At 59.2% G+C, this 57,671-nt stretch carries 37 protein-coding genes (1 of these 37 running past the window's edge); 9 read left to right on the top strand and 28 right to left on the bottom strand.

Annotated elements, in window-relative coordinates; translation table 11 throughout:
• The 4 genes in view from cyoB to PMI09_RS14070 are tightly spaced (at most 46 nt apart) and all read left to right on the top strand, a layout consistent with a single transcriptional unit that may run on beyond the window.
• Nucleotides 1–576: the 3' end of a cytochrome o ubiquinol oxidase subunit I gene (cyoB, locus tag PMI09_RS14085; RefSeq protein WP_007794927.1), read on the top strand. It extends 1,428 nt beyond the left edge of the window; the window shows 576 of its 2,004 coding nt (coding positions 1,429–2,004); its start codon lies beyond the left edge, outside the window; its stop codon occupies nucleotides 574–576.
• 4 nt (nucleotides 577–580) lie between these two features.
• Entirely contained in the window at nucleotides 581–1,201 is a 621-nt protein-coding gene (cyoC, locus tag PMI09_RS14080; protein WP_007794924.1) for a cytochrome o ubiquinol oxidase subunit III, read from the top strand.
• Nucleotides 1,198–1,599 carry a cytochrome o ubiquinol oxidase subunit IV gene (cyoD, locus tag PMI09_RS14075; protein ID WP_007794921.1) on the top strand — a complete coding sequence of 134 codons (402 nt, stop codon included), beginning with the start codon at nucleotides 1,198–1,200 and terminating at the stop codon, nucleotides 1,597–1,599. Before cyoC ends, cyoD begins: the two co-directional genes overlap by 4 nt.
• A 46-nt stretch (nucleotides 1,600–1,645) precedes the next feature.
• Complete coding sequence (locus PMI09_RS14070; RefSeq protein WP_007794918.1) at nucleotides 1,646–2,422, top strand: SURF1 family protein; 777 nt, start codon at nucleotides 1,646–1,648, stop codon at nucleotides 2,420–2,422.
• Here PMI09_RS14070 and PMI09_RS14065 read toward each other — a convergent pair.
• The gene (locus tag PMI09_RS14065; protein ID WP_007794915.1) at nucleotides 2,398–3,804 is read right to left on the bottom strand and encodes an FAD/NAD(P)-binding protein; all 1,407 of its coding nucleotides are present in this window, start codon (nucleotides 3,802–3,804) and stop codon (nucleotides 2,398–2,400) included. The two genes, PMI09_RS14070 and PMI09_RS14065, sit on opposite strands and share 25 nt — an antisense overlap.
• A 450-nt stretch (nucleotides 3,805–4,254) precedes the next feature.
• Here PMI09_RS14065 and PMI09_RS14060 point away from each other — a divergent pair, with 450 nt between their 5' ends.
• The 3 genes from PMI09_RS14060 to PMI09_RS14050 are packed head-to-tail and all read left to right on the top strand — an operon-like array spanning nucleotide 4,255 to nucleotide 9,053.
• Nucleotides 4,255–6,075, top strand: coding sequence for an ABC transporter ATP-binding protein (locus PMI09_RS14060; RefSeq protein ID WP_037083163.1), 1,821 nt, complete (start codon nucleotides 4,255–4,257; stop codon nucleotides 6,073–6,075).
• Complete coding sequence (locus PMI09_RS14055) at nucleotides 6,076–7,974, top strand: ABC transporter ATP-binding protein (protein WP_007794908.1); 1,899 nt, start codon at nucleotides 6,076–6,078, stop codon at nucleotides 7,972–7,974.
• Nucleotides 7,975–8,021: 47 nt separating this feature from the next.
• Nucleotides 8,022–9,053: an aldo/keto reductase gene (locus PMI09_RS14050; protein WP_007794905.1), complete on the top strand. Its 1,032-nt coding sequence runs from the start codon at nucleotides 8,022–8,024 to the stop codon at nucleotides 9,051–9,053.
• A 41-nt stretch (nucleotides 9,054–9,094) separates the two neighbouring features.
• Here the strand turns inward: PMI09_RS14050 and PMI09_RS14045 are convergent, their stop codons facing one another.
• The 13 genes from PMI09_RS14045 to PMI09_RS13985 all read right to left on the bottom strand — a co-directional run bounded on the left by PMI09_RS14045 (nucleotide 9,095) and on the right by PMI09_RS13985 (nucleotide 22,564).
• Nucleotides 9,095–10,165, bottom strand: coding sequence for an ABC transporter ATP-binding protein (locus PMI09_RS14045; protein ID WP_007794902.1), 1,071 nt, complete (start codon nucleotides 10,163–10,165; stop codon nucleotides 9,095–9,097).
• The gene (locus PMI09_RS14040) at nucleotides 10,162–10,989 is read right to left on the bottom strand and encodes a carbohydrate ABC transporter permease (protein ID WP_007794898.1); all 828 of its coding nucleotides are present in this window, start codon (nucleotides 10,987–10,989) and stop codon (nucleotides 10,162–10,164) included. The genes PMI09_RS14045 and PMI09_RS14040 overlap by 4 nt, the downstream gene beginning before the upstream one ends.
• Nucleotides 10,986–11,888 (bottom strand): carbohydrate ABC transporter permease, encoded by a 903-nt coding sequence (locus PMI09_RS14035; RefSeq protein ID WP_007794893.1) that lies wholly within the window; start codon nucleotides 11,886–11,888, stop codon nucleotides 10,986–10,988. Before PMI09_RS14035 ends, PMI09_RS14040 begins: the two co-directional genes overlap by 4 nt.
• Nucleotides 11,889–11,998: 110 nt before the next feature.
• Entirely contained in the window at nucleotides 11,999–13,231 is a 1,233-nt protein-coding gene (locus PMI09_RS14030; RefSeq protein WP_007794889.1) for an ABC transporter substrate-binding protein, read from the bottom strand.
• Between the two features lie 65 nt (nucleotides 13,232–13,296).
• The gene (locus tag PMI09_RS14025) at nucleotides 13,297–14,199 is read right to left on the bottom strand and encodes a sugar phosphate isomerase/epimerase family protein (RefSeq protein ID WP_007794886.1); all 903 of its coding nucleotides are present in this window, start codon (nucleotides 14,197–14,199) and stop codon (nucleotides 13,297–13,299) included.
• An 11-nt stretch (nucleotides 14,200–14,210) separates the two neighbouring features.
• Nucleotides 14,211–15,290 carry a Gfo/Idh/MocA family oxidoreductase gene (locus PMI09_RS14020; RefSeq protein ID WP_081499075.1) on the bottom strand — a complete coding sequence of 360 codons (1,080 nt, stop codon included), beginning with the start codon at nucleotides 15,288–15,290 and terminating at the stop codon, nucleotides 14,211–14,213.
• Nucleotides 15,291–15,537: 247 nt separating this feature from the next.
• The gene (locus PMI09_RS14015) at nucleotides 15,538–16,575 is read right to left on the bottom strand and encodes a LacI family DNA-binding transcriptional regulator (RefSeq protein ID WP_037083096.1); all 1,038 of its coding nucleotides are present in this window, start codon (nucleotides 16,573–16,575) and stop codon (nucleotides 15,538–15,540) included.
• A gap of 180 nt (nucleotides 16,576–16,755) precedes the next feature.
• Nucleotides 16,756–17,316: a dTDP-4-dehydrorhamnose 3,5-epimerase gene (gene rfbC, locus PMI09_RS14010; RefSeq protein ID WP_007794876.1), complete on the bottom strand. Its 561-nt coding sequence runs from the start codon at nucleotides 17,314–17,316 to the stop codon at nucleotides 16,756–16,758.
• Complete coding sequence (rfbA, locus tag PMI09_RS14005; RefSeq protein ID WP_007794873.1) at nucleotides 17,313–18,197, bottom strand: glucose-1-phosphate thymidylyltransferase RfbA; 885 nt, start codon at nucleotides 18,195–18,197, stop codon at nucleotides 17,313–17,315. The genes rfbC and rfbA overlap by 4 nt, the downstream gene beginning before the upstream one ends.
• Complete coding sequence (gene rfbD, locus PMI09_RS14000; protein ID WP_007794871.1) at nucleotides 18,194–19,090, bottom strand: dTDP-4-dehydrorhamnose reductase; 897 nt, start codon at nucleotides 19,088–19,090, stop codon at nucleotides 18,194–18,196. Before rfbD ends, rfbA begins: the two co-directional genes overlap by 4 nt.
• A complete protein-coding gene (rfbB, locus tag PMI09_RS13995) occupies nucleotides 19,087–20,136 on the bottom strand; it encodes a dTDP-glucose 4,6-dehydratase (protein ID WP_007794869.1) in 1,050 nt (349 codons plus the stop codon). Before rfbB ends, rfbD begins: the two co-directional genes overlap by 4 nt.
• A 45-nt stretch (nucleotides 20,137–20,181) precedes the next feature.
• Complete coding sequence (locus tag PMI09_RS13990; RefSeq protein ID WP_007794867.1) at nucleotides 20,182–21,621, bottom strand: exopolysaccharide biosynthesis polyprenyl glycosylphosphotransferase; 1,440 nt, start codon at nucleotides 21,619–21,621, stop codon at nucleotides 20,182–20,184.
• Between the two features lie 571 nt (nucleotides 21,622–22,192).
• The gene (locus tag PMI09_RS13985; protein WP_007794863.1) at nucleotides 22,193–22,564 is read right to left on the bottom strand and encodes a hypothetical protein; all 372 of its coding nucleotides are present in this window, start codon (nucleotides 22,562–22,564) and stop codon (nucleotides 22,193–22,195) included.
• 466 nt (nucleotides 22,565–23,030) lie between these two features.
• Between PMI09_RS13985 and PMI09_RS13980 the strand changes: the two genes are divergently transcribed.
• On the top strand, nucleotides 23,031–23,843 hold the full coding sequence (locus PMI09_RS13980) for a hypothetical protein (protein WP_244423766.1): 813 nt from the start codon (nucleotides 23,031–23,033) through the stop codon (nucleotides 23,841–23,843).
• Between the two features lie 32 nt (nucleotides 23,844–23,875).
• On the opposite strand, the gene PMI09_RS13975 is transcribed toward PMI09_RS13980, so the two are convergent.
• The 14 genes from PMI09_RS13975 to PMI09_RS13905 all read right to left on the bottom strand — a co-directional run bounded on the left by PMI09_RS13975 (nucleotide 23,876) and on the right by PMI09_RS13905 (nucleotide 48,048).
• Complete coding sequence (locus PMI09_RS13975) at nucleotides 23,876–25,168, bottom strand: tetratricopeptide repeat protein (RefSeq protein ID WP_007794859.1); 1,293 nt, start codon at nucleotides 25,166–25,168, stop codon at nucleotides 23,876–23,878.
• A 24-nt stretch (nucleotides 25,169–25,192) separates the two neighbouring features.
• On the bottom strand, nucleotides 25,193–28,066 hold the full coding sequence (locus PMI09_RS13970; protein ID WP_007794857.1) for a tetratricopeptide repeat protein: 2,874 nt from the start codon (nucleotides 28,064–28,066) through the stop codon (nucleotides 25,193–25,195).
• A 268-nt stretch (nucleotides 28,067–28,334) separates the two neighbouring features.
• Nucleotides 28,335–31,283: a tetratricopeptide repeat protein gene (locus PMI09_RS13960; protein ID WP_007794852.1), complete on the bottom strand. Its 2,949-nt coding sequence runs from the start codon at nucleotides 31,281–31,283 to the stop codon at nucleotides 28,335–28,337.
• Nucleotides 31,280–32,446 carry an alginate lyase family protein gene (locus PMI09_RS13955; protein ID WP_007794849.1) on the bottom strand — a complete coding sequence of 389 codons (1,167 nt, stop codon included), beginning with the start codon at nucleotides 32,444–32,446 and terminating at the stop codon, nucleotides 31,280–31,282. The genes PMI09_RS13960 and PMI09_RS13955 overlap by 4 nt, the downstream gene beginning before the upstream one ends.
• Nucleotides 32,443–36,186: a NosD domain-containing protein gene (locus PMI09_RS13950; protein ID WP_007794847.1), complete on the bottom strand. Its 3,744-nt coding sequence runs from the start codon at nucleotides 36,184–36,186 to the stop codon at nucleotides 32,443–32,445. Before PMI09_RS13950 ends, PMI09_RS13955 begins: the two co-directional genes overlap by 4 nt.
• A gap of 23 nt (nucleotides 36,187–36,209) precedes the next feature.
• Complete coding sequence (locus PMI09_RS13945; RefSeq protein WP_007794845.1) at nucleotides 36,210–37,340, bottom strand: PilZ domain-containing protein; 1,131 nt, start codon at nucleotides 37,338–37,340, stop codon at nucleotides 36,210–36,212.
• Between the two features lie 10 nt (nucleotides 37,341–37,350).
• Nucleotides 37,351–38,997: a glycosyltransferase gene (locus PMI09_RS13940; protein ID WP_244423765.1), complete on the bottom strand. Its 1,647-nt coding sequence runs from the start codon at nucleotides 38,995–38,997 to the stop codon at nucleotides 37,351–37,353.
• Nucleotides 38,998–39,120: 123 nt separating this feature from the next.
• Nucleotides 39,121–40,512, bottom strand: coding sequence for a nucleotide sugar dehydrogenase (locus PMI09_RS13935; protein WP_007794840.1), 1,392 nt, complete (start codon nucleotides 40,510–40,512; stop codon nucleotides 39,121–39,123).
• A 529-nt stretch (nucleotides 40,513–41,041) separates the two neighbouring features.
• Nucleotides 41,042–41,863, bottom strand: a complete 822-nt coding sequence (locus PMI09_RS13930) for a carbohydrate ABC transporter permease (protein ID WP_007794837.1) — start codon at nucleotides 41,861–41,863, stop codon at nucleotides 41,042–41,044.
• 2 nt (nucleotides 41,864–41,865) lie between these two features.
• Nucleotides 41,866–42,732 (bottom strand): carbohydrate ABC transporter permease, encoded by an 867-nt coding sequence (locus tag PMI09_RS13925; RefSeq protein ID WP_007794833.1) that lies wholly within the window; start codon nucleotides 42,730–42,732, stop codon nucleotides 41,866–41,868.
• Nucleotides 42,733–42,783: 51 nt separating this feature from the next.
• Complete coding sequence (locus tag PMI09_RS13920; RefSeq protein ID WP_007794829.1) at nucleotides 42,784–44,115, bottom strand: extracellular solute-binding protein; 1,332 nt, start codon at nucleotides 44,113–44,115, stop codon at nucleotides 42,784–42,786.
• Between the two features lie 45 nt (nucleotides 44,116–44,160).
• Entirely contained in the window at nucleotides 44,161–45,699 is a 1,539-nt protein-coding gene (locus PMI09_RS13915; protein ID WP_052026542.1) for a putative N-acetylmannosamine-6-phosphate 2-epimerase, read from the bottom strand.
• Between the two features lie 46 nt (nucleotides 45,700–45,745).
• On the bottom strand, nucleotides 45,746–46,495 hold the full coding sequence (locus PMI09_RS13910; RefSeq protein ID WP_007794822.1) for a GntR family transcriptional regulator: 750 nt from the start codon (nucleotides 46,493–46,495) through the stop codon (nucleotides 45,746–45,748).
• Nucleotides 46,496–46,638: 143 nt separating this feature from the next.
• Entirely contained in the window at nucleotides 46,639–48,048 is a 1,410-nt protein-coding gene (locus PMI09_RS13905) for a sensor histidine kinase (protein ID WP_037083090.1), read from the bottom strand.
• Nucleotides 48,049–48,439: 391 nt separating this feature from the next.
• Here PMI09_RS13905 and PMI09_RS13900 point away from each other — a divergent pair.
• Nucleotides 48,440–57,671, top strand: a 9,232-nt coding sequence (locus PMI09_RS13900) for a peroxidase family protein (RefSeq protein WP_007794816.1), incomplete at its 3' end; no start/stop codon positions are given.

The following is a 57,671-nucleotide window of genomic DNA, read 5'->3' as shown; positions in this document are numbered from 1 at the left end:
GCCTTCATGCCGCTCTACGTGCTCGGCCTTATGGGCGTGACGCGTCGTGTGTCGCAGTTCGAGGATCCGTCCTTGCAGATCTGGTTCATCATCGCCGCCTTTGGCGCCGTCCTGATCGCGATCGGCATCGCCTCCTTCATCATCCAACTCGTCGTCAGCTTCTTCAAGCGCGAGGAGTTGCGAGATACGACGGGCGATCCCTGGGATGGTCGCACGCTGGAATGGTCAACTTCCTCGCCGCCGCCGGACTACAACTTCGCCTTCACGCCTGTCGTCCACGACCATGATTCCTGGTACGACATGAAGGGGCGCGGCTATGCCCGCCCGCTGGAAGGCTTCAAGCCGATCCACATGCCGAAGAATACCGGAACGGGTGTCATCCTTGGCGCACTCAGCATCGGGCTGGCTTTCGGTCTCATCTGGTACATGTGGTGGCTCGCCATCCTGTCGTTCGCAGCCATGCTTGCGGTCGCGATCGGCCATACCTTCAACTACAAGCGCGACTTCTACATTCCCGCCGAGGAAGTCACGGAAACGGAAGGCAAGCGCACGGCACTGCTTGCCGAGCAGGTGTAAGACCATGAGCGATACTGTGATCGACAAGGCCAATAAGCCTGAATTCTACCTGACCGAGGAGCACCATCCCGAAGGCAGCACGATGCTGGGCTTCTGGCTCTATCTGATGAGCGACTGCCTCATCTTCGCGGTGCTGTTTGCCACCTACGCCGTTCTCGGCCGCAATTATGCGGCCGGACCGTCACCGGCCGATCTCTTTGATCTGCCGCTGGTGGCGATCAACACGTCGATGCTGCTTTTGTCCTCCATCACCTATGGCTTCGCGATGCTGCAGATGGAGCGGAAGGAAAAGAGCGCCACGCTCTTCTGGCTCGCCATTACCGGCCTCTTCGGTCTCACCTTTCTTGGGATTGAACTCTATGAGTTCGCGCACCTGATCCACGAGGGCGCGGGTCCAACCCGCAGTGCCTTCCTGTCCGGCTTCTTCACGTTGGTCGGCACGCACGGTCTGCACGTCACCTTCGGCATCGTTTGGCTCGTGACGCTGATGGTGCAGGTATCGCTGCGCGGTCTGATCCCGGAAAACCGTCGCCGCCTGATGTGCCTGTCGATGTTCTGGCACTTCCTCGACGTCGTGTGGATCGGCGTCTTCTCCTTCGTCTATCTTATGGGAGTTCTCGGATGACCTCCAACGCACCCGCAACCGAAGACGCGCACGAAGCCCATCATGGCCACAGCCATGGGCACGAGGCGGCCCACGGCACATTCAAGAGCTATATGATCGGTTTCGTGCTGTCGGTCATTCTGACGGCGATCCCGTTCTGGCTGGTCATGGCCGGCGTATTCGAAAACCCGGCCGTCACTGCTGCCTGGGTCATGGGACTCGCCGCTGTGCAGATCGTCGTTCATATGATCTTCTTCCTTCATATGAATCCGCGCTCGGAAGGTGGCTGGACGATGATGGCGTTGATCTTCACGCTGTTGCTCGTAGCCATCGCGCTCGCCGGTTCCCTCTGGGTCATGCATCATCTGAACACAAACATGATGCCGATGAGCCCGGAAATGATGAAGAACATGCCCTGAGGGCAAAGAGCGGGCGGCGGTCACGTCGCCCGCAAAGGTTTTGGCCATGGCCGACATTCACTCCGAAAAAGCGCAAAGACAACATACCGCCGCTGGGCTCACGATATTCTGCGGTCTCATGGTGTTGCTGATTGCCGCCCTGGTATCGCTCGGTATCTGGCAGGTCGAACGGCTTTCCTGGAAAGAGGATCTGATCGCCCGCGTTGATCAGCGCGTCCATGCAGAGCCGGTTCCAGCGCCTGCACGCGCGCAGTGGGGCGAGGTCAGTCGCGCCAATGACGAATATCGTCATGTGACGGCCGAAGGTATCCTGCAAAACGACAAGGAAACGCTGATCTACGCGTCGACGGCGCTCGGACCAGGCTATTGGGTAATCACCCCGCTCAATCTCTCAAACGGGACCTCTATCCTGATCAACCGCGGCTTCGTACCGACGGACAAGCGCGATGCTGCGACACGCGGCGACGGGCAGGTCCCGTCGGTAAAGATCACCGGACTGCTGAGGATTACGGAGCCGAAAGGCACTCTGATCAAATCCAACGATCCGGCCAATGATCGCTGGTATTCGCGCGATGTGGCAGCGATCGCCGATCGCCGCAATGTCGCAGATGTCGCCCCCTATTTCATCGATGCTGATGCGACGCCCAATCCAGGCGGCCTGCCGGTTGGCGGGCTGACGCAGATCGCCTTCCCCAACAACCATTTGGTTTACGCGATTACCTGGTTGGCGTTGGCGATCATGGCTTCGGGGCTACTTGCCTTCGTTGTCCGCAGCGAATTGCGCGCCCGCCGAGCTGATCAGACAGCCTTGCTCCGGGGATAGAAGCGTAACGCAACACGCTCTCCCACAGCGTATGCCTGGCTGACGATCTCCGGAACGAGATCGATGTCGGGTAGGCTGCCGAGGCCGAGCGGGCCGACGGCAAACAGTCCCTCAACCACCGATCCATCGTCGAGGCAAGGCTGGCCGCGCTGATCGACGGCCAGGCCGAGCGACAATTCGTCTGGCAGGGCCAAGCCCTCTCTTATCAGGCTTGCAAGCAGCGGCGAGGTCAATTGTGGCGCCTGGCAGCGGCAGTCCAGGATACGCTCGGCATGAATGATCTCATCTGACTGCGAGCTGGCCGGCCGGAAGAACAGGCCGCTCAAACCCTGCCGTCCCACGACGCCGCGGCGAAGAACCGTATTGCCACCGGCAAGCTCGCTCTGAAGACGCGCGTAGATGGCCTCGGGTAGTCGGTTGCGATGGCTGTCGTAGATGGCGCGAAGGTGACGGTTGAACTGACGCTTTTGGTGGGCCGGCAGCGCGCGCCAGAGCGAGCGGGCATGCTTGCGCAACCCGTTCATGACGGATTGCCAGCTTCGGCCTTCTTCTTCGGCCTCGCGGCAGGCGCCGCGGATGAAACGCAGGATATCCGGGAGGTTGGACGGTAGAGCGTCCGCAGGAAAAACCGGATCGGCAGAGTTGGGAGTATGGCTCTGGGGTAGGAAACCGTGCCGGGAGAGGATAGTAATCTGCCCTGCATAGCCGGCATCGCGCAATTGCAAGAGCTGATCGACGACCCGGATGCCGCTGCCGAGCAGGACCGTATGCGGTCGCGCGATCAGGCGCTGGGCTCTGACTGGCGAAGGCTCCTGTTCCGGTTCTTCGATCTCCGGCAAGCCGTAGCCGGTGGCGAGGATGACCGTATCGAATAGCGGATTGGCGGGATTGGCGCTTTCGAGCAGGAAGCGGTTGCCGTGGCTCCTGCGGATCGCCACAACCGGTTCGTGGCAGACCTGAACGGTGATGTCCCTGCGGGCGGACAAGGCTTCGGAGAAGCGTTGATAGACGTAGTCACTGAATATCTCTTTTGGCACGAAGATCTGGCGGAACCCCGGGATAGCCGCGGGCACGGCGGCACGGAATTCCGCGTTGCTACAGAGCCAGTCGTTGAAATCGTCGGAATCGCCAGTGGAAACCGATAGATCCCGCACACGCGTATTCAGGATCGTCGAAGCTCGTGCCGAGGAAAGCGCTTGTCCGCCGCTGACCGACGAATTGGGGTCGAAGAGCTGCAGATGAAAAGGCATGCGCACTGTCTTCATCAGGGCGACCGCCATCATCATTCCGGAAAAGCCGCGGCCGACAATGGCAAAACGCGGCATGGCGGAGATCTGTGCCGCCGCTGCTGACTTCGAGGAAAAAAGCCCTTGAACCGTCATCTCAACTCCCCTGCGACTTCGCGCATCGTGTCTCGATTGGTTTCAACGCGGGAAAAATCGCTCGCGCGTTGAGCTGGTTCACGCAGTTTTGAACCGCCTATTAGTCTATCAAACTGGTCGTGTATGAAAGCTCCAAAAGACGATTTAGGCAAGTCTTTTGTTCCAAGCCCCACAGTCCTCTAGCGATAACGAACGGAAATTGTTTGGATATTTCGAGCCAAATATCGCCGTATCGGTGCCGTTTCTTCGTCTTTTCCAGGCTCACGATAAAATAACCAATTGGTGAATTCTTGACTTGAAGGGCCGAAAGGAATCGGCAAAAGTAAGGGCGCTAATCAATCCCTTCATGGATTCGGCGTCTTTCCGGACCAGCGTCCGACCACACCTCTGTTTGGAACATTACCCGTGAGCAGCGATGCTTTAACACGCGCGACGAAGCCCTCGGCTTCGATGGCGAAGGCGATTGCGGCAGGCTGGGGCAAAGGCCTCTTTACGCTGGTCCGCATCACCGTCATGGCATTTCGCCATCCCTGGCAATCCGGTTTCGCCATTGGCGCAACCCTTGTGGCCTCTACCTTTCAGCTGATGATCCCCCGTCTGCTCGGCCAGGCTGTCGACCACACGCAGATCGCGATGGAAGGCGGTCAGGCAGGGCAACTTGCACAGGATGCGCTGCTGACGACCGCGCTGATGCTGCTCGGCGCCAGCGTCCTGCGTGGCATCTTTACGATGATCCAGAACTATTACAGCGAAAGCGTCGGCCACCATATCGGCTACGAGCTACGCCTTGCCTGCTACGAGAAAATCCAGCGCCTATCCTTCAGTTTTCATGACGGCGTCCACTCGGGCGATCTGATTACCGTCGGTCTGCTCGACCTCGAAGGTGTCCGCATGTATTTCTCGACGGCGCTGGTGCGCATGGTGCTGTTGACAATGCTGATTGGCATCGGCGCCTATATGCTGCTTTCCACAGACGTCGTTCTCGGTTTGCTTGCCTTAAGCTTCGTGCCATTCGTTGGCTGGCGTTCTTCGGTCACGCAGTTGCGATTGCGCGCGACCTGGCTCGACCTGCAGGAGCGGTTGTCCGTGCTGACGCGCATCATGGAAGAAAATCTCGGAGGCATCCGCGTGGTACGGGCCTTCGCCGCGCAGGCGCACGAGATGATGAAGTTCGAGAAGGCCTCGAAGAACGCGTTGACGCTTGCCCACCAGCGCGTCGGAATCCGCGTGGTCAATACCAGCGCCATGACCTTCTCCTTCTTTGCAGCCATGGGTCTCGTGCTCTGGGTTGGCGGCGGCAAGGTCATGTCCGGCGAGATCACGGTCGGCACGCTCGCGTCGTTCCTGACCTTCATGACGATCCTGCAGATGCCGGTCCGCCAGCTTGGCCTCATGGTCAACGCCTTCGCGCGCGCATCGACTTGTGGCACGAGGCTTTTCAATTTGCTCGACCTCGAAATTGCAGTGCGCGATGCGCCTGACGCCAAGGATCTGGTGCTTACCGATGGGACGCTTCGCTTCGAGAATGTAAGCTTCGCCTATCCGAGCTTGCCGATGCACGAGGTGCTGGGCAATGTCTCCTTCGAAGCAAAACGCGGCGAGACGATCGGCATTGTCGGGCCGCCGGGCAGCGGCAAGTCGACTCTTGCTCATCTGATCCCGCGGTTTTACGACGTCACGAAGGGCAAGATCACCATTGACGGGCAGGATATCCGCAAGGCGACGCTGCAGTCGCTTCGTCGCGCGGTCGCGGTTGTCCAGCAGGATTCCTTCCTGTTCACGACCTCGATCGAAAACAACATCGCCTACGGCGATCCTTGGGCAAAGGAAGGCCGCATCGAGCGCGCAAGCGAAAGCGCACAATTGCACAACTACGTGCTTGGCCTGCCGACCGGCTACGGCACGGTGGTTGGCGAACGCGGCGTATCGTTGTCGGGAGGGCAGCGCCAGCGTTTGTCGATCGCCCGCGCGCTGATGCTGAAACCCGCCGTCATGATCTTTGATGATTCAACGGCGGCGATCGATGCGGCAACCGAACAGCGCATCCGCTCTGCGATGCGCAAATATGCGGCCGATCGCCTGACGATTATTGTCGCTCATCGCTTGAGCTCGCTGATGCATGCCGACCAGATCCTGTTCGTCGAGAATGGAGAAATCGTCGAGCGCGGCACACACGAGGAGTTGCTGGCCGCGGGCGGGCGCTACAAGGCGCTCTACGATCTACAGGTGCGGCCGGGCGACGACGCCGTCGGCGCCTGGGGAGGAGTATAGATGGCCGAGGAACTGGAAACCGAACGCTCCGACGTTCGCGAGGATGGACGCCGGCCGCCACGCGCAGTTGTCGGCTCCCATCGCGTCGAGGAGGAGATGTTCGGCAAGACCTTCGACGGCAACATCGTCAAGCGAATCTGGGCCTTCGTGCATCCCTACCGCCGGCAAGTCTGGCTTTCGGTGGCCGCCGTGCTGACTTTTACGGCGATGCAGTTGTTGATCCCGCTGATCATCCGCTACGCGATCGATCACGGCATGCAGCCGCAAGGAGGCCATTCGGCGCTGACATGGGCGATGGTCACCTTTCTTGTGGCGATCCTGATCAACTACGGCGCCAGCTATGCGCAGGAGACGCTGGTTGGCAATGTCGCCGAAGAGGTGCTCTTCGACATCCGCAAGGCGATGTTTTCGCACCTGCAGCGGGTTTCTCTCTCCTTTATGGACAAGACCGAGGTCGGCCGCCTGATGTCGCGCCTGCAGGGTGACGTCAATTCGATGCAGGAGTTCCTGGAAACCTCCGTCCTGTCGGTCGGCGATATCGCGCTGCTGTTCGGCATTGTCTTCGTGATGCTCTATCTCGACTTCAAGCTTGGCCTTTTGACGCTCTCGGTCCTGCCGATCCTTTTCGTCGTGCGGCTTTTCTGGTTGCCTCTGGCCCGCAAGTCCTTCATGGCAGCGCACGAGACCAATTCCGTCGCCAACGGAGCGCTGGCCGAGGCGATCCACGGCGTAAGAGCGGTCCAGAGCATGGACCGCCAGGGCGTCAACTTCATGCTCTATGACGACAAAGCGAAGGCCAATCTGAAGACGCACCTGACAGCGGCACGCTATGCCCAGGTGATGGTGCCGATCGTCGACTCGCTGACCGGTGTCGCCATGGCGCTCGTCATCGTCGTCGGGGGCGCGCGTGTTCTGAACCAAGCACTCGATGTTGGCGTCCTTGTTGCATTCCTGTTCTATATCCAGCGCTTCTTCGACCCGATCCGCTCGCTGACGCTGCAATATTCGGTGATGCAGCGCGCCATGGCTTCCGGTCAGCGATTGACCGAAGTTCTCGACGTGCCCGTCGAGATCAAGGACGCCCCAGATGCCAAGGAATTGTCCGCCGACATGGACGGGTCAGTGGAATTTCGCGATGTGGTCTTCGGCTATCATCGGAAGCATCCGGTTCTCAAGCATGTCAGTTTCAAGGTGAACCCGGGCGAGACGGTCGCACTTGTTGGGCCGACGGGTTCGGGCAAGTCGAGCTGCATGTCGCTGATCCATCGCTTCTACGACGTCCAGCAGGGACAGGTGTTGGTCGGCGGGCACGACGTGCGCAACCTGACCCAGGATTCGCTTGGCGATCAGATCGCCATGGTCCTTCAGGAGCCATTCCTGTTTACGGGTACGGTCTTCGAGAACATTCGCTATCACAAGGCGGAAGCGACCCGCGAACAGGTCATTGAGGCGGCCAAGGCCGTCGGCGCTCACGACTTCATTATGCGCCTTCCGCAGGGCTACGACAGCATGCTCGGTGAACGCGGCGGCAACCTTTCGCTCGGCCAGCGTCAGCTCTTGAGCTTTGCCCGTGCGCTGGTGGCCGACGCGAAAATACTGGTCCTCGACGAGGCGACGGCCAATATCGACAGCTATACGGAAATGCTGATCCAGAAGGCGCTGGTCAAGCTGCTCGAAAACCGCACGGGGCTTGTTATCGCCCACCGCCTCGCCACGATTAGGGAGGCCGATCGCATCATCGTCCTGCAGAACGGTGAGTTGATCGAAAGCGGTAACCACCAGGAACTGATGAGAAACCGCAAGCTTTATTCGCGGCTCTATAACCTGAACTACGCGTCCTTCGACGACATTCCGGACGCCGTGCTCGAAGAGACAACGACGAACGGTTCAGCGACATAGGACAAACCTTTCCAAGCAACGCCACTATTCGAAGAGGAGGATCTTCCATGGATTACCGCAAGCTTGGCCATAGCGGTGCAGTCGTCACCGCCTACTGCCTTGGCACCATGACGTTCGGTGCGGAGGCTGACGAAGCTGCTTCGCATAAACTGCTTGACGACTATTTTGCCTGGGGCGGAAACTTCATCGACACCGCTGATGTTTATAGTGCCGGCAAGTCGGAAGAGATCATTGGGCGATGGCTCAAGGCGCGGCCCACGGAAGCCAAGCAGGCCGTGATCGCGACCAAGGGACGGTTCCCGATGGGGCCCGGTCCGAACGACATCGGTCTTTCTCGCCGCCATCTGAACCAGGCGCTCGATGCCTCGCTTGCGCGCCTTGGCCTCGAGCACATCGATCTTTATCAAATGCACGCCTGGGACGCACTGACGCCGATCGAGGAGACGCTGCGCTTTCTCGATGATGCCGTCTGCGCCGGCAAGATCGGCTATTACGGCTTTTCCAACTATGTCGGATGGCAGATCGCCAAGGCCGTCGAGATCGCCAAGGCACGCGGCTACACCCGGCCGGTGACGTTGCAGCCACAATATAACCTGCTGGTGCGCGACATCGAGTTTGAGATCGTAGCCGCTTGCCAGGATGCTGGTATGGGCTTGCTGCCGTGGTCACCGCTCGGCGGCGGCTGGCTGACGGGTAAGTACCGGCGCGACCATATGCCGACGGGTGCCACCCGTCTTGGGGAGAACCCGAACCGGGGCATGGAATCTTATGCGCAGCGGAATGCGCAGGAGCGGACATGGGCGATCATCGAGACGGTGGAGGCGATCGCCAAGGCCCGTGGTGTCGGCATGGCACAGATCGCCCTTGCCTGGACTGCGGCGCGACCGGCGGTGACATCGGTCATTCTCGGAGCACGAACGAGTGAGCAGCTTGCGGACAATCTCGCCGCGGCAAAGCTTTCGCTTTCCGAAGAGGAGATGACGAAGCTAAGCGAAGTCAGCCAGCCCCATGTGGCCGACTACCCCTATGGCGCCGGCGGCACCAATCAGCGTCATCGCAAGATCGAAGGCGGACGCTGAAGACCAGTCGAGGCGGCCGGATTCGGCCGGCCGCCAATGGTTCAGAGTCGGATACCGCTCGTCTCGTCGAAGAGATGCAGCTGTGAGGGATCGACGATCACGCCGATCGTCTCGCCCGCCCGCGCCATGCCGCGGCCCGTCTCGACGATGGTCAATTCGGGTGTCGTCGCAGCCGTGACAAAGGTCGATGAGCCGGTCGATTCGACGACTGCCACTGGCACGTCGAACGTGCCCTGCCCCGGCGCCGTTAGGCCGATATGTTCGGGACGAATGCCGGCGGTCACCTTGCGCCCCGGCTGGACCTGATGGTCGGTCGCAATCTTGTGCTTCACGCTGCCAAGATCGATCGTCAGGCTTTTGCCGTCTTCGGCGACGACGGCCGGGATGAAGTTCATGGCGGGAGAGCCGATGAAGCCCGCAACGAACTTGTTGGCGGGCTTGTCGTAAAGATCCAGCGGCTTGCCCTGCTGCTCGATCACGCCTTCGCGCATGACGACAACATGGTCGGCCATCGTCATCGCCTCGATCTGGTCATGCGTGACGTAGACCGAGGTTGCATGCAGCCGATCGTGCAGCGCGCGGATTTCCTTGCGCATGTGAACACGCAGCGCTGCGTCGAGGTTGGAGAGCGGCTCGTCGAACAGGAATGCCTTCGGATGACGGATGATGGCGCGGCTCATCGCGACACGCTGGCGCTGGCCGCCCGAAAGCTCACGCGGGTAACGCTTGAGCAAATGCGACAGGCCGGTGGTCGCCGCAACCTCTTCCGCCGCCTTGCGGGCTTCAGCCTTGGCGACGCCGCGAATGCGCAGGCTGTAGGTAAGATTCTCCTCGACGGTCATGTGCGGATAAAGCGCGTATGACTGGAAAACCATGGCGACGTCGCGCTTGCGCGGCGGCACGTTGTTCATCAGTTGGCCGGCAATCTTCAACTCGCCTTCGGAAATGCTTTCAAGGCCCGCAAGCGAACGAAGAAGGGTGGACTTGCCGCAGCCGGACGGGCCGACGAGTGCGACGAAGGTGCCCTTTGCGATCGACAGGTTGATGTTCTTCAGGGCATGGAATGCGCCGTAGTGTTTGTTGACGCCGCTGAGCTCGATCTGATTGGTCATTTGAGGGCTCCAGAGGTGAGGCCGGATACGATGCGGCGCTGCAAGAGAACGAAGATGGCAAGGATCGGTGTCACATACATCGTGGCGTAAGCCATGATGTTGTTCCACTCGTTGGTGTTCGGTCCCATGAAGGAGTTGAGACCGACGCTCGCCGGTTGGAGTTCGACCGCCTGGATCATCGACTTCGAATAGACGAACTCGCCGAAGGCCTGCATGAAGATCAGGATGGCGCTGACCAAGATGCCGTTGCGGGCAAGCGGCAACACGATATTGAAGAAAGCGCCGACGCGGCTGTTGCCGTCGACGAGCGCGGCCTCCTCGAGTTCCATCGGCACCGCCATGAAGGTGGCGCGCACCAGGACGACGAAGAACGGCATGCTTTTGGCAGCAATCGCGATGATAACGGCAAGGCGTGGATGGTCGAGCATCCCGAATTGCGAAAATCCGACGAAGATCGGCGTCACCATCAGCGATGCAGGCAGGACCTGCAGCATCAGGATCAGGAAGAGACCGACATCCACCCAGACGTTGCGATAGCGCGCCAGAACATAGGCGCAACCAACGCCGAGAACGGTAATCAATGTCACGGCGCCGACGGCGATGACCAGCGAGTTCCAGAGATAGCGACCCATGTTGCGGCTTTCCCAGACATAGCCGAAGGTGCCCCATTGCGGATCGCCGGGCCAGAAGCTTGGCGGCGTGGCGAACATCTCCGACCCGCCCTTGATGGCCGTGACGTACATCCAGTAGAGCGGGAATAGATAAATCGCCGCCATGACGATGGCGATCACAAGCATAAGGCGGTTGCGTGTTGTCTCACTCATCCGCGCACCTCATGGCGCGTGGAGCGGACATAGACGACCGAGGCGAACATGACGAAGACGATCATGATGACGGAGATGGTCGCGCCCTTAGCGAAATCATACTGGCGGAAGGACAAGTCCCAGGCCCAGTATTGCGTGACGTTGGATGAGTTGTTCGGACCGCCGGACGTGATCGCGGCAAAGAGGTCGAACTGCTGAAGCGTGAAGATCAGGCCAAGCGCGATGATGGCGCCGATCGTCGAACGCATCATCGGCAGCGTGATCGTCCAGAAGCGTTGCCAGGCATTGGCGCCATCGAGTTCCGCCGCCTCATAGAGGTCGCCGGGGATACCGGACAGGCCGACCGATAGCAGGATCATGTTGAAGGCCGTTCCCAGCCAGACGTTGGCGATGATGACGGCATAGAGCGAAAAGTGTGGATCGGAGCGCCAGAAGATATTGCTGCCGATGATGCCGCTCTCCTTGAGAATAAAATTGAGGACGCCGAAATCGCCCGAAAGGATCCAGTTCCAGATCGCACCGACAACGAGGCCGGGCATGACCCAGGAGACGAGGAACAGGCCGCGCAGCCACGAGGCGCCCGGGAAATTGACCCAGAAGAACAGCGCAAGACCGAATCCGATCAGGAACTGCCCCGCGATCGAGCCGACCACGAAGATCACGGTATTGCCGAGGATCGGCCAAGTTTCCGGCTGGGCAAAGAGATCGGTATAGTTCTTGAAGCCGACGAAGGGACGCGAAAAGGTTCCGAGGCTGAACATGTCAACCTCCTGGAAGCTCATCACCACATTGTAGATAAGCGGCAATCCCGCCATCAGGAACAGGAACGTCAGCGGAAGGGCGACGAGCGTGATGTCGAAGCCACGGCCGTCCCTGACACTTGAAAGAATCCGTTTCATCGGTCCTCCAATACTCCGAACGGGGCTGTCTGGAGCTTGCGCTGCGAGACAGCCCCTGCCGGGAGGAAATGGTGGGATGGCCCGAAAGCCATCCGGTTATGCGGGGGATACTAGCCCAGAACAGCCTTGATCTTGTCGGCAGCCTGATCGAGTGCGTCCTTCGGGCTCATCTGACCGGTCAGAGCAGCCTGGATGGCGTCCTGGATCGCCTTGGAGATCTTTGGCCATTGCGGGTTCGGGCCGCGCGGCTTGGCGTATTTCAGCTGTTCGATGAAGACTTTCAGCGCCTCGTCCTTCAGCTTCTCGCCGGTCTGCGGGATGGTGATGTCGGAACGGGCCGGAAGCTGGCCGTAGTTCTTGAACATCTTGTCGTCCTGGGAGGCAAAGAACTCGAGTGCCTTGAAGGCTTCGGCCGGATGCTTCGAGCTGGCAAAGATCGCCCAGTTGAAGTCGCCCATGGCGGAAGAACGCTCGGCCCCTTCCTTTGGAACCGGAAGCAGGGCTACGCCCCAATCAAACTTCGCTTCCTTCATCATGCGATCGAGCTCCCAGGGACCAGAGATCGCCATGGCGGCATTTCCCGAATTGAAGGTGCCGGTCGAATCCCACTGGCCGCGGGTCAACGTGTCCGGAGAAGCAAGCTTCTCGTCCATGATCGTCTTCCAGGTTTCCAGTGCCTTGACCGCGCCTTCGGCATTGATGTTCTCATAGCCGCCGCCTGCCATCTGGGCCCAGGGAAGGAACTGGAAAGTGCCCTCCTCGTTCGCCTTGGCGGAGAAGGCCAGGCCATAGACATTCTTGGCCGGGTCGGTCAGCTTGCGCGCATCCTCGACAAGTTCGTCCCAGGTCTGCGGCGGCTTGTTCGGATCAAGACCCTTCGCCTTGAACATATCTTTGTTGTAGTAGAGCGCGATCGTATTGGTCGCCTTCGGAATGCCGTAGTACTTGCCGTCCCATTCGACCGATTTCAGCGGACCAGGGAAGTAGTTTTCCGGCTTGATGGCCGACGATCCCTTGATCATGTCGGTGATATCGAGGAAGGCACCACGCGATGCGAACATGGCATGCTCGGGGTTGTCGACCGCGATGATGTCAGGCGCCTGGCCGGTGGCATAGGCGCGCATGGCTTCGGTGACGACGTCATCGAACTGGATCAGACGATACTCGATCTTGATGCCGTTGTTCTGCGCGTTGAATTCCTTGACGAGGTTCGGCGCCGGCTGAGTGTCCCTGTCCAGCGACCAGAGGGTCAAGGTGACGTCCTCGGCCTTGGCGGCCAGGCCGAAGAGAGAGACGCCTGCGAGCGCCAAGGCGCCGATCATTGCAAACTTGCGGATACCCATAGTTCTCCTCCTTTGTGGTTATCCTATCGGAAGCCGGCGATTCCTCCTCGCCGGCCACGATGTCATCAGACCGGATCGACGACGAAGTCGCCGCCCCGGGCATGCTTGAGATGGTTCAGTGCGTAGACCTGGCCGGTCATTTCCAAGTCGTCGCGATAGACCGGGTCGTGCCAGCCTTCGATGTCGATCGAACCGGACCAGCCGGCCAGGCGCAGTTCGGAAATAATGTCCGTCCAGTTGCTGTCGCCGAAGCCCGGCGTGCGCATGAAGACGAACTTCTCTTTGCCGAAGATGCCGTGTTCCTTGATGACGTCCCAGCGGATCGTCGCGTCTTTTCCATGCACGTGAAAGATCTTCTTGGCCCATTTGCGGATCTGTGGCAGTGGCTCGATCAGATAGACCATCTGATGGCAAGGCTCCCACTCAAGGCCGATGTGATCGTCCGGCGTTTCGTTGAAGATCAGTTCCCAGGCGTCCGGGTTGTGGGCGATGTTCCAGTCGCCGGTCGCCCAGTTGCCGTCCATGGCGCAGTTTTCGAAGGCGATCTTGACGCCCTTGTCGGCTGCACGCTTTGACAGCTCGCTCCAGATCTCCTTGTAGCGAGGCAGGCTGTCGGTCAGCGGCTTGTTACGAATGCGGCCGGTAAAGCCGGCAACACAGGTTGCGCCGAAATGGTGTGCGTTGTCGATGCAGTCCTTCCAGCCCTGCAGTGTCTGCAGGTCGATCTCCGTCGTTTCGAGCGGATTGCCGAACATGCCGAGCGTCGAGATGGTAATGTCGCGATCACCAATGGCATCGACGCAGCGCTTGCCGAGTTCGGCAAGATCCTGGCCGTTCGTCGTCTGCCAGAAGAAGGGCTCGAAGCTTTCAAAGCCCATATCGGCAATCTGGCCGATGCGCTTGTCGGCGCCGCCCTTGGAGGCGCTGACCATGGTGCCGATACGAATGGACTTGGCGGGGTTGCTCACGTCATTAATCCTTATGCTGAAATTTCAATGCGCTTGCCGGTCTTGGCGCTTTCGATCGCGCCGAAGACCATGGCGAGGCTTCTGATATTGTCGGAGCTTGCCGTTTCGGGCCGCTTGCCTGATTTGATCGCCTCGACGAAGCCTGCAATGACGCTGGCATGACCGTGCGTTTCTTCTTCGTGCGCGGGCTCGGGAACGTTTACGGGCGTAAAGCCATGCAGGAGGCCGGGCTCATTGCCGACAACCGCTGCATTGAACGTGTCGCCGCCATCCCAGGTCAACATGCCCTTGGAGCCGACGAGACGCCACTCGCTTTCCCAGCTCGTGCGCTCGCCTTCGGCGCACCAGGAGCCGCGGTAGGTGAAGACGACATCGTCAGAAAACTCGAAGGTCGCATTGGCCGAGGCGCCGTGCCTGTACCAGGAGCCTTTCGGATTGCGTTCGACGCAATAGACGGCAAGTGGCTTCTTGTCGGCGACATAGCGGGCGGCATCGAAGGTGTGGATCGCCATGTCGAGCAAAAGGACGTTGTCCATCTCCTCGCGGAAACCGCCGAAATGTGGAGCGAGGAAAAAGTCGCAGTGGATGGCGGTCAGGTCACCGATTGCCCCGCTCTCGATGAAACGGCGCATGCGGCGCACGCCCGAGATGAAGCGGCGGTTCTGGATGATGGCGTGGATCTTGCCGGTCTCGGCAGCGAGATCGATCAGCGCGGCTCCTTCGGCAAGCGAGGTCGCCATCGGCTTTTCGCTGAGAACGTGGCAACCGGCCTTCAGCGCCGTGGAGACGACGTTGAAACGTGCCGTCGGAATGACGACGTCGAACACGATGTCGGCCTTGGCCTTGGCAATGACGTCGGCAAGATCGGTGCCGATGACGGCGCCCTTTAGGCCGAACTCGGCGGCGAGTGCTTCGGCTGCTGCCGGATTGACGTCGACGAGGCCCTTGACCTCGATGGCGGCTTTAAGAGCCGGGGTTTCCTTGATGGCGCGCAACCAGCCCTTGGACATGGCTCCGCATCCGCATAGAACGGCATTCAAAATCACGATTTCCTCCGGTGGATCGTTTCCGGCTTTCCTCCCGAAACGCATCCCGTAAACGTTTACGATACTAAGCGGAAACGTTTCCTGCTGTCAATGCCATCTCGTTTTTACAGAAATGCTGCGAAAAACACTTGAAAACGCGGGCGCTTAGGCAAATGCCTGTCGCACCGCAGCATGAAAAAAGTTCGTTCGAATTTCTGTCGGTGGAACTCATCTTCGTACAGAGAGCCAGCAACGCGGGATCGCTCAGGTGTCGCATCTTCGTATTTTGGTAAGAACAAAAGGCTCGCCCCGGCTATGTGCTCAGCGAAAAAGCGTCACTCTCTCCTGGGGCAAGTTCGAGTGGCCAGATCGTGTTGCGTGCGCCTTTTGGGTAGTGCTCGGCATAGGCCGGCATTGTCGCCAGCAAGGTTTCGGCAAGCTCGACGCCGAGATCGCGCAGTGACATGCGAAAACAGGTCAGCGATGGTTGCAGGAATTTTCCGCGCGGTTCCTCGCGGAAGCCAATGACGGCGAGATCGCGACCGGGAACAATGCCTGCTTCGTTCAGGCGACGATAGAGGCCGATCGCCATGAGCTCGTATATCAGGATGATCGCCGTTGGCTTGCTGTCGAGCCGTAGCAGTTCATGACCAGCCTGGTAGCCGCCCTGCTCGCTTGATTTGACGCGGATGACGAGCGACGGATCGTAGGTGATGCCGTGCCGCTCGAGTGACTGGCGATAGGCGTCGACGAAGATATAGCCAAGATTGATGTCGTTCGATGGCGCTGCGATGGCGATACGGCGGTGTCCTTTGGACACGAGCCGATCGACAGCGCAGGCGGCGACGCCCTCGAAGTCAAGGTCGATCCAGGTATGGTTGCCGCCGGACGTGCTGCGCCCGAGCGCGACGAACGGGATCTTGGCCTTGACCAGGAGGTCGATACGCTTGTCGACGCGCTGCGTGGCCGAAATGATCATCGCATCGACGATCCGCCGCGCGACCATCCGCTTCAGATACTCGTGGGGGTCCTCGTCGTTCGGACATGGCAGCATCAGCAGGTCAAGCTTGTGACGGGAAAGCACGCTCTGCAGACCGCCGGTAACACCAAGGAAGAAGTTGTCGCTGTTTTCGACCGTTTCCTTGCTGGATTCGATCATCAGCCCGATGACGTTTGTCGTTCCCTGACGGAGGCTGCGTCCGGACTGATTTGCCACATAACCCAGCTCTTCGGCGGCCGCGAGCACGCGCTTGCGCGTCTCTTCATTGACGTCAGGCCTGCCGTTCAGCGCGCGCGAAACCGTCCCGATCGAGATGTCGAGATGCTTTGCGAGTTGGCGAATTCCCTTCATCTGCGGCAATCTACCTCCCCGATTGAACGCTGCGCCTCCTTATCTGCCATACTAAAACGTTTCCGGAAAGCGTCGTTGATACCGGGCAGGCGCTGGCGTCCTTCAATTCAAGGCTCCTCGCCGTCCACGGCAGCTGGCAAAACATTCAAGCGATTTCAAGATTTTATGGAAGCATCGCCTTCAGCTATCCGCTTGATCGAGGAAAAGCTCGGCGTGCTCGAATGTCGACGCCATCGCATCCTTTTCAGAAAGAAGCGGTGCCCCCTTAATCGGCCAAGCAATATTCAGAGCACGATCATTCCAGATCACGGCCCGCTCGTTTTCCGGCGAATAGAAATCTGTTGTCTTGTAGAGGAATTGCGCGCAGTCGGACAGAACGAGAAAGCCGTGGGCGAAGCCGGGGGGGATCCAGAGTTGCCGCTTGTTGTCAGCGGACAGGTACTCTCCCACCCACTTGCCGAAGGTCGGCGAGCCTTTGCGCATGTCGACGGCAACATCAAATACAGTGCCGTCCACAACGCGTACGAGTTTTCCCTGTGGTCGCCGTATTTGGTAATGCAAGCCCCTCAAGACGCCCTTTGCCGACTTGGAGTGATTGTCCTGCACGAAGCTGACGTCGCGGCCGACGGCCGCATTGAAGCGGGCCTGATTAAAGCTCTCGAAGAAGAATCCTCTGTCGTCGCCATAGACTGTCGGCTCGACCAGCAGGACATCGGCAATTTCGAGCGGCGTCACCTTCATCTGTCTTCAGCCTCGCTCAGAAGTCGCAGCAAGTACTTGCCATAGCCACTTTTCGCAAGCGGGGTGGCGAGCTGCTCAAGGTGGGCTCTGTCGATCCACTTGTTTCGAAACGCAATTTCCTCCGGGCAGGAAACCTTTAGGCCCTGGCGATGCTCCAGTGTCGAAATGAATTGTCCGGCATCGAGGAGAGAATCGTGAGTTCCCGTATCGAGCCAGGCATAGCCGCGCCCCATGATCTCCACGGTCAGGCTTCCTGCATCGAGGTAGCGGCTGTTCAGATCAGTAATCTCAAGCTCGCCGCGCGCTGAGGGCTTGAGCTGCTTGGCATAGTCGACTGCCCTCTCATCATAGAAATAGAGGCCCGTGACGGCATAGTTCGACTTCGGCAGGGACGGCTTTTCCTCGATGGACAGAGCCCTTTTCGCATCGTCGAACTCGACGACGCCATAGCGCTCGGGATCGAGCACATGGTAAGCGAAGACGGTTGCGCCGCTCGCGCGCGACATACCGCTACCCAGCAGGAGCGGCAGGTCATGCCCGTAGAAAATATTGTCGCCGAGCACGAGTGCGCTTGGCGACCCCTCCAGGAAGTCTTCTCCGATGATGAAGGCCTGGGCCAGGCCATCGGGCGACGGCTGCACGGCATAGGAGAAGTTGATGCCCCACTGCTCGCCGGTTCCCAGCAACGCCTCAAAGCGAGGTGTATCCTGCGGGGTCGATATCACCAGTATGTCTCGGATGCCCGCGAGCATCAGCGTGCTCAATGGATAGTAGATCATCGGTTTGTCGAAGACCGGCAGCAACTGCTTGCTGATTGCCAACGTCGCGGGATGCAGACGGGTGCCGGAACCACCGGCGAGGATGATGCCTTTTCGAGTCACGCCTGCAGCTCCCGTTCCTTCAGTTGATCGAGCATCCTGTCCACGTGCACGCTCCAGTACGGCAGATCCAATCCCAGGCGACCGGCGAGTGCATCGCTATTGAGCAAGGAGTTTTGCGGCCGCACTGCAGGCAGGGGGTATTCCTCGGTCGCAATCGGCTCGATGTCGGCAACATCAGTCTGCAAAGTGAACCCCAGTTCGCACGCACGTCGAACGACATAGGATGCAAGCTCATGCCAGCTCGTTTGGCCTTGCGCCGTCAGATGATAGATGCCGCCGTCAAATTCCCCTCGGCGATGGGCCGCGACTGCCAGTGCCGTGACGTCGGCGATCAGTTCGGCTGATGTCGGCGCGCCAAATTGATCGGCAACGATGCGCAGCGTCGCTCGCTCCCGCGCCAAGCGAAGAACGGTCTTGATGAAATTGGCTCCCGTCGCGGAGAAAACCCAGCTTGTCCGTAGTATAACGAACCTGCAGCCTGACGCTTCGATCGCTTGCTCGCCGGCTCGCTTTGATTGCCCGTAGACGTTCAGCGGATTGGTGTCGTCACTTTCGACGTACGGCGCCTCCTTCCGGCCGTCGAAAACATAGTCTGTTGAGTAGTGAACGAGCGTCGCGCCGCGGTCGCGGGCAAATCGAGCGATGATTTGCGGCGCTTCGGCATTAACCCGGAAAGCGGCCTCCGGCGTCGATTCCGCACGGTCGACCTGCGTCCAGGCGGCGGCATTAACGATAAGATCGGGCGCATGTTCCTCCAAGATCGCAGGGAGGGTCTCAGTCGCTTCCATATCGATGTCACGCCTTTCCAGCGCCGTCACCGCACCCAGCGGAAGGAGCGTTCGATGAAGTTCCCGGCCGACCTGGCCGTTCTTGCCAAGCAGCAGGATATTCATGCGTATTGCTTCGCGATCCAGTTGCGGTAGCTGCCGGAGGTGACGTTGTGTACCCAATCCGGATGATCGAGATACCAGCGAACAGTCTTTCGGATGCCGGTCTCGAACGTCTCGGCTGGTCGCCAGCCCAACTCTGCCTCAATCTTGCGGGCGTCGATAGCGTAGCGCCGGTCATGACCCGGGCGATCGGTCACGAACGTGATCTGATCCTGATAGGAGCCGCCGTCTGCTTTGGGCTTAAGCTCGTCAAGCACGTCGCAGAGCGTCATCACGACCTCGAGGTTGGTTCGTTCGTTCCAGCCCCCGATGTTGTAGGTCTGTCCTGGCAAGCCGTCGTCCAACACCCGTCGAATTGCGCTGCAGTGATCCTTGACGTAGAGCCAGTCGCGAATTTGCCGGCCATCGCCGTAGAGCGGCAAGGAGCGACCTGAAATGGCATTGTGAATGACCAGGGGAATGAGCTTTTCTGGAAAGTGAAACGGGCCGTAGTTGTTGGAGCAATTGGTGGTCAAAACGGGCAGGCCGTAGGTGTGGTGGTAGGCCCGAACAAGGTGGTCCGCTGCTGCTTTGCTGGCCGAATAAGGGCTGTTTGGCTGGTACTGATTTTGTTCGTCAAAGGCAGGATCACCCGCGCGCAGCGTACCGAATACCTCGTCGGTCGAAATGTGCAGGAAACGAAACCCTTCGCGATCCGCCAATCCGCCCCAATAGGCTCGCACTGCTTCCAGTAACCGGAATGTGCCTACGATGTTGGTCTGAATGAAATCTTCCGGCCCATGGATCGAGCGGTCAACATGGCTTTCGGCGGCGAAGTTCACGATGGCGCAGGGTTTGTATCGTGTCAGGAGGCTCGTCACCAGCGCACTATCGCCAATGCTTCCACGGACGAAGGTGTACCTGGCATCTCCCGAAAGCGAGGCCAAATTCTCACTGTTGCCAGCATAGGTCAGCGCATCGAGATTGAGAACAGGCTCGTCGCTCTGCGCCAGCCAGTCGAGAATGAAGTTTGAGCCGATAAAGCCGGCGCCGCCCGTCACCAAAATCATCGCTACACACCCTTCACACAAACACAAAACACAAACGACGACCAGCTAGTAGACATTCCTGCGATCAACCATGCTGACCATGGTCACATAGACGATTTTCAGATCGAGCCACAATGACCAATTATGGATGTACCAAAGGTCATGGCGAACACGGTCAGCCATTCGATCCACTGTCGGTGTTTCGCCTCGGCACCCGTTGATCTGGGCCCATCCTGTCAATCCGGGCTTGACATGCCGGCGCGATGCGTATTCGGCGATAAGAGCTCCATAGAGATCATCGTGCACCAATGCATGCGGACGCGGCCCGACGACCGACATGTCGCCTCGAAGGACGTTCCAGAATTGCGGCAGTTCGTCCAGGCTTGTCGATCGGATAAAGCCGCCGACTCGCGTGACGCGAGGGTCGTTGCGTGTCGCTTGGCGCACGTCCGTGGAATCTTCCATGACCGACATGCTGCGAAACTTGAGTATGCGAAACACGCGGCCACTATACCCTTTTCGCGATTGCACGAAGAAGATCGGTCCGGGGCTGTCTAGTTTTATGGCAACGGCAACCGCAACACAAATTGGGAACATGACAACCAGTGCAGCGATGGAAAAGGCGACATCGAATGCCCTTTTCAGTCCCCGTTCGTAGAGATCGAGCGGTGGGCGGTGGGTTTGGAACACGCGCCGCTCCCCGACCGTTTGCGCAGGGCCTTCGACGACGTCTCCGACGACACCGCCGAACATGACGCTTACCGGCACACAGAATTGACGCAGCGTGGTCAGGCACTCCTCGAGCGCGCGCAAATTTCCATAGTCGCTCCATGCAACCAGCACTTCATCCACTTCGGCTATGCCGTTCTTCTCATAGGCCTCGCTCATGGATGCCAGCGCCAGATCGGCTTCGGCAATTCGCATCGTATGCTTAATAGAGAGACCGCTGAGGGCGGCACGTTGAACGACTGATTCCGTCGGCATCGTGCTTGGGCAAATGAGAAGTACCCGTCGGGTGGGGAACGCTGCACGAGCAATCGCGCTGCTGAGGTGGCTATACCAGAACAGGCGCAAAGCGATCAGCCCACCCAAGGAGAGAATTGCACCTGTGATGATCGAGCCACGCGGAATTGCCGCGTCGATCTTGAAGAACAAGATCACGGCCAGAAGAAACAGCAGAGCCGCCGGCAAAAACGCCGTGATCAGCAGCAACTGGCGGCGGAACGACAACATCTCGCTCGGTCGGTAGGCATGGACGCTAAACATCGCCAACATGAAAATCGTCGCCACGAGTAGACCGATCCCGACGTAAAGCGAAGGGTCGGCAACAGTGCCGAAGGCAATCTGCTCGTAGAACAGATGACCTGCTGCACTCGCCGCAAGGAGAACGATAAAATCGACCGTTGCTGCGATGCAGGCAATCGCAATGCTGTTGAAACCGAACCATTTCCGGTCGCTTTTGACGGAAAGATGCGGGCCCCAGTTCTGTTCGACTGGAATGGTCATGATTCACACCCTCAACCCTGCTGTATAGTTAGCATGAGTTAAACGTGCCCAACAATTAACCTTGAATACGCCTTATTGCGTAACGCCCGGGACTATTGGCGAATATACTTCGCGATCTGGATCGCGAAATTAATTCTTCTTAAGTATTTCCTCTTAATAATTGGACGTTTAGCTTAGTAAATATTTAAAGCAACGAAGTATTGCCTGCGAGTTGCTTGATACTGGGCGGATCCTGGTATGGTGGCGGAAATCAATCCGTATTATTGATTAAGTTCGATGCAGAACAGCGTCATATTTCCTCAACTACGCAGAAGCCGATCCTGGTCAAACCGCTGCGCTTAACAGGCGGCAGGTTCAGGATAGTGGCATGATATGTGCAGTGCACATTGAGGTATTCATCCGCGCGACGAAAGTGGTGGTGATGCCACCCTAGCAGCTCTCGCTTCGGTCACGGTCGCAGAACATCCACTGTTATGCAGCGACAACATGACAGTCCTCGCCGATCGCGCGGCGAGGCGTTGCCAGAGAGAAAATGCGCAATCGGTGAAGATATCGGTTCTGCCGGTCGCTGCTATCTCGGTACATCGAGTTTGTTTATTGCAAACGTATAGTTATTGCCCGTGCCCCCACGGGTAACTACCAATTTGCGCGTTTTGGTTGTGATGCGCGCGAAATTTCCCTCGGTCGTAATCGACCGTGCGGTCGAAATCGTGGCGTAGCTTTCTCCCGGGAATTTTTCCGGGCATGCCTTGCCGCCGATGGCATAGATGCGCGCGCCGCCTTTTTCGTAACGCTGTTGAATAGGCCGGCCGCTAGCGTCGGCAAGAACCTTACAGCCGGGCGCATTTGGTACCGGAATAATCCGGTACCAGGGGCTGTCGGCGAGAGCGCCGGGCACGGATAATGACAGCAGGGCGGAGGCAACAAGGAATAGTCTCAACATGGTCCGGCTCCTTCATCGTCAAGAATGTAAAGCTATATTAGCTCATGTTGGTCAACAAGGTTATTTCGAATTATAGGAAGAAAAAAGAGATCATATCTAGTTGTCTATCAATGATTTGACATAGTCTTGTTATAGAATATTTACATGCGCAAGAACATCCATTGATCTTACCTTGGAGAAGCGCTGCTTCAACTGCCGACTAAATCCTTTGATGATTGCGGAGAGGTTCAAAATGACTCATGGATCTTTGGCGTTTTTTCTTGTTGCGCGCATATCGGTTTTCTGCAGCTGCGCCGCGTTCGCCAGTGCGAGTTTCGCGACGACGATTGATGTTTCTCCGTCGCCAACGCACGGCATCCAGGCTGCTCTCAATAGAGCACAGCCCGGTGACGTGATCCGGTTGAGACCTGGAGTATACTATGAAGATTTCAAGACGGTTCGAAACGGCAGACCCGGAAAACCGATCGTGATCACCGGTCCTCGGTCCGCGGTCATAAGGGGATCAGGCGCGTCGAGGGTGATCGAAATCAACCACGACTATACGGAACTGCGCGGGTTCACGGTGGATGGCAAATTCGGCGCCGGCAACACCAAGGGCAGCTATCGTGACAAGCTCATCTACGTGATCGGCAAGACGCGTGGAGACGGAGTAACGGGCCTGCGGATATTGAACATGTCCGTCAAAAATGCCGGGGGCGAGTGCATCAGGCTTCGCTACCAGACGCGCCGAAACGAGATTGCCTATTCACAGATCAGCAATTGCGGCCGCTATGATTTCGCCTTCAGAGACGGCGGTAAGAATGGCGAGGGCATCTACATCGGCACCGCCCCGGAGCAGCGGGGCGCCCACGGGGCTCCGGACCGATCCGTCGATGCCTCGGACGCCAATCACGTCCATCACAATATCATCGACACCAAAGGCAACGAGTGCGTGGATATCAAGGAAGGATCAAGCCGCAATGTCGTCGAGCATAACCAATGCTCCGGCCAGAAGGACAAGAACTCTGGCGGCTTCGATTCTCGCGGCAACAACAATGTCTTCCGCTACAACACCGTCAGCAATGTGCGCGGCGCGGGGGTGCGTCTCGGTGGGGACAGCGACAAGGATGGCATTAACAATGATGTCTACGGCAATACGTTTCGGAAGGTCGGAGTAGCAGTCGTGCGCGCAGAGCGCGGTCCGCAGGGCAAGGTGTGTGGCAACACCTCGCAGAGCAATTCCGAAAAGAAGGACAAGAAGAAGGGCAAGGTTCAGCTTAAGCCGCTAGCCGGCTGCTGACTGTTGCTTCGGTGGTAGCAAGGTGTCTCGGCTCAATTGGATGACAGCTTTTGGAGCGCGGCACGCGCCAGCGGATATCCACCCGCTGCCGACTTCTCCAACCACTGTCGACCTGTGGCGTCGTCCTGCGGTTTGTCGGTTGACTGAAGCATCATCATGCCCAGAAGGTATTGAGCCTCCGGATCATTCTGTTTGGCTGCGCTTTCGCGATAAGTCTGCGCTGTGTCGAGCGAGGCAGTAACGCCCGTGCCGTAGTAGTAGGCATCACCCAACACCTTTGAGGCTGATGCGTACCCGCTGGCTGCAGCCGTTTGGAGGCTCGCGATGATCAGATCCTTCCTGCTCTTGTCGACATCTGAACGTGCGAGAGCCCGTGAAAGATAATCAATGGCGTCGGCGTTGCCGCGTTCCGCCAGCGTTTGGAATATTGAAATCGCCTCGTTGACAGCTTCGGGCTTGTCCCTCTTCCACAGGACCTGCGCCATGACCTTAAGCGCATTTGGATCAGCTGCTCGCCCCTCCGCCCGGATGGCGGCCATTGCTTCGTCTTGTACGGACGGCGGATAATCGAGATTGAGCAATTGCTTCGCGGGTCTGCCTGCGTCCAGTGGATTGAGCGCGATCGATTGCAGAAGCAACTCGGAACTCACTGCCATATCCTCGGGCGTCTTGCTGAGCACGATGCGCTTGGCAATCTCGGTGTAGAGCTTTGCCCGGCGTGCCGGCTCAAGGCGAGCGGCCCATTTCTTCGCCTCAGAAATGTTCTTGAGGGTGCCTCGGCCTTCGGCGAGAGCAAGCGACGTTGCTTCGATGCCCTTGGCGTTTCCGACAACGGCTGCCCATCGGTACCACTTATAGGCAACCACGTCATTTTGTGGGACATCCAGCCCGGTGTATTGAATCAGTCCGTAGGCGGCCACGCAGCTCTTGCATCCACGCATTGCCTCCGCCGCAAGCGAGCGCAGGACGGCTGGCGTTCTATCCCCAAAGACATAGTCGTTCATAAGAATGCCCTTGGCAAGAAGCCGTGTAGCGTCTCTTGACGTTGGGCCAGCAAGCAGAAGAGCGAAACCATAATTTGGATCGCGTACCTTTCGGTCGGGTGCGGTAAGCGCCGCCGTGGCGATCAACAGGCGCTTGGGCAAGGGAAGTTTGACCGCCGCATTGACTTCGGGCCAGCCCTTTGCGATCCGCAGTTCTTGCCAATTCGCATATGTCTCGATCACGGGTCGCGGCGTCGGCTTCACGATCTTCGCCGCCTCGGTGGTCGCAATCGTGGCTGTTGCCATCAGAGCGGTCAGCGATATGCGTAGGATGCTCTTCATGACGCCTACTCCTGCATTGACTGTTCAGTTTGCCAAGTCAGTCGACTTGGTCAGCCAGCGTTGCGCCTCTTCGGTATCGGCTTTTGTGCCGAAGCCGATCTGCAACGCGATTGCATATTTCTCAAAGGCACCGCGGTAGCCCGCATGCGCCGCCTTCGAAAGCCATTCGGTGCTCTTGGTATCGGAGTGCTCAAACCCGTGGGTGCCAGCCGCGTAGAAGTCGGAGACGTTGAGCATGGCGGCTCCATTCCCGAGCGTTGCTGCCTTCAGGGTCCAGGATTTTGCCGCTTGCGTGAATGCAGGGCTGCCTTCGGAGAGCCGCAGATAGAGCCTGGAGAGCAGCGTTGCTACCTGCGGTGAATTCTGCGCCGCGAGATCACGCAGCAATGTTTCCACCTTCTCGTCACCACTGGACGGGTCGTTGAGCGTGGCCTGTTGCGACAGAATCTCCGTCACCAGGCTTTCCAGGGCTCCTTCGTCGCCGAGTCGAGCGCTTCTCAGCAGCCACATGTAACTATTCTTCTCATCCGCCGGCAGACCCTCGCCGGTGCTATACATGCGCCCGATCTCGCGCATGGCCTCCCGCTTTCCACCCTCGGCGGCGTCCTTCATGAGCTCGATTGCCTTTGCTTTTTCAGCTGGCCGTTCGTTCAGCAGGAAACGGGCAATCTGGTATTGCGTGCTTGGATCCTTCGTTGGCTCGGCGATCACCTGATCGAAGAGACCGAGATAGTCCTGCTTAAACTGCGGCACGGTTCGTATCGCCAACGCGACCTGGATCTTTTCCTTCTCCAGGCAAAGCGGCCGGCTGAGGGCAGCTTTGAGAATGGCCGCTTGCTGCTCGGCATCGCTTTCGACTTCGGCTTGCTTGAGGAGCGCGCGCAAGTCGCCTGTCACGTTCGCCCGGGTAAGCCATCGCCGCCAATCCGCTCCGCCACCGTCAGTGGCGGAAACCTTCATGTCCACCAGCCGCAGCATTGCCGAGATGCTGCCTTTGGACGCCGCCTCTACGAAGAGGGCCGTGGCCTTTTTGGGATCGGGCTCAAGCGTTGGATCGGGGTCGATGTAAAGTCTGGCCAACTCAAAGAGCAGGTCCGGATTTCCGGTCGGGGCCGATGCCTCCAGCATCGCTCTCGCCTTTATAGCGTCGCGCTCCTCAGGAGCATCAGGTGACAGAGCCGCACGCGCCTCCGTCAGTGTTGCAACTCCGGGGTCAGCGGTCATCGCGCGCTGGCGCCAGGTCTTAGCCGCAGCCGCATCCTTTTCCGTTCCGTGGCCATCACGGTAAGACAGGCTGACCCGCATCATGGCTTCGACATCGCCTTGCTCGGCCGCTTGCGTCAGAAACTTGGCGGCTGCTGCGTTGCCATCAGATGTGCGCTTGGCAGATGCCTCGTCTGCAAGCGTCAGCAGGCTTGCTGCGTTACCTGCGGCGGCGGCCTTCTCGAGCCAGACACGCGCCTTGGCACGGTCCTTTTCGACACCCGCTCCACAGAAGTAGAGCGATGACAGTTCGCTCATCGCGACACCGAGGCCGTGGTCGGCTGCCGCGCTCAGATATGTCAACGGATCCTTGTCGAGCTTTATAGCCGGCTTTTCACCCGCCGCGAGCTTGTAAAGCTCGAAGGCGGAACGTGAAGAGCCAAGATCTGCGGCCTTCACCAGCGTCTGCTTGGCGAGTTCGAAATTCGGTGCGCCAGCGCTGCCGCGCGCGTAGATGATGCCGAGTTGTTCCATTGTGCGGAGGCTGACGTCTGGCAGCACGGCCGCCTTCTGCAGGCTCTGCAGCTCAAGACCAGGATCGGCTCCGGCCCCATAGGCCCCACGATAGTAAGCGGCTTTCATTTCATAAGCGCGCGGGTTGCCGCGCTCCGCTTCCTGAGCCAGCAGTTTGAATGCTTCGTTCTTGCCGCTTCCTTCTGGTGGGGTTGAAAGCAGGAGATCGGCAAGGGTCAACCGGCTTGCCGAGTGCCCGAGTGCCGACGCTTGTCTCAAGAGACCGATCGCCTGTTGCTGATTGGCGGCGACACTGCTGTCTTGCAGGTATCGGCGTGCGAGTGTTGACATTGCCCTGACATCACCGAGTTTCACGGCAGCCTGCAGCCATTGTGCCGAGGTCTGTTGGTCGTCGAGCCCCAAATCGGGGTCGATCAGGATGTCGGCGAAGCCGGTCAGGACGCTGCAATCGCCGGCGCCCAATCTATCGGACATCTTCGAGATCGCACGGTTCAGATAGAGGCGGTTGGCGTCGGCAGTCTCTGCCAGTTGTGGATTGCGGTAGTAGAGACGCGCAAGTTCGAGTTCGGCGGCCGGATCGCCGGCGTTTGCTGCCGCAGTGAGATATCCCTGTGACTTCTTGAGGTCGACTGGTACGAGCTCGCCTTCGCGATAGAGCCTGCCGAGAAAGGTTCCCGCCTCGATCGTCCCGCGTTTGATCGCCTCCGTCTCGACCCTGATGATTTCATCGACGCGCAGAGAAGCGTTGTCGTCGTCGGCAAGAATGCGGCCGTAGAGATGGAGTGCGCGACCCGCTCCGGCAAATGGTACCTGGCTCAGGTAGAGGGCAATGCGTTCAGCGGTCGCCGGGCTTCTCTGATAAAGACTGTAGGGGCTGAATAGCGTTTGCGCATCCTGCAGCATGTCGTCGGGCGAGAGTGTGCCAGTGCTCTTTCCGTCCCAACGGTTCCAGTTGCGAGGCGCGGGCACCGCAGGCGGAGTGACACACATCTGCGAGTAGTCGAAATCCGGGCTCAGCGGGATCAAGGTCTCAGTGGCGGCAATGGCGTTCGTCGCCAGAACGGGTGCGCAAAAGGCAAGCGTCGCGGCGAGCGCGGTTCTTCGGAAACTTCCAAGCCGGCGGCCGACAGCCGCACTCCCAATCTCGTTTCCGTTGGACATTGAAATGCTACCTCATTGCTTCGGAGCGTCGTCACTCTCGTCTTGTGCCGATCTCATTCTGTCGAGCTGGCGTGCCCGCGCGATAATCTCGTCTCGGACCAGGACGACCCAGTTATGGGTCGGCCCAGCTTCACTGTCGCTTCGGGCCGGCACGATTAGCGCCGTGCATGCGAGGACGCGTGAATTGCTCTCCCGGTCTCCCTGCAGGTTCAGACCTCCCAGCGGCTGGCGGGGTATGCGCCTGCGAAATGTGACGCTGCGTTGGCGCTCACTCTTCCACACCATTGTCTTCGACCCCTTGCAGCGATACGGAAGACATGTCTCCCGCACCCATTTTTTTGAGCTTCTTTGCAGCTTGAACATGCTGCAGAGCGCGGGCGCTCTGCAGCCACTTGATCGCTTCGGCCTTGCTGGCGTCCGTGTTGTCGGCTTCGAGTTCCAGGGCGAGATGGAACATTGCAGTGGTGCTGCCTGCATTCGCGGCTCGCAGCTCCCATTCGCGCGCCTTCTTCGGATCCTTGTCGACGCCGATACCAAATTTGTAGACCTCGGCTAGTCTGTACATGGCGTCGGGAGCATCCCATCCCGTGCTGGCCGAAGCCCTTTCCAGCCAGAGGATTCCTGCCTCGGGATCACGTTGGGTGCCAAAGCCGGATAGAAGCGCGATGCCGGCTCCGATCATCGCGGACACATGACCTTCCCGGGCTCCGCGCATGTTCAGTCGGAAGTTCTGCGATGCATCGACCTCAGGTCCGATTGCTGCACCATATGTCTCCGCAAGGTCATGCCAGGCAAATGCATAGCCGTGCTCGGCCGCAGTGCGCAGCAGCTGAACGGCCTTGTCTTTTTCTCTTTTGACACCGCTGCCCCACATATAGGCGAGGCCAAGGTCGCGCGTTGCCATGTGGCTTCCTGCATCGGAGGAAATCTTCAGATGGGTCGCGGCAACAGCGAGATTGCGCTCTACGCCGCGCCCGTCGCGATAGGCGCGTGCCATGCGTATGTTGGCGGTCGGGTCATCGGGATGGAGCGCCAGCACCGAGCGGTAGTAGCCAACGGCCTTTTCGCCATCGCCTTCGACGTGCTTGCCATCCATGTAGAGGTCGCCAAGTTTCAGGAGTGCATCGACATCACCCTTCTGAGAGGCCTGCTCCAAGAGTTCGAGGCCGGTGGGGACATCTTTGGCATCCCCCTTTCCCTCGATGTAGACATTTGAAAGCGCAACGGCGGCGCCGGGAATCTTGGCGCCCGTGAGTTCGCGCAGCATCGAGGCGCCCTGAAGGTTCAGGCGTATATCCGATGGCATCAGCATGGCGCTCGCCAGATGCACCTTCTCGCGCGGAACGTCGCTCGCCGTCTTCAGGGCTAGGCGCAGCCATTCTGCCCCGACATTCGGATTTTGGGCCCGCTCGGACACATATTCGTAGAGCTCAACGGCCGCCGGGCTGTTGTTCTTTCGCGCCGCTGTCGTCAGTCGCTCGATCGCTTCGTCCAGCTTGCCATTTGCCTTGAGGAACCGCGCCATTTCAACCGGCGCTTCCCGGTTGCCGGCGGCGATCGCATCGGAGAAGGCCTCATGCGCGTTGCGAAATGCGGTCTCTCCGCCACGCGAGAGGTAGAGGTTCGCCAGGCTGACGAGGGCATCGGTGGCGCCAAGCGAAATCGCCTTCTTGTAGAGCGTGACCGCCCGGTCGAAATCCTGCCCGACGATTTCACCGTCGGCATAGGCCTCGGCCTCCTTCAGCATGGCGCTTTCGCTGCCTGCGCGCGACGCGCGCTCGATATAAGGGAAGGCTTTCTTGCGCTTGTTGATATCGGCCGACGACAGATAGACATCCGCCAGGCGATTGAGCACCTCGACCGACTCGGCCGCTGCCAGGGCTCGGAGATAGAGGTCAATAGCCTTTGTCTCGTTGATCTCTCCAACAACACCCTTGGCGTACATGTCGCCAAGGAGCAGTTGGCCGGTGACGCTTCCCTTCGCGGCTAGCTCGTTCAGCTTTTCGACCGCAAGCTCAACGTTTTCGCGGCTTCTCAGCGATGGGGCATCGATAACCAGATGGGCAAATCTCGTGAGAGCGGAATTGGATCCGTTCTTGACCCCGAGCCGGAAAATGTTTGCAGCACGCGTCTGGTCTATTACGACACTTGCGCCGTCGCGAAAACTTTCGCCAATCCGGATCAGATCTTCACCATTGGCGACATCACCGGCCATCGTCGCCTCATAGAGTTGGTCCGACGACCGCCTGCGCTGTTCGGCGGTTTCCTGCAATGCCTGGGAGTAATAGAGGACCGCCGTCGCGTCCTTGGCGTCGATCAGCTTGGCAATCCACATATCATAGACTTGTGGCGGGACGTTCAATGGACCGGCGTCGGCAAAGTCGCGCACCAATTCCTGCGCGGCTTCGATCGATCCGGCGGTGGCGGCTGCCTGGTATTGTTCGATAGCGGCGGCAGGATCGAAGAGCGGCGTATCAGGTTCGCCGAGCAGACGTGCGACCCAGACAACGGCTGTGATCTGGCCCAGCTGCGCAGACTTGCGATACCAGGCCAGAGCCTCCTTCTGATCCTCGGGCTTGTCCGACAGCCTTCGATAATATCCGCCGAGATCGAAGGCGGCGCCTGCATCTCCGCGCGCAGCGCGCTGGCGCAGTAGGTTGATGCCGAAGTTCGTCATAGCAGCCGCCTCGACCGGTGTCGCGCCGGGCAGCTTCGCCACCTCGAATGCTGCCGCGCCGTCACCAAGGCGAAGGGCAAGATTGAGGTTATCGCGCGCTTCCTGAGCGCGATTCGGAAACGATGCCAGCTTCTGCCCGCGGACATAGGCCGCCTCGGCATTGCCAGTCTTGATAACGTCATTCAGCAGGGTGAGCGCGCGATCGACGTCAACTGGCCCTCCTTCGCCTGCCAGCATCATCTTGGCGAGCAGAAGCTTTGCTTCGGCTTGTCTGGCACCGGGCAACGTCACGGCGGCCTCAAGGGCTTGGCGTGCTTTCGGGAAGTTTGGAACTCTCAGCGAATTGGCGGTCGAGACCGCTACTCCGCTCCGCAACTGCTTGGCGATCTTCAGAAGTCCCTCGCCGTCGTTTTGCTGGATCAACAGATCGACCTGTTCGGCCGGCGTCGCTGTCAGTTCGGCGACGGCCACCATCGGCGTTGAGAAGGCCAGATAGGTGGCTGCAAGCAAAACGGAGAGATGCTTCTGGCGTGGTGTCATCCCAGCCTCCAGAAGCATGTGGCGTTGCCGCCGGCGAATTCATCGATGAGAGGACGCTCGTTTGCTCCTTCTCGTTCAAGGAGCGCGCCTGCACGCCGCTGAGTGAAGTTCGCCGGCTCATGAACGGCGAGCGCTTCGAGGAACGCGAGATAGTGGCGTCCGTTGCCCCGGTTTTCCAGGAAGCCGAAATCCGGCTTCATGAAATCCTGTTCCGGCCCTGGAATGTAGTTCTCGGCGGAGTAGGCATTGACCAGGATCGGGTTGGTCATGCCATTCATCCAGTAGGACAGGACCGTCCACATGGATTTCTTCTTTCCATCGGCCGCTGTCGCGTCGAACAAGTCGTCCTGCCCGCCCGCTGCAATTTCAGCCATGACGGTCATGCTGGTCAGCGACTGGCGCATGTACCAGAGTGCGCGTGCACCGCGACGCGTTTCCAGCGGCAGGCTGCCATCGGCGCGGGCGTCATCCAGGATAACGCGAAAGCGGTCGAGCCCCTTCTGGTAGAGTGCCTGGTCACCCGTCAGGCTACCCCAGGCCATCAGGACGCTGTCGGCCAGATAGCGGTGATTGTTATAGTCGACGCTTCCCTCGAAAATCTGATCGGTGCGTCGAACCAGCGGATCGATCCAGGCGATTAGCTTCTGCTTCTCGTCATCGCCAAGCCCGTCGCGGATGATCGAATAGGCCACCACAGTCGGCAGCATCAGGCGTTTCAGAGCATAGTAGGCGTCGTGAATTTTCTCGGTTTCAGAGAATGCGCTGGCATCCGCCCACTTCAACAGAAAGGCCTTGAGCATTTCCTCGGCGCGTTTATCGCCAGCGAGCGCGCGGCCGGACAGAACCATGACCGCCCATGCGTATTGGTTGCCAGACCGGTCCGTGCCGTATCCCTCCGTGGTCGTCAGGCCCTTGATGACCTCGATGTTCAGCCATTTGGCGTCGGCATCGACCGCAAGGCACGCCTTGCGCGCATTGGATGATGGATTCTGCGCGAGAAAGGCCTTGCGTGCCTTTACATCAAACAGCCCTTGATAGCCGCCGTTCGCCGCTTGGCTTACGGATGCCTGTGTCGAGCTCGGCAACACTGTTGCGCTGAGAATGGCTGCGACCAGGGCGATCCCGCTACGTACCGCGAGGAGAGAATGAGCCGCCTTTTTCAAGTGTTGTCTCCTTTTCCATGGAAACTTTCGAATTGCACGGAGCCGCGGGCGTCCGTGCAGTTGCCGGACGTTTTGCTGTCAAAGAAAAGTGCATCGTTCTCCCCCAGGAACCCCGCCTCCCGGAATGCACATTCGTAATTTGCCGGCCGCTGCGGACGGCAGGTAGATGCGATTGCTACATCCTGATGTCCATTGAATCGCAGCACATGTCCCTCAAACGGGCGTGTGTCGCCGTCAAGCAGACGCCCTTCCTGATTGCGGAATTCGTTCTTTGCCAGCGTGACACCCGAGACGCCAGCAGCCTTTATCCCCTTGCCGTTTGCAGCGATCAGGTTGTCCGTCGCGGTGAACGTCGTCAGTGGCACATAGGGATCCATTACCAGATCGCGCTTATGCTCATCCTCTGCGAGCGACAGGTCGCTGATGTAGCCACTGATTGCCTCGAGCTTGTTGCGGACGATGGCGTTGTCATGGACGCCAATATCCCAGCTGTTACGCATGCGCACGCCGGAGCGGCCATTCTCGATGAAGGCGTTGGCAACTGCGAGATTGCAGCTACTCTCGAAGAACGTCAGGCCATCTTGGTCGTTCTCGAAGGAAAGGTTGCCATAGACAAGGTTATCCACGCTGTCACGGTCCAACATCAGGCCGGAGCCCTTGTTGTGGAACACCACGTTGCCGACCTGCCAGCTGGCATCGACGCCGCGGGAAATGATGATGCCGTGTTTCACCATGGTATCATGCGCGGTGTTGAGCGCGATCAGCAGTCGATGCGAGCGGTCGTGCGGATCGACGCCATAAAGGACGTTGTTTGCGTACTCGTTGCCGATGAGCGAGATGTCGTCGGCCTCGTAGGAATAGAAGCCGTACTCGAAGTTATGAAAATAGTTCTCGACGACAATGCCCGTCGGATTTCGCAATTGTTCGCGAGCCTTGGCGATTGTCTTCGGGCCGGCCGAGAACGTAAGTCCGAAAGACTTCGATGCTGCATATCCCAGCGAATCCAGAACAGATCCGCCAATATACATTTCGGAATTGCTCCAGCCGACGATGAAGGGCCGGAATACCCCACGCGTGTCTTTGCTGGAATTGCGCGGCTTCTGCAGCGCCTCATCCCACGATGTTACGGTCGTGTCCTGAATATAAAGTTTGCCGCCGACCGCGACAAAGGCGCCAGCGGTGGCGGACAAGCGATAGGCGGAAGCCTCCTGCCCGGACAGGATCAAGGCGGCCCCCTCGCCAACGAGCAGTGGCGCGCGAAGCGTGACGATATCGCCCTCCCGTTCGACCAACGGCTCGCCAGCCGTGCTATCCAGCTGCATGGCAAGACTACCAAGTGTATAGGTGCCGCTCTGAATGACGATAATGCGCGGATAGAGAAGCCCTTGCGCGCGGGCGGCATGGGAAAGACCGGTAAATCCGGCTGCAAGGTCCTCCATGAACTTGCTTTCATAAGGACTGAGGTTTCCCAATGTTATTGAGATCTGCCCCGGTGTCGGCAGCGGTATCATCGAGCGCGTCGTTGCGGCCGTCTTGCTTATGTCGGGATACCCATACTTGCTGAGTGGGGCGCTCATCACGGCTGTCGTCTTCAGCGACATACGGCCATCGCTGAAGACGGCCTTCGAGGGCTGGGGCAGGCCTTCGTTTCTCGCCTCCAATGATGCCTTCTTCAGCCAGTCTCTATAGTCTGACGTTTCACCCTTCCCCAGCCCCCAACCGAGCCGGTCAAGGTGGCGCAACTGCGCCTCGGCAATGGCGCGAAACGTGCCCACACGCAGTATCGGATCGCGAATGTCTTTGGTGGCAAGGATGGCCGTCCTGACATAGGCCGGATCGTTCGCGGCCGCGATCATGACCTCGGCTTTCAGTTGCTCGTCGCTGGCCGCAGGCTGGCTGTCGAAGTAGGCGATGGCGGTCTTCGTGTCACCTTTCAACGCAGCCCGGCTCGCGATGCGTCCAGCTGCCTTCGCCTTCAGCTTCTCGTCGGAAATCTTGCTGACGAGCTTCTTGGCAAGCGCGATCTGGTCGGACTTCGATAAGTAATCAATGATGTCGAAGAACAGGTCATCACGCTGCTCTGCCTTGTCCACCCCGCCTGCATAGGAGATCGCCTGGTCGACGACATCGGCCGCCTTCTCGGCCCCGTCCTTTCCGGATATCTCTTTGGCAAGCCGGAGGAGCGCCTCGACACGATACTCCGGTTCCTTGATGGAGCTTGCTAGGCCCATGGCATCGTCGGTCTTGCCATTGCGTGCCCAGACGCGGACAATTTCCGACTGCACGCGGCCTTTGTCTTCGTCGTTTGCTATCTCGTCGGCGATCTTCGTTGCGGCATCGAGGTCTCCTTCTCGCGCCTTGGCGCGGCCTATGCCCGAGAGCGCCTGCTCACGGTCCTTGAGGGTGGTGATCTTAGGGAGAAGCGCTTCGGCCTTCTTCAAATCGTCGCTGTCTGCGAACGCCTTGGCAAGGTTGCCGAGGGCATTGGATGCGCCCTTCATGTCGGTGAGCTGATCTGCGAAGGCTTGGGCATCATCGAACCGCTTGAGGTCGGTCGCTCCGCCGATAGCGGCAATCAGCGCCGCTTCCCTCGCATCGCCGCTTAGTGCTTTGACGATCTCCGTGCCACGGTCGTATTGCTGGGAGGCCATCTTCGCCAGGCCGCGATCACTGAGTTCGGAGGCAAGGGTGAAGTCGATCTCCGCAAGCCCCGGGCCGGTTTCCATCACCTCAGTCATTGCGGTCGCGTCGATCAGGCGGTCGGCATCAACACGGTTCTTGACGATGCGGATGATGAGGTCCTCCTGATCGCTTCGATCGGCCAAACTCGTGGCAAAAACCGGGAACAGGTTCACTGCATTCGCCTTGAGGGCCGCGCTCAGGACCTCATTGACGGTGTCGGCGCGGTGTTCGGACGACTCCGGATCGACGGATAGAGCAAACAGCAGGGCTTGTTCTATCCGGCCGGCCTTGAGTTCGGCCTTCACTGCCGCCGAGATGTCGTCGAATTTGGCGTCCTTGATTTCCTTTTTGCCGAGTTTCTTGTCGCCAAGCAGCCGCAGGGCGATATCGTAACGGGCAAAGCCACGCATGCGCGCCGGCCACATGCCGCCGACCGCCTTGTTGACGATGTTCGAGGTCAGCTTCGGTTCGACGTAGGCGCCGACCTGGGCGATGTTGTTAAGCGCGGCATTCTTCTCTTCAGCTGAGGTGATCTGCACGCTGACATCGATTGCCCTTTCCAAGAGGGTCAAAGCGGCATCGTGGTCGCTCGCGATCTGCCTCGCATAGTCGGCCAGCGCCGATACTTTGAGTTCCGGTGCCGATAGGGCGTCGATAAGGTCGTCGATCCTCAGCCTGGTCGTAACGCGTGCGTCCGGGTCGGCGCCCTTGTCGGTCAGGCTTGAAAGCGTGGCGCTCAGCGTCCCTGTCGTGACGACATCAGGCGTAATGCCGGCCGCCTCGAGGTCGGCAATGCTCGCTTTGGCAGCCTCATCACCACCTTCCGCGCTCACCGAAAGTGCGGCAAGCTGGTCGCGGGCGCGGTCATAAGCTTTGATCCGCTCGGCAGGTGTCTTGGCCTTGTCGACATCCAGAACAGATTGCCGGATTTTCTCGACGACCTGCTGAACGCTATCCGATGTCTGAGCGTATGCAGGATACGTCGCGATTGCGCCGAACAGGGCGGTCGCGGTCAAAACCGAGGCGGTCAATCCAGCGAGGTATCGTTTTTTGCTCATTCGCATTAACTCCCTCAACTCCCTCATCCCTTGGTTTCGGCAGCAGGTTGGCTCTCTGTGCCGCTTGTGCTGACGGCGTTGTTCAGCTTTTCCGGCAGGTTCGCGGTCGTCCAGGGCGACTGCACAAACCGCACCGTCACAGGCGTTCCCACGATGGAGGAGAGATCTGCGTCTCCGACGTCGATGTTGATCGGGATCTTGTTGCCGGACTCCAGATCGGTGCTTGTAAGCTTCGGCAGATCCCGGATGGTCGCGTTTGAGATTTGTTCGCCATGCGGAAGCTCGACCAGAACACGGGCGCCCCTAAAGAGACGCAAGGCCTGGGAATAATCGACCATCGCCACGACGTGCGGCTTGGCGTTTTGCATGCTGAGAGAAAGAAGCCGTTGTCCGGCTCGGACCTGGCTGTCCAATCCTACCTGAGCATCCTGAATGATACAGTCACAACGGGCCAGCACGGTAATGCTGCGGTTGTTGGCCGTCGGCAGGATCGTCGCCACAGGATCACCGGCCTTCACTGCCCCTTGTGTCACGATGTTGGTGACGACACCGTCCGATGGTGCGATCACGGCAGCGGAATCGATTGTCACAAGTGACTCGTCGGCACGGAAGGTCCAGAGTCTTTGATAAAGCGCGCCCCACAGAAAAAGCAGTACCCCGAGACCGAGGATCGACGTCACGGCAATTCGCAGAATCCGCCTGGCCACTGCCTTGTGCCGCTCGGCAGAAGACGGTTGTTGCGAGCCGGAATCCTTCTTCCGACTACGCGGATCGATGGAGCGGCTCGATAGATCGAGAACGTCGTTGAGGGTGATGACTTCGCCAGTCAGATGGGCATCACGCACATAGCGCAGAAAGCGGAGCTTTTCCTCCGTCAGCGACATGTACTGGAAGCCCGTGCGTCCCTTCGCGGGGTCGCAATAGCGAACCTGTGCATCGACCCGCAGCGTAAACACAAAGCCGTCAAAGGGGAATTCAAGATCCACCGGAAACGTTTTGAATTCGGGCAGGACCGTCTTTCCGGTCGCAACGCCTATGCCTCCGACCGACCAGTCGAGGCAGTTGTATCGGTATCCGTCGATGACGCATTTCAACGGGAGTTTGTAGCGTGCGTGCTGGCGTTGTACATCCGCTTCGAATTTTACGACGTTCATATCCGCTCCCTCAATTAATCGGGTCCAGCCCGTAGGCCATTGCAAGTATCGATGCGTCTGGAATTGCCAATTGCCCAAGGACGAGGGCGACAATCGTTATGAAAAGCGCGATCGCGATGACATGAACAAGCGTTGACGAAGCTTCGCGCGCGCGGCTTTGAAGGCGTGTCCGGCTATCTGCAAGCGTCGTCTTCTGGCGCGTCCACTTTTGTTTGTTCAGGTGGAAGAAAATGTAGGTTTTGACGATCGATCCGTAGATCTGATTGAAATAGATGAAGAAGGGATAGAAGGCCGAGACGCGGCGGCGTGAATTGAACAGCATCAGCGTCAGCAGGTAGCGCGTGGCAAGCACCCAAAGAAGATAGATGAGGAAGGCGAAGGGCGTTTCGAACACCCCGACCAGGAGAACCATTGCCAGTCCCGCGAGCGAGGTCCACATCGAGACGCGCTGATCGAAGATCGTCCACCACGTGAAGAAGCCGACCTTTGACGGGCCCAGTGCCAGCGCCCGTGAATTCGTACGCAGCATATTGCCGAACCAGCGCACCATCAGTTGTGTCGCCGCCGGCAGGAAGTATTTGGATGGAGGCTCCTCGACGGTCGCAACGACAACGTCGGGGATGTAGAGCATCTTGTAGCGGTTGCGCAGCAGCCAGAACCAGCTCGACTTGTCGTCTCCGGTCAGGAATTTCAACCGGCCGAACCGCCAGTGATCGACGTAGTCGGATTCGACCTGCCTGACAAAATCGGGATTGCAGATAATCGACGCCCTGAACATCGACATGCGTCCGGTCAGCGTCAGCACCTTGCGCGATAACCCATTCGACGACATGAGGATATGGCGCTGCGCGAAGCGCAGGCTGTACCAGATGTGGAACTTTGCCTTGCCATGGACACGTGAGACCTCATCTGTCGTGAGTGCGCCGACGCTGGTGTCCGCTCGGAAAAAGCCCACGCATTTGCTGACAAGATCAGGTGGAACGATCGAGTCGCCGTCGATGACGGCCACCACATCGTCGGCCGTCGGCTCCTGTCGCGAGATCGCACGGAAGCCATAGGCCAGCGCATCGCGCTTGCCGGTACCGGCGATGCGCGTGATGACGAGGCGAACATTGGTGTCTTCGCCGCAGATCAGGCTGTAGAGCGACTTGACGAGACGCTGGTCTCCCATTTCGACGATCGAAGCGACCACGGTGGCACCACCGGGTGCACGCTTTGCGGCTTCGAACGCGGCGCGGTAAACGGCTGCCGTCGTATCGCCGTCAATGCGGAAACTGGTGACAAGGAAAAAGACGTGCTGATCGCCTAAGGTGGCCGGGCTCTTGCGCATTGCATCCTCGGCCTCGGCGCGCATCTTGGGAAAGACCATCGAGCGGTAGATGTTGGAGCGCACAAAATGCGCAAGGCCCCAACCGTAGCGCCAGACGGCGAGGAAGCCGAGGCCGAAAAGGGCACCGGAATGGGCGCTGACAAGACTATCGAGTGGTGTAATGCAAGCGATGCTAAGGATCAGCGCAATATAGGCGAGATGCGCTTCAAGGCTTTCACTCCAGGTGACGAGCCACGAAGCGGATCCGGCGTCGCGGCCGTCGGGCGACGGCGCCAGTAGACGATCTACTGGTGCGGCAACCGGCCCATAGCCGTCAGCGTATTGCATTCCTGGCATCGGTTCCTGCCTCGATGTTTATGCATGCAATGCAGTGTGAGAAGCACTCCGGCTTCCCTTTGCTTTTGTTTTGAATAGGTGCGCCGGCCACGCCAAGCGGCCAGCGTAAGCACGTCACCAGCACAGGCCGTGATAGACGACGTTTTTGTTTTCCGGCTTTTCGATGCGTGCCAGATCGATGACCGTCACCGGTTTACCAGCGGTCTCGATCGCATCCTTGAGACCCGGGTATTTGTTGCCGACCACGATGACTTCGGATCTCGCGATGACATCCTTGATGTTGTCGTGGAGTAGCGGCGCGATGTGCTTGAGAAAGTTACGGCCCTGGCTCGCATCCCTGGCAACATGCGGATCGTAGATCGACACGTCCTTGCCCTTGCCCAGAAAACCCTCGACGAGTTCAAGCAGTGGGCTTTCCCTAAGGTCATCCGTGTCGGCCTTGAAGGTCACACCGATAAAGCCGATCGCTTCATGCGATGATGCGTCGACCAGCGCACGCGCGTGGTCGATCTGCACGACATTGGCAAGGCGTGCGGCGTCCAAGACCGGTGTCGGCACGTTCATTGAGCGGCCAAGTGCCGTTAACGCCCGCAGATCCTTTGGAAGGCAGGAGCCGCCATAGGCGAAGCCCGGTTTCATATAGGCGCGGGATATGTTGAGGCGCGTGTCGGAGCACAGCACGTCCATGACGACATGGCTGTCGATGCTCTTGGCCTTGCAGATATTGCCGATCTCATTCGAGAAGCTGATCTTGACGGCATGCCAGCAGTTGTTGGCGTACTTCACGATCTCGGCGCTGCGCATCGGAATGACATGCGGTGCGACGCCAATATGGCTGACAAGAGCCTTGAGCGCATCAATGGAGCGCGTGTCGTCCGCATACTGCCCGAACACGATGGCGCCGGGCTTGTAGTAGTCGGCGATCGCCGTGCTTTCGCGAAGGAATTCGGGATAGTAGGCAACGCCGAAATCACGTCCGGCGATCTTCCCTGAGGCCTTTTCCAAGGTTGGAATGACGAGCTCTTCCATGGTCCCCGGAAGGATGGTCGAGCGCATGACGACGATATGAAACTCGGCCTTATGCCGCAGCGCCCTGCCGATGTCTTCGCAGACCTGGCGAACGTGATTGGTGTTCAGTGTGCCATCCGGCAGGCTCGGCGTTCCGACACAGCAAAATGAGATGTCGGTATCGTTGATGGCGTCCGTTGCCGAGTGGGTTGCGCTCAGCAGGTCGTTGGCGTGCGCGCTCTGCAGCAACTCATCCAGGCCCGGCTCGACGATCGGCGCCTCACCTCCGGCAAGACGCTCGACTTTGAACTGGTCTGGATCAACAGCGACGACGGCAAAGCCGTCCTTGCTGAGGCATGCCGAGGAAACGCAACCGACGTAGCCGGCGCCGAAAATGCTCACACGATATCGACGGGCCTCGGTGCTCGGATAGTAATTGTCTAGAACAGAAACTTTTTGTTTGGAGGCAAGGCGGACGGAATTCAGGTCAAGTTCCATGTGTAACCTCATCTGCGCACAATTAAACCCTCCGGCGAATTCTTTCGTCGGGACACATGCTTACAGTCTAAGGAAACCCCCACCAGACGTTGTTTCTAACCGTCTTTGTTGTCGCGGTACATAGATGCTAAGCGCAAATAACGTTGTATGCAATAGATAAAAATTAACCAAAACTAATATAGTTTGAGCAACTCATACTTACGTTAAAAATAAGTAAGATAAATCAAATGATTACGATCGAGCTTGATGGATGCTAATCATAGAGACCAAGGCCGAGTTCTATCGCTCTGACTGGTTAACTGTCGGCCGTTTCGCGATAAAATCGGTACATGTGAAGTTATTTTGCTTTGGGACTTTGCAAGATTGTTAAGGCGCCTACAGATACTATGCATGGCAAGTATTACTGCTATTTTGCAGTAGCGCTCCCTGAAGCGTCTCCCGTGCGCGAGCGCTCAATGTGATGTGCGGCAGGGGCGTGGCGACAATATCGCCTCACAATCTGCTGGGATGCCAAGAGCTTGCTACCTGATCACCCCTTCACAGCACCGGCGGTCATTGAACCGGAAATTTGTCGATACATGACAAGGCCCAGCACGGCGGGCGGCAGGGCGCCGAGCATCATGACGGCCGATGCAGTGCCCCACTGCACGCCGCCGCCGCTGGCGGCAAAGAAAAAGGAGGCCCCGACGGTCATCGGGACGGCCCGGCTGGTGGTCAGCATCAAGCCGAAGAGGAACTCGTTCCAGGCCGTGATGAAGCCGAAAATGAAGGTCGTCACCAATGCCGGCCTGACCACCGGTCGGATGATCATGATCATCACCTGCCGTGAGCTGGCGCCATCGACTTTCGCTGCCTCGTCGAGCTCCAGCGGCACGTCGGAAATGGCGTTGACCATGATGACGAGCGCAAGCGGCGTGTTGACGATCGTCAGGATGAAGCCCAGTCCGAGCTGCGTGTCCAGCAGGCCAAGCCATTGATACATCATATAAAGCGGGATTGCGAAGATGATCAATGGCACGGCCCGCAAGTTGATGACGATCGGCAAGAGGGTGCGCTTGCCCGCATCGCTTCGCGCGATCGCATAGGCTGCCGGGAAGGCAAGAATGATCGCCAGGCTCGTTCCGATGAGTGACGCGATCGTGCTGTTCAAGAGATAGGAATAGATGTTGAATCGGTCGGTCTGGGTCAGAACGCGAAGGTAATTCTCGAATGTCGGCTGACCGACCCATAGGCCGGGGTTGATGGACAGTTCCTTCGCGCTCTTCAAAGAGGTAACGAGCGTTACGATGACCGGAAAGTTCATCGCGAGCGCAGCGACGGTAAAGACGATCCAGCGGGCAGTATTCAGCATCGCTATGTCCTCCTGCGCCCGGCAAGCCAGTTGAGGCCGTAGAGCACCGCAAGCGAGGCGACAAACAGCATGACGGACGCAGCAACAGCCTTGCCGATCGCACCTCCTTTGAAAAAGGCCTGATAGATGTAGATCGAAAGCGACGTCGTCGATCCTCCCGCGCCGCTGCCGGTCAGCGCATAGACGTTGTCGAATACGCGAAAGCCGTCGATGAAGCGGATGAAGAAGGCCATCACGAGGGTGGGCAGCATCAGCGGCAGTTCGATCCACCAGAGGATCTTGAACCAGGGTGCGCCGTCGAGTGCGGCCGCCTCCCGCACATCCAGCGGTATCGCCACGTAGGCCATGTAGAAGAGCAGAAAGGCGAACGGCGTCCACTGCAGTGTCTCGACGACAACGAGGGTGCGAAAGGCATTGTTGATGTCGAGGAAGGCCGGGCTGTCACCAAACCATAGGAAAAGATAGTAGGGTACCGGCCCGGCGAACTCGTGCAGTACAAGCCGATACATCAGGCCGATCATCGCCGGCGCCACCATCAATGGCAGCATCAACGGTGCCATCAGAAACGATCGCTTGGCAAGCAGCGGCGCAAGGAAGATGGCCAGGAACAGGCCGATCAGGCATTCGGCAAGAGCGGTCAGGATGCCAAAGCGCATCGAGAAGGATATGGCCTGCCAGAATTCCCGATCGGCAAGCACCGACACGTAGTTGCCGAACCCGCTAAGGTTTGGACTGCGCAGGTTCTCAAAGCTGACGGTTGAGACCGAGTAGATGAGATTGACGATAGAAGGGAAGCCCAGAAAGAGAAGCAGGAACGCCACAAGCGGCGTCAGGTAGGCTCGGCCTTCGGCGCGGTTTACAATAGCCATTATGGTCCGCCGGATTGCCGGCGCCAGGCGAAACCTGACGCCGGGTTTGCCTTACTTCTTCAACAGATCCTGCATGCCCGTCTTGACATGGGCAAGCGCCTCGTCGAGGCCCTGCTGACCGGACCAGTAGCCCGTGAATTCCTTCGCCTGGAGCTCGTAAACCGACAGAGCGTTGGCGGAGGTGGCGCCGTTCATCACGTAGCCGTACTTACTGGCGAACTCGCCGAGTTTGACGAGATCGGGACGCTCGCTGGAGACCTTGGCGACGACATCGGGCGACAGGGCCGGAGAGCCGCCGCTCTTGGCATAAAGAAGTGCGGCATCTTCCGTTGCCAGCCATTTCAGGAATTTGGTCGCGCCTTCCTTGTTCTTGGCATTCTTGTTGAGGCCGAGACCGAGACCGTGGATGTGATCCGCGCGACCGTTAGGGCCGGCGGGCGGCGCGACGATGCCGGTCACTTCCGCGACCGCTGGCGACTTTTCCGCGTTGGTCAGATCGGCCGCTGCTGCATTCCACTGCAGCGCGCTCGCCGCCTGGCCCGAGCTATACGCGGCGTTGGTCTCGGCGTATTCGTAGCTGAGCGAATCCTTCGGCGAAGCGCCGGCATCATAAAGTTTCTTGTAGAGCTCAAGGCCGGCTTTATACGCGTCGGAATCGACGGTGATCTTGCCATCCTTGTCCATCCAGTCGCCACCGTAGGACCGCGGTAGGGATTGAAAGACCATCATGTTGAAGAGCAGGTTTTTCATCTGCAGCACGGTGCCGTAGCGCACCGGGCTTGCAGGATTTGCCTGCTTGCTGAAATAGAGTGAGGTTGCTGCCCAATCGTCCCAGGTCCAACTGTCGGGATCCTTCGGCTGAAGCTCCTTGCCGAGATACTTCTGGGCAATTTCCCCGTATGTCTTCTTTGCCGCCTCGTCCTTCATCAGGGCGTCAACCAAATCCTTGCGATAGTACATGAAGTGCAAGGACAAATCCGTGGGCACGCCATATTGCTTGCCGTCAAACTGCATCGTCTTGAGGACGGATTCGCCAAACACCTTTGCTGCATCCGAACCCAGTTCCACAGGCTCCATGTAAGGCGCGTAACGGCCGATTGAATAGGTGGCAACGAGGTTGACGTCGAAAGCATCGGAGCCGGCGGCCATGTCGGCCTGCAGCTTGTCGAAGAAACCGTCGCGGTTGAAGAACAGCAGCTGCACCTTATCGGCATCACGGATGCCGGCCTGGGCGTTGTAGGCTTCGACCGTGGCTCTGAGCGCGGTTTCTTCCGAGCCGCCCGGCCAACCGAGTACCGTTACAGTTGCGTTTGCCATGCCCGGCAGCGCGACGCTCGCCAGAAGCGCCGCCGCAACAGGAAGAGACCTCATTTTGAATTTCATCGTCGTTCCCTTTCTTTTATTAGGTTTCATGCCATTCGCGCGCCGCTACTTGCCCCCTCCAGCAAGGTCTGCGGCGCCAATGATGCCTGCGCGGTGGCCGAGCTTTGCCGCGACAAGACGCGGAGTAAGCCTCGACGACAGGCCCGACAGATGAGTGCGCATTAGATCGAGATAGCCCTCGGCCAGGCCGATGCCGCCGCCAATGACGATCACATCAGGATCGAACATCATTTGGATATCCCGGCAGAGTGTCGCGGCGCGATAAGCCGAACGGGACATGATGTCGCTCGCCCAGCTCTCTTTGTTGCGGGCGCGGTCGAAAACCTCCACGGCATCGGCCGGATGGCCGGTCTTCAACGCCTCGTTGGCGATCCATTTGCCCGAGGTCTGATCTTCGAAAGCAGCCTGCCCCTGCGATGGAGACCGGATCAGGCCAAAGTGGCCGGCAAGCCCCGACAGCGGCTTGCCGTTGATAACGACACCTCCCCCGATACCGGTCGAGATCGTCAAAAAGACCAGGTTTTTGCCTGTCCCTGCCCCAAACTTGTATTCGCCCCAGGCTGCGGCCTGCGCATCGTTGATGGCAAAAGCCGGCCTGCCAAACAGGGCCTCAACGCGGTCGACAAGAGGGTAGCGATCGGGAATCGGGAGCGTCGCCGGATTGAGCGCTGACCAGTTGCCGCCTTCGATGAAGCCGGTCACCGCAATGCCGATCCGCGTGTATCGGTCCCGCCAGGTTGCCGTGCTTGCAGACACGCCCGAAAGCCAGGCGTCCGGGCCGGCGTCTCGTTCGGTCGCAACGACAATCTCGTCCAGAACGGCATCGCCGCTGACGAGCGCTGCCATCGTCTTGGTTCCGCCGATGTCGATGGAAAGCACGGTCTCGCGATGGGCGTTGTGATATGCCTTGTCGATTGCCTCATTGAACCATGAGGTGACGTGTTCGGTGCGGGTGATGGCCGAGCCCACGACGACGGCAAACGCCCCCGCTTGTGCTGCTGCTTGCGCCTGCTCGGGGGAGCGGATGCGGCCCTCGGCGATGACAAAAGGTGTGAGTTGCCGCATCGCCGCGATGAGTTCGATATCGGGGTCGAGCGGTTCCGGCCCGCCGACGTAGCCAGAGAGCGTGGTGCCGACGAAATCGACGCCTGCGGCAAGCGCCCGCCTTGCGTCGTCGAGCGACGAGCAGTCCGCCATCGTCAGCTTGCCCCTCGCCTTCACGGTGCGGATAAGTTCCTCCACCGAAGCTGGACGAGGCCGGTTCGTCGCGTCAAAGGCGATGATATCGGCACCGGCATCGGCCAGCGCTTCGGCATCGGCGACGAAAGGCGTGATGCGAACCTGAGTATCGGGAAGATCCCGCTTGACGATGCCGACAATCGGAGCAGAAACAACGGCGCGCACGGCTTTGACATAGGCGACCGACTCGATCCTCAACGCCTTGGCGCCGGCATCACGCGCCGCTTTCGCAAAGCCAGCGACGAAATCGGCATCATCCATCGGTCCGCCGGGAACCGGCTGGCAAGATACGATAAGGCTATTCCTGATGTCTTCCCGTTGCACTCGCGACACTCCATTTGGCATCACGATAGAAAGAAAATACCAGATTACAACCAGTTTGTATCTGGTCTTATCGCTGCAGTTCGAAGACGAAATCGTAGACGTCGCCTTTGTAGCGTGTCTCACAGTATTCCACGATCTGGTCGTCAGGCAGGAAACAGCGTCTTTCGGTCATCAGTAGTGGCGCGCCTATCTCGCAATGAAGATGCCCCGCATCTTCGCTGGACGCCGCCTTCGAGCGCATGCGCTGGATTGCCCGTTGCGGCATGAAACCACGCGCCTCAAGAGCCTCGTAAAGTGAGTCCCGGACCAGATCAGGCGACGGAAGAAAGCGCGTCGGTACGGCTGACGTCTCGACTGCGATGGGTGTGCCATCAGCCGTGCGCACACGTTTCATTCGGATAACGCTTGCATTCGCCGATACGCCTAGCGCCATCATCTCCGTGGGCGAAGGGCGACTTATCTGCTTGGAAATCCACACACATCCGGCCAGCATACCACGTGCGCGGATGTCTTCTGTGAAGCTGGTCAACGTCGACATCGACTTCTCGACCCGCGATCCGATCTCCGTCTTGAAGCCATGGCGACGATTGAGAAGGCCCTCTTCCTCAAGCAATGCCAACGCTTTGCGTACCGTCACGCGAGAAAGCGACAGGCTCTCGGCAAGGACCCGTTCGCCAGGCAGGACGGCACCGGGCTTTACGGCGTTGGAGCGAATAGCAGCTTCGATGGCCGACTTGAGCCGCTTGTAAAGGGGAACGTCTGCTGCCGCCAGGCTCAATTGCCCGGCGAGATGTTCAATCAAGCTGATATCCGGCATAGCTCACCTCGCGACCGATCAATCGCTAAAAGATTCTTGGAAATCGTCATCTGGAGCTATACTGGTATTATCTCGTTCATGCAAATTCTGCGTTATGGTCTCAGCGTAGCCTGGTCGCGCCGCGCGCACGGCTGTCCCAAAAACTACTCCAGTGGCAGGACGACAATCACCAAAGTACCGTTGCTGCGGCGGATCGTTCGTACCTTGCCGCCGAAGGCACGAATGCGCCGTTTCTGCATTAGCTTGCCCAGCCGGATTCGTTGTGGGGCGAGGGCCGGCGCTTTGGGTGGGCTGCCGATGTCGGCGATGGCGATCACGATGCGATTGCGTCGCATTCCATAGCGCAACTGCTGTACATTTCCAGGCGCATGCCTGTGGGCATTGATCAAGGCCTCCTGGATGAAACGATAGACGCAGATATTCAAATGCCCCCTGCTGGGATCGACGTCGAGCGCCCCTTTGATGGCCACGCGATTGCCGGTCAGGTCTGTGTGGCGGCGAACGGCAAGCAGGATGGTTTCATTGAGGGAAATGTTATCGAGTTCCGGCAGGACGAGGCCTGAGGAGATGTTGCGGATTTCATCCAGGACGACCGTTACAAGCCGCAGCAGTTTGCCAATACCCTCGACGGGAACAGCCACCGTGTCGCCGCCTCCCAGTGAGGGCTTCATGTCACTGAGCCGCAGCTTGACCAGGGTGAGCACCTGTATTGGCCCATCGTGGAGGTCGCTGCCGATCTGGTCGAGGATCTTTTCGTTGAGCTTGCCGGCCTCTTGCCTTGCACGCTCCGCTTCAAGCCGCAGGCGCCTATTCTGATTGGACAATTCCAGCGCATGCCGCAGGCTGGCTCTGATGGCGGTGTGCTGGTCGTCGATAAGGCGGCTGCCGCTACGCACGATCATATAGAGAAGGGCGAGCATGGGAACGGAAACGAGCAGTACGATCATCAGCGTCGACCGCCACGCGCCGGCGATCTCGGCAAGCAGGTAGTCGGGTCGCTCGTAGAATTCTCCGACGAGGACGACCTTGCCGGCGTTGTCGCGAACCAGCGGGGCATAGACCTCTATGTACTCAGCGTGTCGCTCCTCCCCGGAGTAGGCATGCTTGGAAATCATCGTGCGCGATACGACCACCTCTCCAGTGAGCGCGCGCTTTAGCTCGTCAAAGACCTGTTCCCGGTCCACTTTCCGTCCGGCCGTCGAATAAAACAGGCTGGCGTCCGGGTTCCAGATCTTGATCTCACGCACGTGCTGGCCAAGCGGACTATCGCCAAGGAGCTGATCGAGCTTCGCCTTTACCTCAGGCGAGAGACTCTTCGTGCGGATGTCCTCCTCGGAGATGAGCGGTTCTACGAATGTCTGCAGATAGGCTGCGCCCACGCTGCCGGCACCCTTCATGATCGCCTTCTCGATGCTCTTCGTGGTCCAAAGACCGAGCACGAACATCAGCGCGAGAACAATCAGCGACGCAATAAGGATGAATTTCACCTCGAGGCGCGCATTGCGCACCTTGTCGCGTGCCCATTGCCATACAGCGACCAAGCGCGTTTGCATCCCCCTCTTCGCCTCGCTTTGCGTCAACACCATACTCCCCCCGAATCGTGACGCCCCTGATTATATTAATGTTTGCGAATATTTTTCGCGCTGGCAACAACTACTGATCACGTTCAGTCATGGCGGCAGCGCCTCGATGCACGCACGCGTTGGTGTCCTTCAGTCCGCTGCGAAGTGTCCTTCAGGACAGTTTCTCCGGCCTTTGGTTGATTCGAATATTGCGACCTTTGTTGCTTATTTTGGATACTATAGTCTTGGCAATCGCAAGACCTTGTTCTCTGTCTGCTCGAAATCTCGAAATATATAAGTAAAGCAACCGAAGAGTATGTCACTTTCTGGCGGCTGCATATTCCGTTGGGGGTGGGGATTTGCGCCCGGAGAGGAGAGGGGAATGACTGCGTTTACGCTGAACCTGCAGGACATGAATTTCATTCTGCGTCAGATCAAGATTGCTGAGGCGCATGCCAGCGGCACGCCGCTGACCGAGATTTATGTCAATGCGGATGGGGACGTCGTTTCGGCGGGGACGCCGGGTGCCCTGCTTGCAATTCCCGATCCACATGTTCCTGCCGGTCTGAGGACGGTTGACGGAATGGATAACAGCGTTGTGCCGGGCCGGGAGACCTGGGGCGCGGCAGATCAAGCGATGCCGAGGCTGCTCGACGGTACCATCGTCAACGACGCTGATGGCGACACGATGCCTCTGGGACCCGGGGTGACCGTTACGAATAACAATTATGGCGCTGCCGGCAACGTTGCCGATGCCGATCCGCGCATCATTTCCAACCTCGTCGTTGACATGAGCACCAGCAATCCTGCTGCGCTCTTCGCCGCGCTGACGTTTGCAGGTTCCGAAGATCCACAAGCTGATCTCGAACGTCTGGTTGCCGCCCGCGTGACGCAAGCACAGGCAGACGCAGCGGTCATCACTGCTCAAGACGCGGTCAACTTAGCAAACAATGCCTTGAATGCGGCTGTGGTAGCCTATAACCCGGCCGATCCAACGACGATCGACGCCATTCAGGACGCGGCGGAAGCACTTACCGCGGCCGAAGAGGCTCTCGCTGATGCGCAGGTCGTCGCAACTGACCCGGAGGCAGCATTCCTGGCGCTCGCCGAAGAGCTTGGTCTGACTGTGAACGATCAAGGGTCGCTGGTTATCCCGAACGTTGCGCCGGATGAAGGCCTGACCGCGCCGTTCAACGGATGGATGACATTTTTCGGACAGTTCTTCGATCACGGTCTCGACCTGATCGCCAAGGGAAACAATGGCACCGTCTATATTCCGCTGCAACCCGACGATCCGCTCTATGACAAGGGTCTGGACGGGATCGCCGGCACGCCGGACGACGGTCGTACCAATTTCATGGTGCTGACGCGCGCAACGCCGAATGGCGGTACGCAAACCAATACGACGACATCGTTTGTGGACCAGAACCAGACCTACACCTCACACGCATCCCATCAGGTATTCCTGCGCGAGTACAAGCTGAACGCCGATGGCCAGCCCGTCGCGACGGGCAGGCTTCTGGATGGCACTCACACGGAAACCTCGCCCGACGGCATCGTCACTACCACCAAGAACGGTTTGCCGACCTGGGCCGATGTGAAAGCGCAGGCGCTGATGCTCGGTATCGAGTTGACGGACCTGGATGTTGTGAACATTCCGCTCCTGCGCACCGACGCCTACGGCAATTTCATTCCGGATCCTGTAACGGGTTACGCGCAACTCATCCTCAATATCGGCGCCGATGGGATACCGAACACTGACGATGATATCACGGTTTCTGGTATCCCGGCCGATCCGATTGCCGGTACGCCTGCCATTCCGGTCAATACCTTCACAGCGACTGTGACTATCGGCTCCACGACCTATACCGGCGCCGTACGCACGGGTCATGCCTTCCTCGATGACATCGCCCACAATGCGGTGCCCACCGGCGTCTTTGATCCGGATGGGCCGGCTGGGCCTAGTGGCGATATTGCTATTCAGGCAGACGATGACGATATAGCCGGTAACGCTATCGCCACGGACTTCCGCGGCCGCAAGGTTGCCTACGACGACGAGCTGCTCGACCGACACTTCATCACCGGCGACGGCCGCGGCAACGAAAACATCGGCCTGACCACCGTCCACCACATCTTCCACTCGGAGCACAACCGCCAGATCGACTCCCAGAAGCTGATCATTCTGCAGGGCGGCGATCTTGAGTTCATCAACGAATGGCTGGTTGGCGACATTACGGCTCTGCCCGACGGTTTTGCGACCATGACGGCGCTTCAACAGCTCGCCTTCGCGAATAGTCTCGATTGGGACGGCGAGCGTCTGTTCCAGGGTGCCCGCTTCGCGACCGAGATGCAGTACCAACACCTCGTCTTCGAGGAGTTCGCCCGCAAGATCCAGCCGGCGATCGACCTGTTCGTCTTCAACAACATCACCGACATCAATCCGTCGATCTTCTCGGAGTTTGCCAACACCGTCTATCGCTTCGGCCATTCGATGCTGACGGAGAACATGCCGCGCGTCTTCATCGACGAGGATGGTGTCGTAACCAGCACTGACAACATGGGACTGATTACGGCATTCCTCAATCCCGTCGCCTTCAACAATGATGGCGCAGTAACGGCGGAGGAGGCGGCCGGCGCCATCGTTCGCGGCATGACCGTCGAGCGCGGCAACGAGATCGATGAGTTCATCACCGGTGCATTGCGCAACAATCTGCTCGGCCTGCCGCTTGACCTTGCGACGATCAACATTGCGCGCGGACGCGACACCGGCATCCCGTCGCTGAACGACGCCCGCGCTCAACTCTTTGCGGCGAGCGGTTCGAGCTTCCTGACACCCTACGACAGCTGGACCGATTTCGCGGCGAATCTGAAGAACCCGATCTCGGTGGTGAATTTCATTGCTGCCTATGGCACCCACAGTTCGATCACCGCGCAAACGACGGTCGCCGGCAAGCGCGACGCCGCCTGGGCTCTCGTGTTCGGCGAGCCTTCCGGCACGGCGACCGTGGTTCCCGGTGATCGGCTGGACTTCTTGAACAGCACCGGTACCTGGAACGCCGGCAATAGCGGCCTCAATACCATTGATCTGTGGATTGGCGGCCTTGCCGAAAAGCAGATGCCGTTTGGCGGCTTCCTGGGCTCGACCTTCAACGCGGTCTTCGAAGCGCAGCTTGAAGCGCTGCAGGACGGCGATCGCCTTTACTATCTGACCCGCACGCAGGGCCAGAACTTCCTCAACATGCTGGAGCAGAACTCGTTCGCCAAGATGATCATGGCGAACACCGACATTTCTCAGCCAGGCGCAGACGGCATCCGCGGCACGGCGGACGACATCATCAATCGCCATATCGGCGTCGATTCCTTCGCGAAGTACGACTTCGTCCTCGAAGTCAATTCCGCCAACCAGGCCGATTACAATGGCGCCGCGGCAGGCGGTGATCCGCTCGGCACCGACGCTGCGCTCGAGGCCATGGGGCTCGGCAAGGTGGCGCGCAACGATCCCGGTACATTAGGTGCGGACCCGAATTATCTACGCTTCACCGGCGGCGAGCACATCGTCGTTGGCGGTACGAACAATGACGACACCATCATCACCGATTTCGGTGACGACGGCATCTGGGGTGATGCTGGCAACGATCGCATCGAATCCGGCGCCGGCGTTGACCTCGTCAATGGTGGTGCCGGCGACGACATCATCACCGACAGCGGCGATACCGGCGACTTCCTGAAGGGGGACGAAGGCAACGACGTGATCGCCAATTCCAACGGGATCGACGTCCTGATGGGCGGCAAAGGAAAGGATGCGATCTTCGTCGGCGTCGACGACACGGAAGTCTTCGGCGGCGAGGGTGACGACTTCATCCTAGGCGGCGAAGGCGTCGATCTTTTGATGGGCAATGAAGGCGACGACTGGATCGAGGGCGCCGGCGGCTTCGATACGACGGCAGGGGACAATTCGGAACTGTTCTTCAACAGCATCATCAACGGCCACGACGTGATGTTCGCCGGCAACGACGAGAACGACTTCGACGGCGAGTCCGGCGACGACATCATGGTGCAGGGCGAGAGCGTCATGCGCAACGAAGGTATGTTCGGCTTCGACTGGGCGATCTTCAAGGACGTTGCTCGCAATGCCCATGCGGATATGAACATTCCGATCTTCACGACTGAACAGGAGGACGTTCTGCGCAACCGCTTCGACAAGGTCGAGGCGCTGTCCGGCTGGGACCATAACGACACGCTGATTGGTGACGAGCGCACATTTGGTGTGATCGCGCCTGGCGATACTGTCGCGACGACGGAAAACATTTTCTTCAATGACAGCCTCGATGCGGCGGGGTTGAATCGCATTGCCGGGCTCTCCGAGATCGTCGAACTCGATGCGGATGGTCTCTTCCAGAGCGGCAACATCCTGCTCGGCGGCGGCGGCCACGATTTGTTGCAGGGCAATGGTGGCGATGACATTCTCGATGGTGATCGTTGGCTGAACGTCAGGATCCGCATAACTGCGGGATCGGACAATGTGGAAGCGGATGAGATCGCCTCCGTTGACAGCATGAAGCACGTCTTCACAGCGGCGGAAGCTCCTGAACCAGCGTGGATCGGAAAGTCACTCTTCGAATTGCTCGTCAATCGCGTCATCAGCCCCGATCAGATGCATATCGTGCGCGAGATCAGGACCGATGATGGCGCCGGCGATATTGATACGGCAGTCTTCCGAGGCGGCCGGAGCGAATATGAAATTGAAGGCATCGATTTCGCCAGTGACGGTGACGAGCAGACAACCGTCCGGCATTTGGTGGACACGGCCGTCGGTGGCGTTGCCGTGAACGATGGCATCGACAAGGTCAGCAACATCGAACGCCTGCAATTCGCCGATGAGACCGTGGAACTCGTTCCTGTTAACGACAATGCGCCGGTGGGCAACCCTGTTATCGAAGGCGTGGCTCAGATTGGGCAGCTTCTCAGGGTGCAGATGGATCCCGATGGTTCCCTGGCGAATGTCACCGATGCGGATAATCCGAATGGCGGCAAAATCTTTCCGCCGTTGGTGATCGAATGGCAAATCGAAACGGATCCGGGCGTTTTCGTCGATACCGGCTTTCGCGGTCCGTCGTTCACACCGGCAAACGATGGCGAATTCGAAGTCGGCGCAGACGTCCGTATTCGGGCCATCGTCCGCTACACGGATGCGCGGGGCATTCCGTACGCGGTCGCTTCAATACCAACCGACCCGCTCGTTCCGGCAACCAATCTCGTGGCGACAGAAGGTGATGACGTACTGGTCGGCACGCCCGGTGACGACACGATCGACGGCCTCGGCGGCAACGACGTCATCTTCGGCCTGGCTGGAGACGATGACCTGATAGGCGGCGCAGGCGACGACGAAATCTTCGGCGGACTGGGAGGTGATACCCTCACGGGCGGTGGCGGCAACGACATTCTCGACGGCGGCGAAGGCGACGACACGGCTGTCTTTGCCGGCAATCGGGCCGATTTCACCTTCGAGATCAACGCCGAAGGTCAGCTGGAGGTGGTTGGCGCGACCGAAGAGGATGCCGTCATCAGCATCGAGCGGTTCCAGTTCAACGATGCTGTTGTAACGCTCGCCGAAGTGGAAGCGGGCTTGCCAGACACGATTCCCACGGAAGGTGCCGACACCATCACGGGAACCGAAGGCGCGGACGCCATCGACGCGCTTGGCGGCAACGACACGATCAACGCGCTCGGTGGCGACGATGACCTCGTCGGCGGTCTGGGTGATGACGTGATCAACGCCGGCGCTGGCGACGACACGATTGCGTGGGAAGTCGGCGACGGCCGCGACATCATCGATGGTGGCGCTGGCACTGACCGCTTCCGCGTCCGCGGCGACAACAGCGATGAGACATTCTTCGTCGAAACCGAGGCGGACTTTCTGTCTCGGACGGGTCTGCCTGCCAGCTCCCTCCAGGCCACTACCGAAATCGTTATCTCCCGCAGCGTCGGCGCCGGACCTTCGATCGTCGTGGCAGAACTGGCCGGGATGGACGAGATCGACATCAACGGCGGTGGCGGTAACGACACCTTCGTCGTCTCTGGCGATTTCGCAGGGTCGGATCTCGATCCGAGCACGATCACCATCGACGGCACCAGCGGCGACGACACGGTTGACATAACCGGTCTCGACTCGCAGCACCGCATCGTCTTCCGCTCGAATGGCGGTGACGACACCATCATCGGCACCCTGCGCCCGCAGGACGTGGTAGAGCTGGCTCCGGGGTCGGTGATCTCCGGCTACACCTTGAGCGACAACGTCAACGGAACGAGGACGCTATCGAACGGCACGCATTCGATCACCTTCACTGGTGTCGTCCCGCCGCAGTTCGTCCCCCCAGATGACGACCCGAACTCGGGACCGTTTGCCTTCACGGCGGCCGACCTCGCGGGTCTCAAGAATCTGGTGAACGGGCTGCCTGCCTTCGAGGATGACGACGACACTGAAGGCTTCGGTGGCGTGCGCAGTCTGTCTGGCCATGGCAACAACGAAGGCAACCCCGATTGGGGTGCCGCCGACGAGCCGTTCATCCGGATCACCAATCCGCATTTTGGCGAGTACGATCCGGCGACCGGCAACAATCAGGTCAACCCGATCTTCGAAGGGCTCGATCCACGCAGCATCAGCAACGTGCTGGGAGCCCAGGAGGCCAACCTTGCGAAGAACGCGGCCAACGCCAACATCTTCTTCATGGCGTTCGGCCAGTACTTCGATCATGGCCTCGACTTCCTGCCGAAAGGCGGCAACGGAACGCTCCAGATCGGTGCGCCGGGCAATGGAGCGCCTGGTTCCGGGAACCCCGCGGATCTGACACGTGGCACCGTCTACGACATCGACGAAAATGGCGTGACGCAGCATCTCAACAAGACTTCGCCCTTCGTCGACCAGAACCAGGCCTACGGATCGCATGAGCTGATCGGTCAGTTCCTGCGTGAGAGTGATGGGAACCAGGGCTTCGGTTCGCACCTGCTGCAGGGTGCGGTGGATCCGTCCAACACTGAGTTCCGGCTGCTGCCGACGCTGCGTGAACTGATCATGCATCACTGGCAGGCCAATACGATCTTCCATGATCCGGCGGTGCCAGGCGGACAGATCAGCTTCCGCGATTATTTCGCCGGTCTGGTCGATGCGACCGGTCACATCAATGAGGCGATGCTGCCTCAGATGACGTCCAACTTCATGGGCAGTGGCCATGCGCTGCTGCTCGACACTAACCCGTTCATCAGCCTGCTCGATCACTATGTCGTCGGCGATGGGCGTGGCAACGAGAACTTTGCGCTGACCTCGATGCACACGATCTGGGCACGCAATCACAACTTCCATGTGGAACTTCTGGAGCAGTCTGGCTTCCAGGGAACGGCCGAAGAGCTGTTCCAGGCCGCCAAGATGGTGAACGAGGCCGAGTATCAGCGTGTCGTGTTCACCGAGTTTGCCGATATGCTGATCGGCGGCATCCGGGGCGATGGAAGTCATGGCTTCGAGGAATACAATCCCAATGCCACGGCCGCGATCTCGCACGAATTCGCAGCAGCGGTCTATCGCGTTGGCCATTCGCTGATCGGCCAGACGATGACCGTGATCGGGCCGGATGGCGAGCCGAGGCAGGTTGCACTCTTCGACGCCTTCCTCAATCCGAGCAATGATCCCAGCGTCTTCAAGGGTCCTTTGCCTCCCGGCTACGTGCCCCAACCTGGTTACGAGCAGCTCGGCGTCAATTCGATCCTCGGCGGCATCGTGACTCAGGATGCGGAGGAAGTGGACTTCAACATCGTCGACGCGGTGCGCAACGATCTCGTCCGTATCAACGCCGACCTGTTCTCCTTCAATGTCGCCCGCGCCTGGGATGTCGGGCTCGGTACTTTGAACCAGGTGCGCATGGATCTGGCGGCATCGACTGATCCCTATGTCAGGGAAGCACTCGGCTATGCCGGCGACCTCTCGGCCTACACGTCCTGGGAGGACTTCCAGGCCCGCAATGGCCTGTCGGACGCCGTCATCAACCAGTTCCGCCAGGCCTATCCCGATCTCGTGCTGCAGGCGGGCGATATTGCCAGCTTCCAGACGAGCAACCCTGACATTCAGGTTGCGATCCAGCCGGACGGAACCGGCATCGTCAAGGGCATCGACCGTGTTGATCTTTGGGTCGGCGGTCTCGCCGAAAAGCACATCAACGGTGGCATGGTCGGGCAAACCTTCTGGGTCGTGCTGCAGGAGCAGTTCGATCGCCTGCAGGAAGCCGACCGCTTCTACTACCTGAACCGTTTCGACAACTTCGATTTCTACGAGGAGTTTGTCGACGGCCAGGAGTTCGCCGATATCGTGGCCCGCAATACCGGCCTGACGGGCCTTTCTGAACACATCTTCGAAACCGAGCCTCTCGATGAGGAAGATGACAACGATGATGGTGACGGTGACGACGACGATGATGACAACAGCGGCCCGGGAGGTGACGACGACGACGACGATGATGACGACGACGACCAGTCTGGTGGCGACGATGATGACGATGATGACGACTCATCCGGCGGCGATGACGACGATGATGGCAACAGCGGCCCCGGAGGTGACGACGACGACGATGACGACGGCGACGACCAGTCTGGCGGCGACGATGACGACGATGATGACTCCTCGTCCGGCGGCGATGACGACGAGGACGACGGCAGTGTCCCGCTTCCGGTCGCGGCACGGACGTTGATCGGGACGAGTGCTGCGGATGTGCTGGTTGGTGCTGGGGGGGCGGACACGGTCCTTGGCGGTGGTGCCGGGGATATCGTGGTCGGCGATGCCGGCGATGACATCCTGCGCGGCGAGGACGGCGACGACGTGGTGACGGCTGGCGACGGCAACGACAGCGTCACGGGCGGTGCCGGTGACGACGAGCTGCATGGCGGGGCGGGCGACGACATGCTGTTCGGCAATGCCGGCAAGGACATGATCCATGGCGAGGGCGGCTCCGACTTCATCGAGGGCGGGGCCGGCGACGACCAGGTCTGGGGTGGGGCCGGCGATGACGGGATCATCACCTCTGCCGGCGACGGCGACGACCAGTACTGGGGCGGCGAGGGCATCGACACGCTGGACTATGCGGTGGCGAGCGCCAACCTGACGGTCGACCTCGGCAACGGCTTCATGCAGCGTGGCCAGGTGTCGGGGGGCTCGACCGGGACGGATGTCGTCTACGGCTTCGAGAACGTCATCACCGGCTCCGGCCATGACACGATCACGGCAACGGCTGATGTCAACGTCATGGACGGCGGGCTCGGCAACGACACCTTCCGCTTCCTGTCGGCGGCGGCTGCCAATGGCGACACGATCCACGGCTTCCAGCCGGGCGACAAGATCGACTTTGCGGCCATCGACGCCAATACGGGCAGTGCCGGCGTGCAGCACTTCTCGCTTGCGGCAGGCGGTTCGCTGACGGCGGCCGGCCAGGTGGTGGTCACCCATGAGGTGCTGAACGGCGACGAGTTCACGGTGATCCACGGCAATGTCGACAGCAATAGCGATGCCGACTTCGTGCTGATGCTGAAGGGCAACTACAACTTGACCGACAGCGACTTCAACGGCGTCTCCT

It is taken from the genome of Rhizobium sp. CF122 (assembly GCF_000282035.1).
In the GTDB taxonomy this organism is placed as follows: Bacteria; Pseudomonadota; Alphaproteobacteria; order Rhizobiales; family Rhizobiaceae; genus Rhizobium.
This window is presented reverse-complemented; position numbering and strand designations above follow the sequence as displayed.

Coding starts and splice junctions, on each gene's coding strand:
- PMI09_RS14055 (WP_007794908.1), top strand. CDS start 6,076: ATGGCCGAGGAACTGGAAACCGAACGCTCCGACGTTCGCGAGGATGGA.
- PMI09_RS13930 (WP_007794837.1), bottom strand. CDS start 41,863: ATGCTGAATACTGCCCGCTGGATCGTCTTTACCGTCGCTGCGCTCGCG.
- PMI09_RS13985 (WP_007794863.1), bottom strand. CDS start 22,564: ATGTTGAGACTATTCCTTGTTGCCTCCGCCCTGCTGTCATTATCCGTG.
- rfbD (WP_007794871.1), bottom strand. CDS start 19,090: ATGAATATCCTGCTGCTTGGCAAGAACGGCCAGGTCGGCCGGGAACTT.
- PMI09_RS13970 (WP_007794857.1), bottom strand. CDS start 28,066: ATGTCCAACGGAAACGAGATTGGGAGTGCGGCTGTCGGCCGCCGGCTT.
- cyoD (WP_007794921.1), top strand. CDS start 1,198: ATGACCTCCAACGCACCCGCAACCGAAGACGCGCACGAAGCCCATCAT.
- PMI09_RS14030 (WP_007794889.1), bottom strand. CDS start 13,231: ATGGGTATCCGCAAGTTTGCAATGATCGGCGCCTTGGCGCTCGCAGGC.
- PMI09_RS13960 (WP_007794852.1), bottom strand. CDS start 31,283: ATGACACCACGCCAGAAGCATCTCTCCGTTTTGCTTGCAGCCACCTAT.
- PMI09_RS14015 (WP_037083096.1), bottom strand. CDS start 16,575: ATGAAGGGAATTCGCCAACTCGCAAAGCATCTCGACATCTCGATCGGG.
- PMI09_RS13975 (WP_007794859.1), bottom strand. CDS start 25,168: ATGAAGAGCATCCTACGCATATCGCTGACCGCTCTGATGGCAACAGCC.
- PMI09_RS14060 (WP_037083163.1), top strand. CDS start 4,255: ATGGCGAAGGCGATTGCGGCAGGCTGGGGCAAAGGCCTCTTTACGCTG.
- PMI09_RS13945 (WP_007794845.1), bottom strand. CDS start 37,340: ATGAACGTCGTAAAATTCGAAGCGGATGTACAACGCCAGCACGCACGC.
- PMI09_RS13915 (WP_052026542.1), bottom strand. CDS start 45,699: ATGCCAAATGGAGTGTCGCGAGTGCAACGGGAAGACATCAGGAATAGC.
- PMI09_RS13950 (WP_007794847.1), bottom strand. CDS start 36,186: ATGAGCAAAAAACGATACCTCGCTGGATTGACCGCCTCGGTTTTGACC.
- PMI09_RS13925 (WP_007794833.1), bottom strand. CDS start 42,732: ATGGCTATTGTAAACCGCGCCGAAGGCCGAGCCTACCTGACGCCGCTT.
- PMI09_RS13920 (WP_007794829.1), bottom strand. CDS start 44,115: ATGAAATTCAAAATGAGGTCTCTTCCTGTTGCGGCGGCGCTTCTGGCG.
- PMI09_RS14035 (WP_007794893.1), bottom strand. CDS start 11,888: ATGAAACGGATTCTTTCAAGTGTCAGGGACGGCCGTGGCTTCGACATC.
- PMI09_RS13990 (WP_007794867.1), bottom strand. CDS start 21,621: ATGACCATTCCAGTCGAACAGAACTGGGGCCCGCATCTTTCCGTCAAA.
- PMI09_RS13910 (WP_007794822.1), bottom strand. CDS start 46,495: ATGCCGGATATCAGCTTGATTGAACATCTCGCCGGGCAATTGAGCCTG.
- PMI09_RS14045 (WP_007794902.1), bottom strand. CDS start 10,165: ATGACCAATCAGATCGAGCTCAGCGGCGTCAACAAACACTACGGCGCA.
- PMI09_RS13940 (WP_244423765.1), bottom strand. CDS start 38,997: ATGCAATACGCTGACGGCTATGGGCCGGTTGCCGCACCAGTAGATCGT.
- PMI09_RS14050 (WP_007794905.1), top strand. CDS start 8,022: ATGGATTACCGCAAGCTTGGCCATAGCGGTGCAGTCGTCACCGCCTAC.
- PMI09_RS14020 (WP_081499075.1), bottom strand. CDS start 15,290: ATGCGTTTCGGGAGGAAAGCCGGAAACGATCCACCGGAGGAAATCGTG.
- PMI09_RS13935 (WP_007794840.1), bottom strand. CDS start 40,512: ATGGAACTTGACCTGAATTCCGTCCGCCTTGCCTCCAAACAAAAAGTT.
- rfbC (WP_007794876.1), bottom strand. CDS start 17,316: ATGAAGGTGACGCCGCTCGAAATTGCCGATGTCCTGCTGGTCGAGCCG.
- cyoC (WP_007794924.1), top strand. CDS start 581: ATGAGCGATACTGTGATCGACAAGGCCAATAAGCCTGAATTCTACCTG.
- PMI09_RS13905 (WP_037083090.1), bottom strand. CDS start 48,048: ATGCAAACGCGCTTGGTCGCTGTATGGCAATGGGCACGCGACAAGGTG.
- PMI09_RS14040 (WP_007794898.1), bottom strand. CDS start 10,989: ATGAGTGAGACAACACGCAACCGCCTTATGCTTGTGATCGCCATCGTC.
- PMI09_RS14065 (WP_007794915.1), bottom strand. CDS start 3,804: ATGACGGTTCAAGGGCTTTTTTCCTCGAAGTCAGCAGCGGCGGCACAG.
- PMI09_RS14070 (WP_007794918.1), top strand. CDS start 1,646: ATGGCCGACATTCACTCCGAAAAAGCGCAAAGACAACATACCGCCGCT.
- rfbB (WP_007794869.1), bottom strand. CDS start 20,136: ATGATTTTGGTGACGGGCGGCGCCGGCTTTATCGGCTCAAACTTCATT.